Raw genomic sequence first — 57,671 nt, 5'->3', positions numbered from 1 at the left:
ATTGGGATCAAAAGGTCAAGCCCTAGCAATCGAAGGAAGATTACGATCTCGTTTTTACAATTCGAACGGCAAGCGACAATCTTATACAGAAATAGAAATCAATGATTTGGTGATTTTGTAAATCAATTATTAACTCCAAATCTTAAGTGAATAAATATTAATCCTCCGACAATTATCGGATATAAAAAAAGAAATCATGAGAAATCAAGTTCAATTAATCGGAAATATAGGAATCGATCCAGAAATAACAAATTTTGAAAGTGGAGCAAAAAAAGTACGTTTCACCTTGGCCACGAACGAAAGATATGTGGACAAAAATGGAGAAAAACAAGATAAAACCTTTTGGCATAATATTCATGCATGGGGACCAACGGCAAATTATATTGCTAAATCAGGTAAAAAAGGAACTCAGATTGCCATAACAGGAAAACTTGTTACAAGAAATTATTTATCAAAAACAGGAGTATCAAGATCTTTTACTTCAATTGAGGTTAAGAATGCAGTTACATTAAGTTAGGGCTGAATAATAAAACGAATAAAACCTCTTGCTATTTAACCTTAGGTTTGTATAAAAGCGAACCCATAGCTTACCACCTAAATCAAAAACGGTATGCAATCCAAAATAGGTTTGGTTAGGTTTCATAAAAGTACGTGGCTTTGCGCTACGTACTTTTTATTTTGTTCCATTTTAACTTTAAAAATTCATGAACGATTACAATCGAAAACAACATAAAGAAGTTATAGAAAACATCCTCAATCGGAATTGAAAGTACACGAAAACCCATAATTTCTTCAGGATTATACCAAACCACAGGGTTTTCTGTAGCTACCCCAGTTAAAATTCCATTTACTATCAAAAACGGAACTTGAGTTATCATAAAAGCAACTATAAAATTAGGATACCATTTTGGTGTATATCCAAAATATATTATCCAATTTAAAAGTCCTGCTCCAAATAAAGCAACTGCTGTATACCAATTATCGTAATGAATTATTGCTAAAATGACACATACAATTGTAAAAATCAAGGAAAAGAAGTAAGAAAATTTAGCTGGTCTGAATTTGGGGAAATAAGCCTTAACAACCTCGTAAATAAACACACAAGCATAAGGAATTGCAAAGAAAAACAGAACTTCTTCTAATGGTAAATTGAAGAATGTAATTCCACCTAAATAATCTGGATTAAAGCCCCAAACACCGATTTCAGTAAAGAAGATATCCCATGCTACAAAAACACTTCCGATGACTAAAATTGCTGGAATCAATGTTTTCCAATGGGTATAAAAGTGAACTTTTTTATCAAAAGAAAGTAGCAATGGCCCAGCAATACTCAAGACATTAATCCACAGATATAAACTCATTTTTTATTGGTTTTAAGATTATATGCCTTTCGTGATTCATGATAATACTTCATAGGAACAATCAACATTCCAAAACATGAACCATCTTTTTTTCCTCGTTCTTTGTGGTGAACTTTATGGGCTTTTCTGATGGCCATTAAATAGGGCCCATCCAACTTATCCATGAATTTGAACCTTCTATGAATAAATACATCATGAAAAAGGAAATACGCCAAACCGTATGCTGCAATTCCAAATCCAACCCAAACAAAAAAATATCCTTCATACATAAACCCCAACATGATTAACAACCAAGATGGAATTGCATAAATCAAAAAGAAAATATCATTCTTTTCAAATGGACCAGGTTCCGGTTGATGATGATCTTTATGAAATTTCCACAAGAAACCATGCATAATATATTTATGATTAAACCAAGCACTGAACTCAGTTAAAATAAATGTTAGTATCAAAACCAATGGACCCCACAAATGCATTACAAAACAATATTTAATATTAGAAAAAAGACAATCTGTAAGAAATATAAAAAAGTTGCAACCTTATTTTTCTCCCCTAAATTCATCGCAAAATACACCAATTGAATCACCAATGCAATTAAAAACCAACCCACAAAGTTAGAAAAGGGGATATCTCCACTCCACGTCCAATAATCACTTTGGATGGCAACTGGCTCAATCAACAAATCCAAAATTAGCATTAAAAATGTTCCAATAATTGCTTTTAAAGACCAATGAATTTTTATTCTTTCAGCAATTGAACCAGAAATAATGGTAAGCATTACCCAATTAATTCCAATGATTAAAGGAACACCGTACCATAAAGGACCCAGATTTGTTCCGTAAACGTAATTTCCGAATAAAAGACCAGTATGAACACCAAGCCATTCAGCAATCATTCCAATAGAAAAACCTATAAATACGAAGGCATAAAAACGGAGACTTTTATTTTTCGATGCGATCAGTAGAACCACAAAAGAAATCATTAAATTCATGAAAGATAATGGCAGAAAATCATCTCTATAAGAAGAGGTCAATCCTATAATACCGACAGTATAAAAAATCACCAAGACCAAAATTAGTATTAGTGATTTATGTTTCAGTATTTTTTGAAATAGTAAGTTTTCTTTCATCTCCTGTTAAAAAAGTAGAACAAAAAATAACCAAAAAGGTTTATTTCCATTCTTTAATTCCCTTATCTAATTCCAAAACATGAGAAAACCCTAATTCTTTCATTCTTTTCAGGGCTACTTTACTTCTTACACCTTCATTGCTATAAACTAAATATTTATGACCCTTAGGCATAGAAGACAATGTGCCATCCATATTTCCTCCATTGAATTCTACTAATTTAGAGCGTTCTAAATTATTCAATAGATACTCCTCTACTGTTCTGACATCTAACAAAATATATTCTTCTGTTTTTAAAGCTTCTTTGAATTCAATATCCCCAACACTTTCATGACGTTCAACCACCGAATTTTGAGCAAGTAAAACTTGTGAGGAAACAAAAACAAATACGAACAACAAAGACAATAAAGTTTTCATGTGAGGAATTTTTTATTCATTCAAAAATAAAGAAGTTCTATCTTATAACCTATTCATTTGACAATTATAAGGAAGAAACGAAATACTAATTGTAATTTTGTATCAATGTTCCAGAAATGAATTGAAATACTGTATTTGAAAATAATTTTTTAAACAGTAATTTATGATTGAACAGAAGGTTGATAAGATTGTTTTTAATAATATTTGGAAGTAAATCGAAATGGTAAATAAAGTGGTAAAGCGCATTGTATTGATAGCTGGTGGTTCAGGGCTAATTGGTCAAGAGGTACAAAAAGAACTCAATAAATGTGGTCATGAAGTACGTATTTTAACACGTGATGAAAATCCATCTGCTCCATATTTTCATTGGGATCCAAAGAAAAAAGAAATTGATCGTGAAGGAATAAAAGGTGTTCATGTAATTATCAATCTTGCGGGTGCAGGTATAGCTGATAAAAGATGGACAGACAAGAGAAAAGAAGTGATCTTTAATTCCCGTATTAAGCCAACACAATTTTTGCATGAAATAAGTCAGAACATCCCTTCCTTGGTTCAATATATTTCAGCTTCTGGAATTACTTGTTATGGCTACGAAGATCAAATTAGACTCCATAAGGAAAGTGATGACTTTGGAACAGATTTTCTTTCAACTGTTGTTAAAAGATGGGAAGAGGTTGCAGATTTATTTTCGCCTCAACAAAAGGTAGCAAAAATTAGAACCGGAGTTGTTTTAACTGAAGAAGGTGGAGCACTTCCAAAAATATCTATTACTATTATCAAAGGGGTAGGTACTCCATTAGGTTCTGGAGAACAAATTATGCCATGGCTAACCCTAAAAGATATCGCAAGAGTATATACTCATGCTGTCAACGAGCAATTAGATGGTGCTTTCAATGCTTGTAGTTCAAATATTACGAATGAGAAACTTACAAAGGCAGTTGCAAAAAAATTAGACAAAAGACTTTGGCTGCCTAAAGTACCTAGCTTTGCACTAAACCTTGCATTGGGTGAAATGTCAACTCTTGTTTTAGAAGGTGTAAGAGTGGATAACAGTAAAATTATTCAAACAGGATTCGAATTCCAACATAAAACGATTGAAGAAGCTTTGATTTTCATTTATGATAAGAATGAGGAGAAATGATTAGTAATGATTAAGATTTAACGCAATTTGATGTTGAATTTCAACTGTGTAAAATTGAGTTTTTAAAATTAGAAAAAGCATCCAGCGCAACCCAGGTTCAACATTAAACATTTGTAATCAATCATTATCTAGAAGGCTTTCCCCTTAATTTTTCTCCATAAATACAATAGGACAATTCCTGAAACCAATGTGATGGAGAAGAAAATCATTGCATTTCCATATTCTCCATAAATTATTTTCCCTGTTGTGAATAAACAGCCATAAACCATAATTGTTCCGGCTATAACGGCAAGAATCCCCGTTGGAACTGACCATTTTTCTTTGGAAGTGATGATGTTCACGTTTTCATTTTCGGCTTGTTCAATTACTTTTTTCCAACCTGGACCTCCTGGCTGTGTTTTTTGATAAAAAGTAAACAGAACTTTCTTATCTTCTTTTGGCGTTAAAAATGTAGCAATTAACCAACAGATTGTTGTCACTAATACAACAAAAGGATATTGTAACCATCCTTCAAAGACACCTTCCTGGAAATTTCCTTCAATTGAGTTTCCTCCAAATAAATATGGCCCTAAGGCAGTAAAGTTGAGTAAAACTGAAATGATTCCTGAAACAAACATTGCTGTAATTTCACTCCAAGCATTTATTCTCGACCAAAACCAACGCAAGATAAAAACTAGTCCTGTACCTGCTCCAAACATGATAATAATATCGAAGAGTTGCATTGCATTATTTAAAAGTAGTGCAAAAATAGCACTAACAACAAATAGCAGAACTGTGGAACCACGTCCAACCCTTACCAATTCTTTTTCAGAAGCATTTTTATTAACATGTTGTTTATAAAAGTCATTCACAATGTAAGACGAACCCCAATTCAAATGTGTAGAGATCGTTGACATATACGCAGCACCTAACGAGGCTAAAACCAATCCTAACAATCCAGCAGGCAACATTGTTAGCATTGCAGAATAAGCCAAATCTTGACCCAATTTACTTTCTTCAACATTCGGAAAGGCTGCTTGAATACTTGCAATATCCGGGAAGATAACCAAGGAAGCCAAAGCCACGATAATCCAAGGCCAAGGACGCAATGCATAATGCATTACATTAAAAAAGAAAGTTGCTCCGACAGCGTGATTTTCATTTTTAGCGGCTAACATTCTTTGAGCAATATAGCCTCCTCCTCCAGGTTCTGCACCAGGAAACCAAGAACTCCACCACTGTACTGCCAAAGGAATAATAAGTAGACTAATAAATTTTTCTTTGTCGCTCCACTTTGGAACTAAATCAATTTTATCTCTTACATTTTCATGGGTAATCAACTCTGTCAAACCACCAACTTCTGGTAAGTTAACCAAATAATATGCAGCTCCGATTGACCCAGCCATAGCTACAAAAAACAATAAGAAATCTGAATAAATAACACCACGAAATCCTCCAATTGCACTAAATAAAACAGTGATTGTTCCAGCTATTCCAACAACCTCATAAGAAGAAAGTCCAAGCATAACTTGTCCTATTTTGATTGCAGCTAGAGTTACAGCAGCCATTGCTAGAACATTAAACGCCAATCCTAAATATATTGATCTAAACCCACGTAAGAATTTTGCAGGAGCTCCACCGTAGCGTAATTCATAAAACTCCATATCGGTTTCCACATTGGATCTTCTCCACAATTTCGCATAAACAAACACGGTAAGTAACCCTGTAATTAAAAAAGCCCACCAAACCCAGTTTCCAGAAACACCATCATTTCTTACGATATCTGTTACAAGATTAGGAGTATCTGTTGAGAAAGTTGTTGCAACCATTGAAAACCCAAGCAACCACCAAGGCATATTTCTACCCGACAAAAAGAACTCCGTGCTATTCTTACCTGATTTTTTTGAAACCACTACTCCAATCGCAATTACTGCAAGAAAAATGAAAATAATTATTCCGTAGTCTAATGTTGTTAATGTCATAATATAGTTGTCTGCCGAATTCCTCAATCCTAGAGAATCTACAATAAAATTTATTTGGTCTAAAATTAAAATTTATTCCTTCGGATAATGACTTTTCTCAAGAAATAATAATGCATAAGAAAAAGTATCTCTAATTGAATTTAGACTTAAACTTTTCATGAAAGATTTCAACCTCATCCACTCACAATTAACATATTGAAGTTTATAAACCAAAAAACCATTCATCAAAATGCGATTATCTTGTTGAATGGTTCTTAATTTTCAAAAAAGCTTATTTTACCCAGGGTTTCGCACATTCCTAGTGTTAATTTTCTTTTCCCCCCTTGGCTCTGTTTGGTTTCTAATTGTGTTTGGAACTTCTTCTGTCCCTTTATTATTTATTGTATTTTTATTTCTAACATCAGGTTTGACCTGGTTTTGTGGTTTATTCCTAACATTTGGTTTAACTACCGTTTTTTTAATATCTGTTGTAGCACATGGGTTGGTTGGTTTTGAACTGCCTTTTCCATATAGTGGAGGTCTAGCAGATCCTACGCAAACACTCCATTGACCATTCATTCCCGGCTTGTTTTTACCTATATCTACAGTTATAAATCCTACAAAGTTGTAATAATTCCCACTAACTACATTATAATCAACACCTCCTACAGTAGCAATTCCATTTGCTGTTGCTTTAAAATAGATTGAGGTTGCCGCTCCATTATATGTGAAGTTTGGATTAGAAATCAAATCAGTACTTGTAATTGTTCCAGTTGATGTGATTAAACAAAATTCTGTATTGTTATTAATCATTTCAAACTTCACTCCACAAGCAGGTTTTGGGGTTTTATTTATAACAATCTCATTATCTACTGTTCCACAGCTATTCGTCACTTGAATTGAATAAGTGTTTTTACCATCTGCAATTTTTATCAAATGAGTGAAAGACTTGGAACTCGCATTATAATTAAATCCACCTGATAGTCTTCCGTTGAGGTACACTTTAATTTGATTTACATTCGTTATATTTCTTATCGTTGCTTTAACATTAAAGCTCTCGCTTTCAATGGTCGTTACATTACTATTCGGTGAAACCATAGTTATTGTAGGCTTATCGCACTTCACCACATCATTGCCTATATCTCCTTTTGAAATCGTTTTCATCACTCTTTCAACTTTGACAGACGCTTGATGATTACCTCCTTCATTTTTTCCACTTACAACAAAAGTATTTTCACCAAGAATCAACTGACTTGAATAGCTTACCATTTGCGATTGACTATTAAAAGAATAGTCATTTGGATTAATTAGAATTCCGTTAAAATATAGTTTTATATCATCTTTTTGAGTAACTCTTTCGACTTTTGCAAGCATAGTGAATTTTTTATCAGTCACTGCTTTTTGACCAACTTTTGGAGATACGAAACTTACAAAAGGAGGTTTAACGGTTAACTTTCTGACATAGTTAATCGTACTTTCATCATAATCTGTTCCATCTGCATTCGTTGCCTTTACTTTTACAGTATTTTTTCCTGTTTTCAAGGTTGCAGTAAACTGAACACGGCTTGTACCGTTATTGAAAGTAAAGTTATTCGTTTGAATACCATTTATAATTACTTCAATTTCCGATTTACTTTCCACATTCTCCACTTTTGCAATCACTTTTTCACTGCTTTTGTTGGTAGAAAATGATTTTAAATTTGGAGTAAGAATATTTACAACCGGTGGAGTTTTAATTACAACAGGCCTGAAAAAGATGGTTGTTTCATCAGAATCATTTCCTTTTGAGTTACTAGCAATTACTTTAACAACATTTGATCCGGTGTTCAATTTAGCACTGAATTGTACCAATCCTGTTCCGTTATTATAAGTAAAGTTACTCGTTTGCACACCATTAATTAAAATTTCTATTTTTTGTTTAGTATCAACATTTTCAACTTTTGCAGTTATATTTTCACTGATTTTGAAAGTTGATAATGGATTTGCGCTTGGCTTAAGAATGTTTACAACTGGTGGCTTTTCTTTTATTATTCCGTCAGGAAAGTAAATCAAGCTTGTTTCATCAAAATCGCTCCCATGTGCATTACTTGCACTTACTTTAACTGTGTTTGGGCCTTCATTTAAAGTTGCAGTAAATTGCACTCGACTTGTTCCACTGTTGAAAGTGAAATTTGAGGTTTGAATTCCATTTATACGAACTTCTATCTCAGATTGACTGTCAACATTTTCAACTTTTACAGTCACCACTTCATTTAAATTCTCAGTATTTAAAGGATTCACATTTGGAGTTAAAATATCTACAACTGGCGCCAATTTCACAACAGCCGGACGGTAAAATATTGTTGTTTCGTCATAATCATTACCATGAGGATTACTTGCACTCACTTTCACATTATTCGCTCCAGAAATTAATGATGCGTTGAACTGTACATGATTAGTTCCACTATTAAATATGAAATTACTTATTTGAATTCCGTTCACATGAACATCTATATCCGACTTACTGTCGACATTTTCTACTTTCGCAATCACGGTTTCAAATAATTGTTCAGTAGTCAAAGGGTTTACACTTGGTGTAAGAATTTCAACTGCTGGTGGCTGAACATTTCCCGTTGATCCACGACGATAAACGATTACCGTTTCATCAAAATCATTTCCAAAAGAATTAATTGCAGTTACTCTTATGGTATTGTTTCCAGAATTTAAACTAGCATCGAATTCTACTCGACCAGTTCCGTTAGTATAGCTGAAGTTATTTGTTTGAACACCATTTATACGAACTTCAATTTGTTGCTTCGTATCTACATTCTCTACTTTAGCAATTATATTTTCGCTTGCTAGACTAGATGTGTAAGGACTCACATTTGGAGTAAGAATATTTACAACTGGTGGATTTTCGACAACAACTACATCCTTACGGTAAATAATTTGAGTTTCTTCAAAATCACTTCCATAATTATTGGCTGCACTTATTCTTATAGTATTCACGCCCGGAATCAACTTTGTATTTAATTGAATTTTATAAGTTGGATTATTATCCAATAAATTAAAACTAAAGTTATTTGTTAAACTTCCATTCACACGTACTTCAACTTGTTGCTTCAAATTAACCTTCGTAACATTTGCTACCACTGTTTCATAATCATCTGAAGTCTTATATGGATTGGCATATGGAGTTGTGACATTTACCGTTGGTGGATAATTCTTATTATCGGGAGCTGTACGTTGATAAATAATAATTGCTTCATCCGTATCTTGTCCATAATCATTTCTACCTTCAATTCTTAAAGTATTTTTTCCAGATCTCAAGTTCAATGGAATACTGAAATTATTGTTACCTGTGGTATTGAAGTTAAAGTTACTCACCACCTGATCATTAAAGTAAACTTTCACCAAGTTTCTATACTCTACATTTTGAATATCAGCTGTTACAGTGTAAGCTAAACTATTAATATAAAATGGCCTTAGCGTTGGATTTGTAATTTTCACAATTGGAGGATTTCCTTGAACTAATTCTTCATAATAAATTTCAAGGGCATCGTTATCTTTCCCGAATTGATTTTCACCTTCTAGGAAAAACACATTCAAACCTTTATTCAATTTAACAACTGCACGAAACTCTTGTGAATTCGAATTAAATGTAAAGTCGTTAGATTCTACTGAATTATCAGTGAAAGTAATCAAATTCTTACGTGAAACATTTTGAATTTTAGCGCTTAATTTTATCGTTGGAGAATTGGTTCTGTGTGGAGAATTAGGACTTGTGAAATCCACAATAGGTAAATCTTTACGAACAACAGGATTTTCTGAGATTGGTTCCTCATCTATTGGAGGCTCCCAAGTCGTTTTTCTACCTTTTAAATACCATTTAAAATAGATACTTGTGTAATGATAAAGATCATTTTTAAAAAAGTCACTCTCAACACCCTCTTGATTTAATGTTGTTCCGTCGAAATAATCACCTCTGAAAAAAGTTGTCTTATGTTCAATTCCCATCGAGAATCTACTGTTGAAATAATATCCAATTCCTACACCTAAACTAGGCAGAACTTTGAAATCAAAATCATTTCGAGTATAGCTATCTCCCGCTGAATTCATGTCCAAAGGAGTTTCATATTTTTCATCAATAATACTTCCATTTGGTGTTTCGTTGTATGGATAATAAGTGTCAGTGCTATTATTCACTAAATCTCCAGTAATGTTAGAAGCTGTAATTCCTATTCCTGCAAAAATATAAGGATCAATTCCTGTTCTTTCTTTAAACCTATTGGCATGCATAGAAAGTTCCAAAGCAAACCTATGTTGTCCCGCTCGGAAATTTTGAACAGCGAACCCAAGTGTATCATAGACTTCACCTAAAGCGTAATTATTTGAAATATAACTAGTTGTATCACTATCTTTACCATACCACGCTCCACCTAAATAGCGAAAACGAAGATCGAAAGAAACTGCATTTCCATAGTTTTGGTTAATAGAACCACCGAATACGAATCCTGCTCCTAAAGGAAAACGTTCTTTTGCGTTTTCCACATCTGTGGTATGCCAAGCGCTACCAATGTTTAATCCGAAGAATATTTTTGATGTGTTTTCGTAATCGAATCTTTGTGCATATCCTTGAAGGACGACAAAAATTAAAAGTGCTGATGTGAGTATAACTTTTTTCATAGCGTTTATTTTTTTAATCAGAAAACAGAATTTGTGCCAATTTTATATAATTATCGCACAAAATTAGTTTTTTAATTGAAGAACCATTGATCTAATGAGTTTTAGACAATAGAAAAAAACCGAACCACTATGGACTAAAAGTAACATAAGTTCACTTGAGAATAAAATTCAATAACTATCAAAATAGATAGAAATTAGATTTACGAGAATAGACCATTTATCTTATATCCAATAATTGATTTATCGTATTATTTTTAGAAACCAGATCCGATGAATATTCAGATAGCATAGTTTTAACTCAATCTCAGACCAATAAACTAATTACTTCAGAATGGTCTCGGGTTTAGATACTTTGAATTCTAGAAAATAAAACATCTTTATAATCAAACACTTACACAACCTTATCAATCACATTTTTTAAATCTGCTCTTGAATGAATTCCCGAAGCCCTCCAGCTGATTTCCCCCTGTTTGAATAATAAAAATGTGGGTACACCTTTAACTTTATATTTTTGAGAAGCCGCTTGATTTTTATCGACGTTGATTTTTATTACACGTAGCTTTTCTCCATACAGATTTTTGATTTCTTCAATAATCGGATTCATTGTTTGACAAGGTCCACACCAATCAGCATGAAAATCAACCAAAACCGGAATATCACCTTTTATTATATCTTTGAAACTACTCATAATTTTGATTTTTTTGTTGATGTTTTATTTTTGCTTCTGGATTATATCCATTAAATATATTTATCCAAATTAACCTTCCTGCTCTATAACTTAAAGGGGCCAAAACAATTAATACCACCAAAATATTAATAATGTAGACCCAGTAAGGAGTGTCCTGGTAAATCAAATAGGTAAGCACGAAAGTCGCAACCGAAAACGCTACAGTAACTGCATAGGAGGCATACATAGCACCATAGAAAAAACCATTTTCCTTTTCAAATTTATGACCACATTCACTACAATGCTCGTGCATTTTGTCGAACTTCTTCAAATTAAATATTGAATTGTATTTAAATACCTTTCCTTCAAGGCATGTAGGACAAGAATTTGTCAATACACTTCTAACTCTACTGTTTTTCCAAGCCATATTACAAAGATACTAAGAATAGCAATAAATATAAAGTGACTTTTATCACATTTCAAGGGGTTTCCACCCTTTAGTGAAAGTAAAATTATCATTATTCAATTTATTATGATCTAAACTTTTCGATAGCTTTTAAAACGCTTGGTTACCTATTATTTTATAAAAAAATTAACCCAAAAAACTCAAATGCTTTGTCTCTCATTTAAAAGATAAATTGTTATAGCTTGTCTAATCTAAAAATATCATCGAACTTTGCACCTCAATTTATGGAAGACAAAAAGAACATACGCGCTTTATCAAAAGCAGAATTAAAGAAAGAGTTCACCGAAATAGGTGAAAAGTCATTTCGTGCTACTCAGGTATATGAGTGGTTATGGCAAAAAAACGCTTCTTCTTTTGATGAAATGACAAATTTGAGTGTAAAACTCAGAGGCCATTTAAATAACAATTTTTTTATTGATCACATTTCATTAGATGAGCAACAAATTTCTCAAGATAGAACTATAAAGTGTGCATTTAATGTTGGTGTAGGTAAAGTTGTAGAAGGTGTTTTAATTCCTAGTAAAACAAGAATGACTGCTTGTATTTCTTCTCAAGTGGGTTGTAGTTTGGCGTGTAAATTTTGTGCAACTGGAAAATTAAAATTACTCAAGAACTTATCTGCTGGAGAAATTGTAGACCAAGTTGTTTACCTTAAAAACCTTGCGGAAAACAAATACACTCAGAACTTGAGTAATATAGTTTATATGGGAATGGGCGAGCCGCTTTTGAACTATAAAAACATGATGGACAGTATCCAGAAAATCACATCAGAAGATGGCTTGGGAATGTCGCCAAAAAGAATTACAGTTTCAACTGCTGGAATTGCAAAAATGATCAAGAAACTAGGGGATGATGAAGTAAAATTCAATCTAGCTATCTCTTTACATGCCGCTAATGACTTAAAGCGTGATAAGATCATGGCCATCAACGAGACCAATAATCTCGAAGCTTTGGCTGAAGCTATTGGTTATTTTTACGGAAAAACAGGTACACGCGTAACCTATGAATACATTATTTTTAAAGATTTCAACGATGAATTAGAGGACGCCCAAGAATTAGCTGAATTCTGTAAAATCGTACCTTGTAAGGTGAATATTATTGAATACAACACCATTGATGAAGGCGAATTCCAGCAAGCAGATGCCCAAAAGGTTGATCGTTTTGCTGCTTATCTTGAAAGTAAAAACATCATTGTGAATGTTCGCCGAAGTAGAGGAAAAGATATTGATGCCGCATGTGGACAATTGGCCAATAAAAATGAAGTGGTTACTGAGAGAATGCTAAAGTAAATAATTATGAATTGACAATTTTTAATTACGAATTCGTAATTGATAATTCGTAATTGATTCTTAATTTAATCGCATGTTTGAAGTCAACATAAACGCTGATTTAGGAGAAATGGCTGGCCAAGATGAGGCAATAATGCCGTATTTGAGTTCATGCAATATTGCCTCTGGTGGTCATGTTGGCAATAGTGAATCAATTCGAAAGACTATTTTACTCGCTCAACAACACGATGTAAAAATTGGAGCACATCCCTCCTATCCAGATTCAGAAAATTTCGGTAGAGTTCGACCTAATATTAGTGATCATCAATTACGCAGAAGTTTGAAATCTCAACTTCGTACTTTTTATGAAATTGCAAAAAAATCAAAAGCTGAGGTAAATCACATCAAACCGCACGGTGCGTTGTATCATGATGTGGTAAATAATGAAAGAATCGCCGATTTGTTTTTAGGTATTTTAGAAGACTTACAGCTAAAAACGACGATTTACACACTAAAAAATGGATTTTTACATCAAAAAGGAAGAGAAAACCATAAAATTCTTTTCGAAGCCTTTATTGATCGAAACTACAATTCTGACTTGAGTTTAGTTAGTCGAACAGATAAAAATGCACTCATTGAAAAACCATCAAATGTTTGGAATCAACTTTATAAAATGGCATTTTTAAAAAAAATTAATGTAATTTCGGGTGAATTGATAGATATAAATGCAGATACATTTTGCATTCATGGAGATCATCCTAATGCGTTAAATATTTTAAAATACATTCAAGCAGAATTAGAAAAGATGTAACAATGAAAAAGAAACCCACTATTTCACGATTTGGAGACCATGGGATTCTCATACGCTATCCTGAGAGAATTGACAATAAAATCCATAAAGTTCTCACCCAATACACGCATTATTTATCTAAATCATTGTCAGACTTAATTGATGGATTTACAATTGCTTATCATGAAAGCGCCTTCTATTTAAAGCGCGAAGTCTCAGTTGATGAAGCAATAGAAATATTTGTTAAAAAATTTAATCAAGCCAATTTAGCAGAAGAATTTGAAGAAACATCTATAATTTATCGTATTCCTGTATGTTATGAAGCACCTTTCGCATTAGATATCGAAGAAATTGCTACAGAAAAAAAAATTAGTGTGGATAAAGTAATTAAAATTCATACTCAACGTTTATACCCCGTTTATTTTATTGGATTCTTACCGGGCTTTCCATATCTAGGTGGAATGAGTAAAAAAATAGCTCATCCGAGAAAAGGAAGTCCACGTAAAAAAGTAGAACCAGGTTCGGTTGGAATAGCCGGAACACAAACCGGAATTTATCCGTGTGAATCCCCTGGAGGATGGAATATAATTGGTAGAAGTCCATTAAACTTTTTCGATATTCATAAAGAAAAACCTTCACTATTGAAAGCTGGTGACCACCTGCGTTTCGAAGCTATTGATTACGCAACATATAAACAGATTGAAGAGCAAGTCAAATCTGGCAGTTATATAATTCAGAAAAAAATCTACAAATGATTAAAGTTATTCAGCCTGGAACACATAGTACCATTCAAGATGGAGGAAGAATTAACTTTCGAAATCAGGGAGTTCCAATAGGTGGAGCTATGGATCATCACGCATATTTTTTGGTCAACCATTTGTTACAAAATGAGGAATTCGCTCCAGTTATTGAATTTGCCATCAATGGTCCATCATTGTATTTCTACGGTCAAACCTTTATTGCACTATCAGGGGCAGAGTTTCATGTTAAGTTAAACGGGAAAAAAATTTCGCAGAACACACCAATTCATGTTCCAGCAGAAAGCACCTTAGAAATTGGACATGTTTTTAAAGGCAATTTCGGTTATATTGCCGTTTTAGGAGGATTCAAAATTGAGAAAGTATTGAATAGTTCAAGTTTCAATCCCTTTTTACTCCCTTCTGCTAAATTAACTAAAGGAATGCAATTGGCTTATGTGAAAACTAAATTTAAGAATACCGAATTCAATTCACGTGTAACCCCAGTTCATGATAAATTTTGCAGGACAAAAATGGATGTTTATCCAGGTCCTGATTTCAACTTACTAAGTTTGGAGCAAAAAGAAAAATTAATAAACCAAAAATATTATGTAGCTCCAAACAGTAACAGAATGGCAGTTAAATTAGGAAATGTTCCCGAGATCAGCGCACCAGAAATTATAACAGCTCCAGTTCAACCAGGTACTGTCCAACTCACACCTTCTGGGGAATTGATAATATTGATGAGAGACGCCCAAACAACTGGAGGCTACGCAAGGGTTCTTCAACTCACTGATCACGCTATGAATAGTTTATCACAATGTGAAATTGGGGAAAAATATGAGGCCACTTTTCATTTAATTTAAATTTTTCATTATCCTATTGTTACATAAGCTTGGTTATTAAATACAACTATAGAATTTTCGCACATCATTTCTCCACAGCTTGTAATGATTCGTTTTCATCAACTTACTGACAATCTGTGATTAAAAAATCAAAACACTTGTTTCAGACGATCTCGAGTTACCATATAAATTCTTCAAACGTTAAGAACTACAGGCTAAGCTACCTTAACATTTAACCATTGATAATTAAGCATTAATTCTTATCTTTGCAACTCGAAAAATTAAGATAATCGAGCGATTGCTCATAAAACAAAATAAGGTATGGCACCGATTAAATCAAACATCATTTACACGCTAACGGATGAAGCTCCAATGTTGGCAACACATTCTTTATTGCCGGTAATTCGTGCATTTGGAAGTCAAGCTGGAATCGAATTTGAAACTAGAGATATTTCCTTAGCTGGAAGAATCATTTCAAAATTCCCGGAATTATTAACTAAAGACCAGCAAGTTGCTGATGATTTAGCGGAACTTGGTGAATTGGTGAAAAAGCCTGAGGCAAACATTATCAAATTACCAAACATTTCAGCTTCTGTAACTCAAATCAAAAAAGCAATTAGCGAATTGCAGTCTCACGGTTATCCATTACCTGATTACCCAGATGAGCCTAAAAATGATGATGAGAAAGCCATCAAAGCTAAATATGACACGGCAAAAGGTAGTGCGGTAAATCCTGTTTTACGTGAAGGAAATTCAGACAGACGTGCACCAAGAGCAGTTAAGGAATACGCTAAGCAAAACCCGCATAGAATGGGAGCTTGGAGTTCAGAATCTAAAACGCACGTTTCTACAATGAAAGAAGGTGATTTTAGATCAAACGAGAAATCAGTTACTTTAGAAGAAGCAACCAAAGTTCGTATAGAATTAGAGGCTAACGGAACAAAAAAGAACTTAAAAGAAGATTTAAATTTACTTAAAGGTGAGGTAATTGACGCTACTGTAATGAGTAAAAAAGCGTTGATTAAATTCTTGGAAGAACAAGTGAAGGATGCAAAAGCCAAAGGAGTTTTATTTTCACTCCACATGAAAGCAACGATGATGAAGGTTTCTGACCCTATCATTTTTGGTCATGCTGTTCGTACTTTCTTTAAACCAGTTTTTGATAAACATGCTACCACTTTTGATAAAATTGGTGTAGATGTTACCAACGGTTTAGGTGATTTATTGAGTCGAATCGATGATTTACCAGATTATGAAAAAGCAGACATCCAAAAAGATTTGGATGATGCAATGGAGAATGGACCTGCTATTGCAATGGTTAATTCGGATAAAGGAATTACAAATTTACATGTACCAAGTGACGTAATTATTGACGCTTCAATGCCTGCAATGATTCGTACTTCTGGTCAAATGTGGAATAAAGAAGGTGAACAACAAGATACTAAAGCTGTGATTCCAGATAGTTCTTATGCGGATGTCTTCCAAGCAACAATTGATTTCTGTATTGAACATGGAGCTTTTGACCCAACCAAAATGGGTAGTGTTTCAAACATTGGTTTGATGGCTCAAAAAGCAGAAGAATATGGTTCTCATGACAAAACTTTTGAAATTCCAGCTAATGGAACTGTTCGTGTGATTGATGCAAATAACAATGTTCTTACTGAGCACACAGTTGAAGAAGGAGATCTTTGGAGAATGTGTCAAGCTAAAGACGAACCAATTAAGGACTGGGTAAAGTTGGCAATTAATCGTGCAAAATCAAGTGGTCTTCCAGCAGTATTTTGGTTAGACGAAAACCGTGCACATGACCGTGAGTTAATCAAAAAAGTAAACTTGTATTTAAAAGATTACGATACCTCATCACTTGCAATTCAAATTATGTCTCCTGCTAAAGCAACAATGTTCTCATTGAAACGTGTAAAAGAAGGAAAAGACACAATTTCTGTAACAGGAAATGTTTTACGTGATTACTTAACAGACCTTTTCCCAATTTTAGAATTAGGAACTAGTGCGAAAATGCTTTCTATTGTTCCATTAATGAATGGTGGTGGTTTATTCGAAACTGGAGCGGGTGGATCTGCGCCAAAACACGTTGATCAATTAGTTGAGGAAAATCACCTTCGTTGGGATTCACTAGGTGAATTCTTAGCATTGGCGGTTTCTTTAGAGCATTATTCAGAAGTTACTGATAATTCAAAAGCTAAAGTTTTAGCAGAAGCATTGGATAACGCGACTGTTAAATTGTTAATGTCTGGAAAATCTCCTTCTCGTAAGGTAAATGAACTTGACAACAGAGGAAGTCACTTCTACTTAGCTTTGTATTGGGCACAAGAATTAGCAAACCAATCAGTTGATGCTGAATTAAAAGCGAAATTTGAACCTATTGCCGCTAAATTGACAGAAAACGAAGATAAAATAGTTAAAGAATTGAACGAAGTTCAAGGAAGTCCTGCACCAATCGGAGGTTACTATAATGCGCCAGAAGCCAATATTACAAAGGTAATGCGTCCAAGTGCTACATTAAATGAAGTATTGAAATTTTAATAGGATTGCCGCTTATTTAGTAGGTAGACCCTAATAAAGAAAGCCTACTAAATTTTAAAATATAATTCAAAACACCTCGTAGATTAATTTCTACGGGGTGTTTTGATTTTAAAAGAAAACTGCAAACATTAGTATTACCATAAACGTTTTTAACCGTTAAAAACGACTACACCCCTTCTATTGCTAGAGTTTAAAAACTAAGAGTTGGATTGCTAATTGATTTTAGAACTCACTTTGGTTTTAAAATTCATAGTAACATCCAACAGTAGAAAATGTCATTACTATTTGGAGATTGTCTCTTCAAAGTATTTACTCCCTAAGAAAACGGAAAAACTGCCGAAACCTTGGATTCTAATAAGCGTTTTTAACCGTTATAAACGACTACACCCTTTATATTGCTAGAGTTTAAAAACTAAGAGTTGGATTGCTAATTGGGTTTAGAACTCACTTCGGATCAAAATTCAAAGTAACATCCAACAGTAGAAAATGTCATTACTATTTGGAGATTGTCTCTTCAAGGTATTTACTCCCTAAGAAAACGGAAAAATTGCCGAAACTTTGGATTCTAATAAGCGTTTTTAACCGTTATAAACGACTATGCCATTACTACTACTACACTTCAAAAACTCTAACTTGGATTGCTAAACTAATTTTACCCGCCAAGTTCATTCACGAATTCAAAATCGAAACAGATTTTTCTATGAACCTATTTACGAATTTCTTGGATATTATTAAATATTGTTTCTGCTAAATCGTCAGTAGCAAGATCGTTAGTATCTGTACCAAAAGGTTCTTCGATTTCTTCAGAAATATATTCCAATCCAACAAAAATATAAAACACCAATACTGTTACTGGAATTGACCAATAATGCAAATTCGAAACAAAAGCAAATGGCGCCATAGCGACTACTATGAAAATTAGTTTTTTCAAAAATAAATTATAACTGTAAGGAATGGGTGTATTTTTAATGCGTTCACATGCGCCAAGAGAATATGAAATAACTCGCAATTCCTCATCCAAAATAATCGCATCTTCATGAGAAAGCTCACCTTTCTTTTTTAACTTCTGAACTTCCATATACAACTCACTTGAAATGGCATTCGGGATGTGCTTTTTCCCAATAATTTTTCGCTTCAAATCTTCATTTAATGGTAACTTTTCGATTTCCATTTGATCTCTTAAATGAAAACGCATTGAAGAAGGATATGCAGCAATATAATCAAACAAATTATTCTTTTCATCCTTATTTTTGTCATCAATCATCGACTTTACTTTCATAGCGAATACACGACAATTATTAACCAAAGCTCCCCATTGTTTTCTTCCTTCCCACCATTTATCATAAGCAGAATTAATACGGAAAACTAACAATAATGAAAATGCAAAACCAATAAATGAAAACACATCATTCACAGATTCAAAGAAGGTAACTGCATCTTCCCAATATTCTCCTTCGAGGTAACCAACTCCGGTTGCATACAAAGCAACCATAACGATTTCCTTTCTAAATGTCCAAAAAGTATCTGATTTCTGAAATTTTAAAACGTGTCTGAACCAAGTTTTGGGATTGTATTTTATCATTTAACCAAATATATAAATAATGTGATTTAAATAAACATTTTTGGATGGGTCTATGCCATGTTACTCAACAATGCTTTTCGCATTTAATATTTATTCATTCTTCTAACAAAGAAGCAATTACTAAAACAATGAAATACTAATTCCCAGCTCCAATGGTGTCAAATCAGCGCTCCCACTTCCTGTAAATAATGGCGAGAAATAATATGCTCCATAGATTGCCCAATTACGAATTCCAATTCTAACTGTTGCACCATACCTCAATGGATTTGAATCTGCAAAATTATATTGTTTTGTAGCATAGTTTTTACCCTCTATTCTTTCCGTAACTTTCGAAAAGGAATTTAATCGATACCCTATCTTTCCTCCCACCATGAATTTAAAATGCTTATATCCTTTGGTTCTGAATCTTAGTTCTAACGGAATTTCAATATAGTTTGCTCCAAATTTTGAACTTTTTGGTTCATTTCCCTCAGGAAAATCTGATATAAGCGTGTTTTCATTCTCAAGATCTCTGGTAAATTGAATTTTGCTTTTGTTATTGTAATGACTGAAACCTATCCCCCAACCGAAGCTCAAGGTGTTTCTATTGGTCATTACAACGTCAAACATTAATGAAGTATTGAACCCAATTGATGCGGCTGGACTTGATAAATAATCTCTATCTCCATACCAATCATTATAAACCACATCAACGATTAAACGATCATATTTACGAAGTTTTTCAGCATCATAAGGTTCTAAACCACTGAAAAACCACATTACTCCAGGTCTAAATCGAGAATATAAGCCCTCCTCCTTAGTTTGGTATTGACCAAAAAGTGTTGTAGAGTAAAAAAAAAGAATTATCAATAAACTTAAATTTTTCATGCCTCTTTTCTTAATTCACGAATATATTGTTCAAAAGTCCAAGAGCTCGAGATAGCTTCCTCAATAGTTTTACGAGATGTCCATTTCAATTCTTTATTCACTTTATCAGTATTGGCAAAGATTTCCTTTATATCTCCATCTCTTCTTGGTCCAAATTTATATGGCAATTCTTTTCCTGTAATTTTTTCAAAGGCTTTAATCATTTCTAAAACACTGGTTCCTTTACCTGTGCCTACATTGAAAACCTTTGGATTAACTTCATTTGAATCTGACATTTCTAATGCCGCAACGTGTGCTTCTGCCAAATCAACAACATGAATATAATCTCGAATACAAGTTCCATCAGGTGTATCATAATCCTTACCAAAAACGGTCAATTCATCTCTAACTCCAGCTGCGGTTTGTGTAATAAACGGCAATAAATTATTTGGTTTTCCGTCTGGTTCTTCACCAATTGTTCCACTTTCATGAGCTCCTACAGGATTAAAATAACGCAATAAAGTTGCTTTAACGATTGGACAGCTCTTAACAAATTGTTCAATCATTTCTTCACTCACTTTTTTAGTAAATCCATAAGGTGAATTATAGGATACCGGACTTTGTTCATTGACTGGAATTTGCTTTGGATCTCCATAAACCGTGCAGCTAGATGAGAAAACAAAGCTTTTTACCTCAAATTCCTTGGCTAGTTCTAGCATACTGATTAAACTGCCAAAGTTATTATCAAAATACATTAGTGGTTTTTCCATTGATTCCCCAACCGCTTTATCGGCAGCAAAATGAATTATTCCTTCAATTGGAAATTGACTAAAAACACCTTTTAGCCTGAAAGTGTCTTGACAGGCAACATTAAAATAAATTATTTCACTATTCGTGATTTTCTCCAACCTCAGAATAACATCTTTATTAGAATTTCTAAAATCATCAATTATGATTGGCGTATAGCCTTTTTCTATTAAAGCTACAACAGTGTGAGAACCTATGTAACCTGCTCCACCTGTTACTAAAATATGTTTTTTCTCAGTATTCATAATCCAAAAATAAGAATTTAGAAATAGATAATGAGTTAAAAGTTTACAAAGGGATAATTCGTGTCTGTTTCCGACCAGACACAAGTGAACACAATTCATCATTGTTTGGAGTTATTCTGAGTATCGTTTAAACATGATCCTCATGCCATGACCAATTCATAAACAATTGTATTAATTTCGCGTGATAGAAAAAAATCAGTTTTCAATTAAAATGAACAAGCCAGAATTCGATTTCAAAAAGCATCAAAACTTTTCAAAAAGTTGGAAAATGTTGATCCGTTTTTTAATTTATTCGATCATTATTACTGTTCTATTATTCCTCATCTTTTTCAACGACCAATCAAGTAAATCTGAAAAAGAAATTGATCAGATTGATTTAAATATGGAAAATATTGAATTGGAATAAATCAATTTCTCTAGGGATTCTTCTATCAACTATAAAATCCAGTTACTTTTGTATATCCATAAATGGCAAAATAAATTCTAGATATGATTTCTCCTTACGACGATACTTACTTTATGCGCAAAGCCATTGATGAAGCACTAAAAGCTTATGAATTGGATGAAGTACCTGTTGGAGCTATAATCGTAGCTAACAACCAAATTATTGCGAAAGGACATAATCTTACCGAGCAATTGAATGATGTTACTGCTCATGCCGAAATGCAAAGCATTACTTCTGCAGCTGAATCTCTAGGCGGAAAATACCTTAAAAAATGTACACTGTATGTTACTTTAGAACCTTGTGTAATGTGTGCAGGAGCACTAAATTGGTCTCAAATTAGTAAAATAGTCTATGGTGCAAAAGATGAAAGACGCGGAGCATTGCGCTATGAAAACATTTTACACCCAACAACAGAAATTGTGGGTGGAATTCTCGCTGAAGAATGCTCTGATTTAATGAGGAATTTCTTTAAAAGTAAACGCTAAATAGATTGATTTAGATGAGTTAGGTTGACTAACAACGAATTTCATAACATCGTTTTCCAGCTTCACAAAAAACACAAAACAATTCCTATATAAACTCATTTTCAAAGAATCCATTTAACTTAGCGCTCATATTTTAAAATTCCATGGGTAACCCTTTAAAGAAATTAGCAGGACAAACAGCGGTTTACGGCTTATCGAGTATCGTAGGACGATTGTTGAATTATTTGTTGGTTCCCTTATATGTTTCCGTTTTTATAGAACCCTCCGATTACGGAGTGATTTCTGAACTTTACGCATGGATTGCCTTCATAATGGTTTTGCTAACATTTGGAATGGAAACCGCTTTTTTCAAGTTTCTTTCTGATCACCCCCAGAATAAAGAAAAGATATTTAGAAACTCTATGCTGAGCATAGTTCTCATTAACGCTATCTTTCTCCTATTAGTCTTGGTTTTCAATGGTCCGATTGCAGACGCAATGCTCTTTTCCGAAAATCCAGAATACATTATTCTGCTTGCGACAATTGTGGTCATCGATGCCACCTCAGCCCTTCCGTTAGCCAAGCTTCGTGCAGAAGAAAAAGCCAAGAAATTTGTTACTATTCAGCTGACTGGAATTGGGTTGAATATTGGGTTGAATTTAATCCTCATGTTACTTGTTTTTGAACCTAAGGTAGATGACGCAGAAGTGGGGATTCGTTTTATTTTAATCGTTAATTTGATCGCATCACTGGTGAAACCTATCTTTTTATACAAAGATTTTATTTCATTAAAATGGATCTGGGACACAGAATTATTGCGTTCTATGTTCAAATATAGCTTCCCAATTGCCATTGCTGGATTCGCTTTTATTATCAATGAAACTCTGGACCGAATTTTACTAAAACACATTACTTTCCAAAATTCCATTGGTGAATTAACCACGGAAGCCGCATTAACTTATGCTGAATCTCAGGTTGGAATTTACAGTGCAAGTTATAAACTAGCGATGTTGGTCACGATTTTTTTACAAGCTTATCGTTATGCTGCAGAGCCATTTTTCTTTGCTCAATCAAAAAGTAAAGACAGGAACAAAACCTATGTTAAAGTAATGAATTACTTCGTAGGAGCAGTTTTCCTCAGCTTTTTAGGGGTTTCTTTAAATATTGATATTTTCAAATATTTTATTCCTAATCCAGATTATTGGGAAGGATTAAGAATTGTTCCTATACTGCTGTTGGCCAACGTGTTTTCAGGAATTTACATCAATCAAAGTATTTGGTATAAATTGAGCGGACAAACAAAATTCGGAGCTTATATCGCCATGGGTGGAGCAGTTTTGACCATCACATTAAACTTTATTTTTATTCCAATTTATGGATATATGGCGTGTGCTTGGGCAACATTCTTTGTTTATGGTGGTCAAATGGTAGCTTCCTATTTACTTGGTCAAAAACACTACCCTATTCCATACAATCTCAGAAAGTTTGGATTGTACAGTATTGCTGCTATTCTTATCTATTTCATTCTTATGTGGATTGACATTGAAGCGGGGGTTTTACAATTTATTATTCACAATATTTTCATATTATTCTACGTTGGATTGGTCTATTGGATGGAAAAACCAAAAGCAGTTGCTAAATCCCATTAATTCAGATTATCTTTGCACTTTATTAAAGTAAATACACAGAGAAACTTCTTCTAAATGTTACTAGCAAAAGGAAACGTTCATAATCGTTTAGTATTTATTGATATCGCAAGATCCATTGCGATATTAATGATGTTGGAAGGACATTTTATTGTGATGGCTTTAACCGAAAATCACAGAGGAAATGATTTACTATTATATGATATTTGGCGATTCACCCGTGGTTTAACAGCACCATTATTTTTTACCGTTTCAGGATTAGTTTTTACTTATCTTTTAGTGCGTAAAAAAGAACCATTTTTCAAAAACAAACGTGTCAAAAAAGGGTTGAACAGAGGTCTAAAATTAATTCTTTGGGGTTATGCGCTGCAACTCAATCTGTATTTTATTTTTAAAGGAGTGATAGAAAATGGTTCTTACACTTTTAGTGGTTACATGTATATTTTCCACGTTTTACAATGTATTGGAGCCTCTTTAATCACAGTAATCCTACTTTATGGACTAAATCGCTTAATCAAAGTCGTTCCTTTAACTTGGTGGTTTGGTATTTGCGGTACGCTTGTTTTTATTTTAAGACCCACCATTTACGCCTTAGATTTCTCAGCATTTCACCCATTGATTGAAAACATCTTTGTCTCAACCTCTCGAGAGGTAGCTTTCAAATCAATATTTCCATTATTTCCATGGGTGGGGTTTGTAATTTTTGGAGCGATGATAGGCGCATATGTAAGCAAGAACCCTGACAAAGTTTACACAAACAAGTTTCCTTTGATGCTCTTTATTACTGGATTAGTTTTAAATTTATTTTCAGACAACATTTTAAAAATAATCCAACCTGCTTTATTAAATATTTCAGGGATAAAACCATTCTATGGATTAGGTTATTTATTTGCTAGATTTGGACAAGTAATTTGGGTTCTTGCCGTCATTATTTTCTTAGGAAAGCACAAACGCTATTTAAGGATTGTCTACCACAGAAAATTAGCATTCTTAAAAAGCTGGATTATACCAATTACTTTTGGTATTTCAGGATTAACAATCATTTTTTACACTTTACTTTCAGGAAATGAATTCACAATTCTCCCTACTTTTTCTCTCTATGCTTTGGGTCACTTATTCTTATTTATCTCTGTAATAATAATCACTGCGAAACTTGTCAATTGGAATTATAACTTATTCATTAAAGTTGGTCAAAATACGCTTTCAATTTACATTGTTCACGTAATCATTCTTTACAATGGCTTGTTCGGATTTGGATTAAGTACTTATCTCGACAAAAATTTAACTCCATGGTTTTCAATAATTGGAGCAATTGGATTTATCATGACATTCGTATATTTCGTAAAGTATATTGAAGTATTTCAAAAGTATTATGATAAATTATTCTTTTGGAAAAAAAGAAATTAATCGCTAAAGCCTGATTAGAAACCATAGGTCCTTAAAATAACAGTTGAAATGGTGGTAAAACAATTGTTTGAGAAACTTATTCCAAATGATAAATTTCCATCACGTTTTTCATTATTTCAGAGTAATTAATGTTTAAATCAATCAATTTTCCAGAGTGAATATCAAAAACCCAACCATGTACTTGGATTCCTCTACTTCGAAATGCTTTTTGAACTTCCGCAGTTTTAATTACATTGATACATTGTTCTGCAACATTTAACTCAACCAATCTTTTATAGCGAGATTCATCATCAGAAATCCCCATCAATTCTTCCTTGTGAGTTCGATAAACATCTCTAATGTTTCTTAACCATGGATTAAGTAAACCCAAATCTTGTGATTCCATTGCAGCTTTTACTCCACCACAATAATAATGACCGCAAACCACAACATGACTCACTTTTAAATGGGCAACAGCGTAATTTATTACAGACATCGAATTTAAATCTGTATTCGGAACCATGTTTGCTATATTTCTGTGTACGAAAGCTTCTCCAGGAGAAACTCCCATTAACTCTTCAGCAGTTACTCTACTATCTGAGCACCCAATATAAAGAATATCAGGACTCTGCCCTTTTGAAAGATTGTCAAAATAATTGGAATCAACATCTAATTTTGACTGAACCCATTCTTCGTTGTTTTTGAAAATATTATTTATGTCCATTGTTGTTTATTTTAATGAAACGAATGTAATCAAATAATAATTGTCACCTAAGTCTCATGTATGAAAACAATTGTTTTCATACAGTAGTTAATTCATATTGCATCATCAACATTTAAACTTTGTATTAAAGAATAATAAAATTGTTCCTTACACTTTAGCCACTCATAATTCACAATTAAGAGCGGTATCATAAAAATCATTAAAGAATCTTTCATAAATCAAGAAAACCGTATATCTAAAAAGGAATTTCAGTAAAAAAAGTTAATTTTGAAGCCTGTAAAAAAATGGAATTCATTTCATTAATTCACAGGAAGCGTTCAATAACTAACAGATAGGGAAAAATGAAAGTAAAAATCATTAATCGTTCGAAACATGAATTGCCAAAATATGAAACAAAAGCTTCTGCTGGCGTGGATTTAAGAGCAAACATAGAGGAAACGTTTACACTTCAACCTTTGGAGCGTACATTAATAAAAACTGGGTTATTTTTAGAAATCCCTGAAAAATATGAAGCCCAAGTTCGACCAAGAAGTGGCTTAGCAATAAAGCACGGAATTACTTTATTGAATAGCCCTGGAACAATCGACGCAGATTATCGCGGAGAAGTTGGGGTGATTATGGTGAACCTTTCAAAAGACCCATTTGTAATAGAAGACGGAGACCGAATTGCTCAACTTGTTTTTTCAAAAGTAAAGCAAGCTGAATTTATATTAACTGAAGAATTATCAGATACCGACCGCGGGGAAGGCGGTTTTGGAAGCACTGGAAAAAAATAAATTATGAAAATTATAGTACCAATGGCGGGAAGAGGTTCTCGTTTAAGACCACACACTTTAACAGTACCTAAACCACTAGTTCCGGTAGGAGGAAAACCAATTGTTCATCGTCTTGTTGAAGATATCGCAGGAGTTTGTAGCGAGCCAATTGAAGAAATTGCTTTTGTAATTGGTGATTTTGGAGCTGAGGCCGAAAAAGAATTATTGCAAGTTGCTGATAGTTTAGGAGCGAAAGGAAGTATTCATTATCAAACCGAGCCATTGGGAACTGCACATGCTGTTTTGTGTGCTAAAGAGAAGTTAGACGGACCTGTTGTTGTAGCATTTGCAGATACTTTGTTCAAAGCAGACTTCAAAATTGACCCAAACGACGATGGAATTTTATGGGTAAAACAAATTGATGACCCTTCTGCTTTCGGAGTAATTAAAATGAATGAAAAGAATGAAATTATTGATTTTGTGGAAAAACCGCAGACTTTCGTTTCAGACTTAGCAATGATTGGAATTTACTATTTCAAAGAAGGAGCAGATTTAAGAACAGAATTAGATTATTTAATCGAGAATGACGTAATTAAAGGAGGTGAATACCAATTGCCTGACGCTTTGAGAAGATTAACTGAAAAAGGAAAAATCTTTAAGCCTGGTCAAGTTAACGAATGGTTAGACTGTGGAAATAAAGTAGTTACCGTAAATGCGAATCAACGTGTTTTAGAATTCGATAGTGAAAAAAACATCGATATGATTGATGCTTCGGCAAAAATCAACAACAGTGTTGTTATTCCACCTTGTTTTATTGGCAAGAATGTTGTTTTAAACAATAGCGTTGTAGGACCACATGTTTCAATTGGTGCAAATTCAACTGTGAATGGTAGTGTAATTAAAAATACGATTATTCAATCTAAAACCACTGTAGAAAATGTTAACTTAATGGATTCTATGATTGGTAATCATGCGAAAATTTCGAAAACTCCAGACAATCTAAGCGTTGGAGATTACAGTACGATGGATATTTAATGAGAAAACTACTTTTTATATCATCTTTAGTTCTTTTTCCCCTTGCACCCCTTTTTGGTCAAGGGGAAAAGGAAAAATCTATGCAAGAACAAGCAATGGATGATATAAACGCGCTCTCATCTCGCGACTATCCTTACATTGAACAATTTCACCAAGCAATACGTGAAAAGATCTCGGGAAATTACTCAGAAGCTAAAAAACGTTTTAATGCTTGTTTGGAAATAAAACAAGATGATGACGCAGTCTATTTTGGCTTGGCTGAAATTGCTAAAGTTGAAAATAATTTTTCGGCGGCTCTGGAAAACTTTCAAAAAGCCTACGACTTAGATCCATCAAACCTTACTTATCTGCAAGAATTGGCCTATATCCATTTTGAAAGGGCCAATTTTGAACAAGCTGAAATTCTTTTTAAGGAAATGTGCGAACGTGAGCCTAGAAATTTGGATTTCAGATATGGGTACAGCAAGGTTTTAATTTACAACAAGGCTTACCAATTGGCAATTGATGAACTTAATACGCTACAAAGTCAAACAGGCGTAGTTCCTGAGTTGATGATCATGAAAGCCGATTTATATGTTGAAATTAAGAACTATGATAAAGCAGAAGAAACACTCTTAATATTAAAAGAAGAATATCCTAAGAACAAAGAGGTTCTAGGAAATATAATTGCTTTTTATGAGCAACGAGGAGAGAAAAAGAAAGCAATAAACCTCATCGAGCAATTAGCTCAAAACGATCCAGATAATGGAATGGCTCAATTTGTTTTGGCCAATAATCTTATCGAACAAGAAAACTATAAAGAGTTTTTAGAATTGGCTCCTGAACTTTTAAAAAATAATCAAATTGAAATAAAGCAAAAGCTATTTATTTTTAAAAAAATTCAAGATTTAAAACAAGCTGGTGACCCAATGATTTTTGATGCATCTGAGGAGTTGTATAAATCATATCCCGAAGATTTTGAAATTGCATCTAGATATGTTAAAGCATTAATCACTTCCAACCAAAGTAAAAAAGCAGTTTCAGTTGCTCGAAAAGCAACTGTTGACAACCCTAATAATTTTGAAGCTTGGAAATTAGCATTTGCAGTGGAGTCAAATTATATGGATTATCCTGCTCTTTACGAAGATGGAAACAAAGCTTTAGCACTTTTCCCCACTTTACCGGTCATTTATTTTGCAACGGCGGAAGGCGCTCTATATTCAAATAATCCCGAGGAAGCCATTCAACTTTTAGCAGCTGGAGAAATTTATCTTTTAGACGATAAAAAGAAAGAATCCCTATTCTCGATGAGAAAAGGTGAAATCTACTTTCACAACAAAGAATATAAAAAAGGAATAGTTGCATTTGAAAAAGCAATGATTAATAATGCAGATGATCAAAGTATTCAAATTGCTTATGCCTTGGCATTAAGTAAGGCAAAAATTGCTGATGAGGTTGCCAACGAAATTTTAAATAAAATAACTGAAAGCAACCAAACGCGTGATTATTTCTTAGCGAAAGCAATAATGGCTTCTAATTCTCAGAAATATAGTGCAGGAATTGAAATCTTGGAGATTGGAATAAAAAAAGAACTATACAAAGCAGAATTATTGGACTTATTGGGAGATCTTCACTTTCAAAATCAATCCTTAAACAAAGCTTTAGAAGCTTGGAAAGCTGCTCAGAAATCTGAATCAAGAAATCAAAATTTAATTAAGAAGATTAACGAAGAAAAATTATATGCTCCAAAATATTACTAAATATATTTTCTCCATTCTTTTACTTTCCTCTCTTGTTTCTTGTGGAAGTAGAAGAAATGCTGACTTAGAAAATGAAGAAAAATTATCTAAAGTTAGGGAGGAGGTTTTTGTTGATCGTCTTGATAGTTTATCTAAACAACGTCCAGATCATTATTATGCCAAGCTGAACTCAAAATACTCTGATAGCAAGTTCAATGTTTCATTTAAAACATCTATTCGAATGGTTGCCGATAGTGCTTTACATGCATTAATAACATTTGCACGAATTCCGATTTACAATGTCATGGTAACTCCAGATACCTTAACAATGGTAGACAAACGAAACAATTGTTACATGATTGAAGACATGGCTTATCTTAAAAAAACGTTTGGAATAGATTTTAAGCATAAAAACATTGAGGAATTAATTTTAGGAATGCCAGTTGCTTGGGACAAAAAGAACTTTGACTATCATTTAGTCAAAGATCCATACAACTATGTAATTGCTTCAACTACAAAACGAAGAGTTTGGCAACATGAAGACGAGAATGAGGTTAAGATTCGATATTTCATGAGCGAAGACACAAAATCTTTATCAAAGATGATTATTGATAGTCCAAAAGACACCACAACAATTACTATAAATTATTATGATCGTGAAATGCAAGAAGGTTATAGCATTCCTCAATCAGGAGACATTAATGTAGAAACCCCAAGAGATAAGTTGTATGTTGATTTTAAATACAACAAATCGAGTGTGAATGATCCAAGAGTACTATATTTGGCAATACCGAATAAATATGAAAGGTGTGAATAGATTTATTTTATTAGTTGCGCTATTGTTTTTTGCTGTTCCCTCTAACTTATGGGCACAGCCTGGTTCTCAACGTTTAAAAAATGAACAAAAAGCACTTGAACAACAAATTTCTACGACTAAGACCTTACTTGAAAAATCTAAAAAAAACACCCGACTTTCACTTGAAGAAGTAAATCTAATTGAACGTCAAGTTGAATACCGTGAGCAATTGTTGCGCAACATCGACAATCAAATTCGCTCATCCGAATTAAAAATTGAACAAAAAGAAGGTCGAATACAAGAACTAAATGCTGAAATCGAAAGGTTGAAAACGCAATATGCACAGCTTCTTCTTTATGCCTATAAAAAAAGAAATAAATACGGTGATTTGATGTTCATTTTTAGTGCAAACACTGTTGAAGAAGCATTAAAAAGAAAACTATACCTAGAAAAATTAGCTGAAATTCAACAAAAGCAAATGCGCTTAATTCAACAGAATGCTATTCTACTAAAAGAAGAGATTAAAGAATTAGATGGTGAAAGAAAGAAGCAAATTGAATTGGCCGGTCAAAAGAAAATTGAGCGAGCTGAAATAATCAAGACGAAAAAAGCAAAAGAAGAAATTTACCAGCGCTTTAAAGAGCAAGAGGATGAATTGCTTAGAGAGTTGAGAAAGCAAGAACAAGATAAAGAACGTTTAAGACAAGAAATTGCCGCTGCAATTCAAAAAGAAATTGCTACTGAACGTGCCAGAATAGAAAAAGAACGACGTGAAGCAGCAGCTGCCGAAGCTAAACGTAAAGCAGAAGAAGCTAAAAAATCTCCAAACACACCTACAGTAGAAAAAGAAGCACCGAAAAAACCTGTAAAAGAATTTTCGTTAACAGCTGAAAGCGCTTTAATTGGTGAAAGTTTCGCTTCTAATAAAGGTAAATTGCCTTGGCCAGTTGAAAAAGGTTCAATTACACAAAACTATGGAAAAAATAGCCATCCCACATTACCAGGAGTATATACTCAAAACAATGGTTTAGATATAGGAACAGCTAAAAATGCAAATGTGTTGGCTGTATTTAAAGGTGAAGTAACGAGTGTGATTAATATTCCAGGCGCCGGGAAAGTGGTGATTATTAAACACGGTGATTATAGAACAGTATATTCTAATCTTCAAGATGTTTATGTAACAAGAGGAAGTGTTGTGAATACGAAAACAGCAATCGGATCCTTGCTACCAAATCCATCTGGAGATATTTCAGTTGCGCATTTCGAAGTACATCATGTAAAAGGAAATTCTGTGAGTCAGTTGAATCCGAATTTGTGGATTGCTAAGTAGAAACGCATTTCAAACATAAAAGGTGAAATTTAGATACGCTAGACATACAAACGATTTGAATTCCATAATTAATTTTTACACCAAAATCATTGGATTAGAAAAACTAGGAGCTTTTAAAAACCACTCCTATTACAACGGAGTATTTCTTGGCTTTCCGAATAAAGATTGGCATATAGAATTTACAGAATCGAATGAAGAAGCTCTTCATATTCCAGATGATGACGATTTAATTGTATTGTATTTAGAATCGATTGAAAAAATTGATGAAATAAAAGAAAGAGCTCAGAAACTTAAAATATTTCCTGTAAAATCAAAAAATCCATATTGGTGTTTAAATGGTATCGAATTTAAAGACCCTGATGGATATGGTGTGGTTTTGACCTTGGAAAGATAAGTACAGAGTTTCTTAAGCGTTTACGAGAATTCTTAACTCATGGTTTCGGATCTAAATCTCGTAGTAGCAATAAAAAATCTTAAACGCAAAAAAGGGAACTCTTTCGAATTCCCAGTAATATTACATTAATACAGGTTCTTACGCTTTATCGTCTTCGTCGTCAAAAACTTTCTTTGGACGCATTTGTTCGATTGCTCCTAATGTAATCCAATAAGGAACAACGAATGCCATTAAGAAAAGTAATAGCCAAAAAGCCATCCCTGCAATTAAAAGAAACATAACAATACCGAAAATACTCATGATATATTATTTTTGTAAACTATTATTGTAAGTAATTACGCGGTAAAAATAAAAAATAATTTAATACAAAACGATATAACATGGAATATAGAGTAGAAAAAGACACAATGGGTGAAGTAAAAGTACCAGCAGATAAATACTGGGGTGCTCAAACTGAGCGTTCTAGAAACAATTTCAAGATTGGTGCAGAAGCTTCAATGCCATTAGAAATTATTCATGGTTTTGCTTATTTAAAGAAAGCAGCAGCTTACACCAATTGTGAATTGGGAGTTTTAGCAGAAGAAAAAAGAGATTTGATTGCTCAAGTTTGTGATGAAATTATCGCTGGTCAACACGATGATCAATTTCCATTAGTAATTTGGCAAACAGGTTCGGGTACGCAATCGAACATGAACACGAATGAAGTTATTGCCAACCGTGCACATGTAATCGCAGGAAAGAAATTGGGTGAAGGTGAAAAAACACTTGCTCCAAACGATGATGTAAACAAATCTCAATCTTCAAACGATACTTTCCCTACGGGAATGCACATAGCTATCTACAAGCGCATTGTTGAAACTACTGTTCCAGGTGTAAAACATTTACGTGACATTTTAGATCAGAAAGCAAAAAACTTTAAAGACATCGTGAAAATTGGTCGTACACACCTTATGGATGCTACACCTCTAACATTAGGTCAAGAGTTTTCTGGATATGTAGCGCAATTAGATCACGGATTGAAAGCGTTAGACAACACAATGGCTCACCTTTCTGAAATTGCATTAGGAGGAACAGCGGTTGGAACAGGAATCAACACACCAAAAGGATATTCTGAATTAGTAGCAAAGAAAATTGCTGAGTTTACAGGATTACCTTTTATTACAGCTGGAAATAAATTCGAAGCTTTAGCAGCACACGATGCATTAGTTGAAACACACGGAGCATTGAAACAAATCGCTGTTTCTATCAATAAAATTGCCAATGATATTCGAATGATGGCTTCTGGCCCACGTTCAAGCATCGGAGAAATCATGATTCCTGCAAACGAGCCAGGATCTTCAATCATGCCAGGAAAAGTTAATCCAACTCAAGCTGAAGCAATCACAATGGTTGCTGCACAAGTTATGGGGAACGATGTTGCGATTTCTGTAGGTGGAATGCAAGGTCATTATGAATTGAACGTTTTCAAACCAATGATGGCAGCTAACGTTTTGCAATCTGCTCGTTTAATCGGAGATGCTTGTGTTTCTTTCGCAGACAACTGTGCTGTTGGAATTGAGCCAAACCATGAACGTATTGAAGAATTGGTAAACAATTCATTGATGCTTGTTACTGCATTGAATACAAAAATTGGTTACTACAAAGCAGCTGAAATTGCCGGAAATGCACATGAAAAAGGAATTACATTAAAAGAATCAGCATTAGCACTTGGACATGTAACTTCTGAAGAATATGACGAATGGGTTAACCCAAGAAACATGATTGGAGAATAATTTTTGTCTAATTCAACATATACAATGCGAGAGGCTGCAACCACGATTTTAAAATCTGTTGGTTGCAGTTTTTTTTTGTAATAGAAAAGTCTATATTAGTTGTTATGTACATATTAATTTTCATAGCATCTTTATTACTGACCTTTTTGGTGTCCTTTTCGGCCTCTGGCTACTTTTCTTTTTTTATATTTAGTTTTAAGTTTGTATTCTCTGGAGTGCTATTCTTTTTCTTCACCTTATTTGTGCTCAAATTAGCCTCGAAACGAAATAAATCAATCCCCTTAAGCATTCTTCTTATCTCTATCCCACCAGTACTTATTTTAGGGATACATGTATTTGACTTTCAGCGAACTCTAATATCTTTTCCAAGTAATTTAGTTTTTATTTTAGGTATCAGCTTTGGCTTGCTTTTTCACCAAATTCAATCAAAAATTAAAAAACTAACGTTATCTACAATCTATCTCATTGCTATTTTCATCATGGGGTTAGTCTATTACCCCAAGTGGCTTCATTATCTCTCCTTTGGGAATTTTTCGGGGAATATTACTAAGGAATACAAGATGATAGAGTTCACTGGAATTAATGAGAAACAGGAAAAGGTAGATAATTCAATTTTAAACGGAAAAGTTGTAGTATTTGACTTTTGGGATACCGCATGTGGCTACTGCAAAGCAGAGTTTCCCGAATTTAAAAAGCTATCTAAAAAACATTCCTCTAATGACACCCTATTTATTGCTTACAATTACCCTTTAGAAAGAGACGATTTAGATAGAGCCCTCAATTTCTTCGATGTTGACAATACCGAAATATCTTTAATCATCCCCAACGACCGAAACTTATTTGATACACTTGGCATTAACGGAACTCCCACTTATGTAGTTGTTAATTCGTTATCAGAAATAGAATACTACGGTAATATTAAGAATTTAGAAAAGTTTCTGATATCCGACTAAGGTTCAAACAAGTTGGAATCGAAAACCTAAGCAATCTTCCTCCTTTTCACAATTAAGATAATCGTAGAAATTATAAAAATCAATAAAATAGGTATGGCAACCTTTAAGAAATCGCTTTGCTTATTATAAAAGAATGAAAATGGAAACAGCACCTCCCCATCACGTTCAATTTGAACTGGCATGTATTTGTTTTCAGGAACATTTTTATAGTATATTTTTAAATAATCACCCTTTTTGACTTTGGTATACAATTCTTTTTGATAATGCTCAAATTGTGGTCTGATTTTAAAATCTGCATTACCAATTGATATCGTTAAAACAGGAATACTGACATGTCCTAAGGCATAAAGGGCCTGAGACTTCTCTTTTATAGTATCCATTTTTACAAACAAAACCTTACCATATAAAGATCGATTAGACTCAAGCGTCCTAAAACTCAACATTATATATACTAAAAACATCCCAAATCCGATGATTGAAAGGAAAATCCCTAAGGTTTTCATAAACCTAATTTTATTTTCAACTAAATAATCAAAATAGTATTTCATGGAACGGAAATTATTAAAAAAGTTGACGACACTTGAGTTTACATGGATACTGTTTAGTTAAAAGGTCTACCGGGACGACATAGGTCTGCGCGAAAATTTTATTCGTTGTTTTCCAACGGGTTTCTTTTTTCATCGTCTACAAAAATTTAATTTATCGAAAACACCCTAAGCACAAAATTAATACTTTAACCACACAAATAATTTAAATCTTTTTAGCATTCAAACAATTCCTATGTTTTTGTGTTTAATCTATATGTGCACTCGAATAAATAATCTATTTGAATTCATTATTTTTGAAGAAATACTCATAAATAAACAAGGCACTATTTTGTTTTAATCAACAAATAAGACCGTTTAAAGAATGGATTGCTGATTATCCTCAAAAAGTCTGTATATTTCAAGTGCTAAAATATATTAAATAATTATGAAAAGAATATTACTAAGTTTTGCTATCGCTTTCGGAGCAGTTTCTTCCACATATGCACAAGAACCTTATCCTTGTCATACGGATGAAAAAACAGTAGAATATATTGAGTCTTTATCTCCACAAGAGCGAGCTCAACATATCGCTGATCAAGCTCAATACGATTTAGAAATCCAAAATTTTGTTGCTAATAACCCTCAGTTGTTAACTCCGTCAAACGGAAATCAAAGGGCAATAACTTATACAATTCCAGTTGTTTTTCACATTATCCATCAAGATGGACCTGAAAACATTTCTAATGAGCAGGTATTGAATGCGCTTCAGCACATGAACGATGATTATCAAAAATCAAATGCGCTGTGGCCAAACGTGAATCCAGCGTTTTTACCAATTGTTGCTGATGTTGAAATTGAATTTAAGTTAGCTAAATTAGACGGTAGTGGTAATTGTACTAACGGAATTACAAGAACTTTTTCTAACACAACATCAGGTGCTTCTGGTCAACAAAGAATTGCAGCTGTACAGGCAGAACATGGAAATTGGCCTGGAAATAAATACATTAACATTTATGTAGCTGAAGACATTAATGGAGCAGCTGGATATACTTACCGCCCAAATAATGGAATAGGTGCATCAATGTCAAACGGAATCCACGTTTTACATACTTATGTTGGTGATATTGGAACAGCAGGTTCAAATGGAAGACATACATTAACGCATGAAGTAGGACACTGGTTAGATTTACCACACAACTGGGGAGGTACAAACAACCCAGGATTAGCTTCAAACTGTAATGATGACGATGGAATTGCTGACACTCCAAATACTATTGGTTGGACAACTTGTAATGTCAACGGAGAATCTTGTGGTTCTTTAGATAACGTTGAAAATTTCATGGAATATTCATACTGTTCAAAAATGTTCACTAATGGTCAAAAAGCACGTATGCATGCAGCATTAAACAGCAGTGTAGGAGGAAGAAATAACATGCACATAGCTACAAATCTTTCAGCAACTGGAGTTAATTTACCGGATGTAATGTGTAAAGCGGAATTTGGAGCCAATATTCAAGAAATTTGTACAGGAGGTACAGTTTCTTTTGAAGACTTATCTTATAGTGGAGCCTCAGGGTGGAATTGGACTTTCCCAGGTGGAAGCCCGTCTGCTTCAACAAATGAAAACCCAACAGTGACTTATAATACGCCTGGTGTTTATTCAGTAACGCTATCTGCAACAGATGGAACGAATACTGAATCAGAAACTAAATCAGCTTTCATTAGAGTTTTACCAAATTCTGTTGATTTACCAGTAATGGAAAGTTTTGATTACATTCCTTCTTTAACGGGTTCTTTCTGGACAGTTGAAAACAATGGAGGTAATGCGGCATTCGAAATCACTTCTTCTGCAGCTTATACAGGAGCAAAATCTGCGAAGCTTGCCAACTTTGGTCAAAACGCTGGAAATTTTGATGCTTTATTATCAAGTCCTATTGATTTATCGCCAATAACAACTGAGACAACATTAACATTCAGATATGCCTATAGAAAAAGATCTTCTTCAAACGACGAATGGTTGCGTGTATTTATCACTAATGATTGCGGAGAATCATGGGTTCAACGTAAAACACTTAGAGGAAATGGATTATCATCTGAAGTAGCGGGTAACAATTGGACACCTTCATCAGAATCTGATTGGGTTACTGTTCATATGACTAATATCACTTCTCAATATTGGGTTGATAATTTTAGATTCAAATTTGAATTTGAGTCTGATGGTGGGAACAACTTCTATTTAGATGATATAAATATCTATTCTGGTTCTGAAAATGAAGAACCTGTATTAGCTCTTGAAAAGAATACTTTAAACTTTAAGTTTAATCTTTTCCCTAATCCTGCAGAAAATAGCGCAAACGTAACTTTCAATTTGGAAAATAGCCAAAATGTAAATGTTAGCTTGATGAACATGATGGGGCAAACAATTCAATCAAATGACATCAAAGCACAAACAGGAGACAACTTAGTTATGCTAGATACGGAAAGTATTCAAGCTGGGATTTACCTTGTAACTGTAAATATTGCAGGAACTCAGCAAGTGAAAAGACTAATTGTAAAATAAAAATTGTTTCAATGATCATTCAAGCAAGTGCTTTCTGATTATTTGAATAAATTGAATATCTAAAATGGAGCGGACATTAATTTGTCCGCTTCTTTTGTTTAAAAAACGCTGTTCACTTAAATAAATCAGCTATTTCAATTAAAAGTAGATGCTTTACAACTTAAATTAGTATAATCCTTATCTTTGCATATTGAATAAAATTTAAAACGGTTAATTAAACAACTATGAGCAATTTAGAATTGTCAGATCAAGAAATTCAACGTAGAGAAACGTTGACGAAATTAAGAGAGCATGGAATCGATCCATACCCTGCAGCCCTTTTCCCAGTAACGGATAAAGCCAAACAGATTAAGGAGAATTTCAAGGAGGACAAGGAAGTTGTGATTGCTGGTCGTTTAATGCGTCGTAAAATTCAAGGAAAAGCTTCTTTTGGAGATTTACAAGATGACACTGGAAGAATTCAAGTTTATTTTAACCGCGACGAAATCTGTCCAGGTGAAGATAAAACATTGTACAATGATGTCTTCAAAAAACTTTTGGATTTAGGAGATTTCATTGGTATTAAAGGAAAAGTTTTTAAAACTCAAGTTGGAGAAATCTCAATAAAGGTTACGGAATTTACAATGCTTTCGAAATCATTGAGACCATTACCACTTCCAAAAACAGATGCTGATGGAAATGTACATGATGCATTTACTGATCCGGAAATGCGTTACCGCCAGCGTTATGTTGATTTGGTTGTAAATCCAAACGTAAAAGAAGTATTCGTTAAAAGAAGTAAACTTTACTCAGCGATGCGTAATTACTTTAACGAAGCAGGTTATATGGAAGTAGAAACACCAGTTTTACAACCAATTCCTGGTGGAGCAGCTGCACGTCCTTTCGTAACTCACCACAATGCTTTGGATATTCCATTATATATGAGAATTGCCAATGAATTGTACCTAAAAAGATTAATCGTTGGTGGATTTGATGGGGTTTATGAATTTTCTAAAAACTTCAGAAATGAAGGAATGGACAGAACACATAATCCTGAATTTACTGCAATGGAAATCTATGTTGCATATAAAGATTACAATTGGATGATGGAGTTTACTGAAAACTTATTAGAGCATTGTGCAATGCAAGTTAACGGTTCAACAACATCAACATTTGCAGGAAATGAAATCAACTTCAAGGCTCCTTATGCACGTGTTACAATGCGTGATTCTATCATCGAATTTACAGGTTTCGACATCAAAGGAAAATCGGAAGATGAACTGAGAACGGCTGCCAAAGGAATGGGAATCGAAGTTGATGAAACGATGGGGAAAGGAAAATTAATCGATGAAATTTTTGGTGAAAAATGTGAAGGAAATTACATTCAACCAACATTCATCATTGACTATCCAAAAGAAATGTCTCCTTTGTGTAAATCACACCGTGAAGATCCAGAATTGACAGAACGTTTTGAATTGATGGTTTGTGGAAAAGAAATTGCAAATGCTTATTCTGAGTTGAATGACCCAATTGAACAAAGAGAACGTTTCGAAGATCAAGTACGTTTGGCTCAAAAAGGAGATGACGAAGCAACGGAAATGATTGACCAAGATTTCTTACGTGCATTGGAATACGGAATGCCGCCAACCTCTGGATTAGGAATTGGAATGGACCGATTAATTATGTACTTAACAAACAATGAAGCAATTCAAGAAGTACTGTTCTTCCCTCAAATGAAACCAGAGAATTTTGGAGCAAAGAAAGGACCTGAACTGAATGAAAATGAACAGTTGATTTTCGATTTATTGGCCAAAGAACAATCGATGGAGTTAAATTCGTTGAAAGATAAAACAGGTTTAAGCAACAAACAATGGGATAAAGGTGTGAAAGGTTTAACGAAGCATGGCGTAGCCAAAGTAACGAAAAACGAAGATATTTTAACTATTGAAATTATCGGTTAAACCCATATTTTCAATCTTCATAATTTAGAAAGCCACAACTTAAGTTGTGGCTTTTTTCTGGTTTAATTATGGTAAAAAACTCTATTTTTGTGTTTAAATAAAATTACACTTATGAAAAGTTTTCTAACAATACTCCTACTTTCCATTTCCCTGATTTCTTTTAGCCAATCAATTACATTAAAAAATGCATATATTCTTCAAGTAAATGAAACTACGGATGATATCATTTACCAAGGAAAATCAAAATCGAATATCACATTTTTGATAAGTGACTCCACAGTTCATCATACAGAGATTAAGAGGAAAACAGATGAAGTAATCAAAGATGTAACTTACACTATTCTTAAAAATGAAATGATAAAAAGAGTACATTCAATCACAATGCAAGCAGATGAAATGCAATATGTATTACTTATTCCTAAGAACAGAAGAAAAAAAGTTGCACTAAGCTTCAATAAAATTACCACTGTAATTTCGGGTAGAACAAAAAAGCTGGATTAACTATTGAATATCTTATAAACCAACAATATATTCTAAGCTTTCAGAGTAAGGAAAGATGATATTTAAAACAACAATTCACTTCAAGCTTAGCTAAAAAAAGCAGAATGTTAGCTGTTTTTTCATCCTTGAAATCTTCCTTTCGTTCATAACTTTTCGATATAAATCTTACCAAAAACTGGGATACATATCCCAACTTTTTACTTTTGTAGAAAATCAAAAGTAGCGTATGTTTTTAGAGCAATTTCCTGAAGATGGCAAGTTTCACGGCTGGGTAGAAGTTATTTGTGGATCAATGTTTTCTGGTAAAACAGAAGAATTAATTCGCAGATTGAGGCGTATAAATTTTGCTGGACAAGAATTGCTTCTATTCAAGCCACGAATTGACAAACGCTACAGCGAAGAAAATATAGTGAGTCATAACGGAGCAAGTTTTGAAGCAATACAGGTAAATTCATCGAAAGAAATTCTCGAACATTGGAAAAAAGAACGCATTGTAGCAATTGATGAAGCTCAGTTTTTTGATGAAGAAATTGTTGAAGTCGTAAACCATTTGGCTTCACGTGGCGTACGTGTTATTTGTGCCGGTCTAGATATGGATTTCCAAGCAAAACCCTTCGGACCAATGCCTTTTCTAATGGCTTCTGCTGAATATGTTACAAAAGTTCATGCCATTTGTATGTCTTGTGGTAACTTAGCACAGTTTTCTCACAGAAAAACAAAAGAAAAAGAACAAGTTCTGGTTGGAGCTGTTCAAGAATACGAACCACTTTGCAGGTCGTGTTATAATAAAATAGAACATTGAAACTAAATCTTACACACACAAAATTAGTCGACATTGTTTCAGGTAAAGCGGAAGCGTTATCTGAGCAACAAATCGATATTATATACTACGATACCCGACTCATTAACACGAGTAGAAACGGTGTTTTTTTCGCTTTGAGTGGCCGAAGAAATGGTCATGATTTTGTTCAGAAAGCATACGATAAAGGTATTCGTAGTTTTGTGTTAAGTAAGAAAGTCGAATTACCAGAAGATGCAGTAATTATCACGGTAGAAGATACATTGCGCGCCTTACAAGCAGTGGCCAAATACCATAGAAATCAATTTTTCTACCCTGTTTTAGCGATTACTGGTAGCTTGGGAAAAACTACAATCAAAGAATGGTTGTATTTTTTATTGTCTGAAGAATTCAACATCATTCGCAGTCCGAAAAGCTTTAATTCTCAAATTGGAGTGGCCATTTCGTTATTAAATATGACCGAAGACCACGATTTTGCAATTATTGAAGCAGACATTTCCCATCCAAATGAAATGGAGTTTATCGAAGATATGGTTTCTCCTACCCTTGGTATTTTTACCGGAGTTGGACATTTCTATCTAGATAATTTTGAATCTCAAAAAATTCATGCATCGGAACACTTAAAACTCTTTAAACATTCAAACATCACATTTTCGCTAAATGATCAAAAGAGTGCATTGCGAAGAAATAAAATCAATGCTGATTTAATTGATGTTAGCAACTGGAAAAATGTTGATTTCTCACAATTATCTTATTCGAACAATAGAATTATAGCATTGCATGTTGCTGAGTTTTTAGGAATCGATAAAGAAACTTTAAATAAAAAAGCTGCACTGTTACCTGTTCTTTCGAATAGAATGGAAGTTTTTGAAGGCCAAGACAATAACCTCATCATTAATGATTCTTACAACATTGATGTTGACGCCTTGGAACAAGCATTATCTTATCAGTTTTCATCTGAAGAACGCAAGGATAAAATTGTGGTTCTCGACCTTTCATTCGTAGATGAAAATAGGAAAAAAGCAATTTTAGATGTAGTAGATAGCTATCAGCCTACTCAATTATTTATTATTGAAAACAATCAAGTTCCGCAAGAATTACTTGAGGTAAAAAACTCCAGTATCTTATTCAAAGGTTCTTACCGTTCCAGATTGAAAGAGATGGTTCAATTGTTTAAAAATCGAAAGCACGAAACTTGGGTGGAATTCGATTTGAAAGCAATAGAACACAACATCTCCGTTTTTCAAAATAAATTACCTGAAGGAACTAAAACGATGGTAATGGTAAAAGCCTCTTCCTATGGCACTGGTGATGTAAACATTCCTCATTTTCTACAGCAACTCGGAATAAACTATTTGGGAGTTGCCTACACAGATGAAGGGACAACATTACGTGAAAACGGTATTAATTTACCCATACTTATAATGAATACGGAAATTGAAGCTTTCGAAGATCTAATCCGATTTAATTTAGAGCCTTCCGTGTTTTCGATGAGTCAATTAGATTCATTATGCAATCGTTTGAAACAAGATAATATCACTGGTTTTCCGATTCACATTACTGTAGAAACCGGAATGAACCGTTTAGGGTTTTATCCAGAAAACATCTCCGAACTAATTGAAAAATTAAAATCAACACCCGAAGTTAGGGTTAAATCGGTTTACTCTCATTTAGCAGATGCTGACAATCCGGATAATGGCTACAGTTTGCAACAAATCGAAAGTTTTAAAGCCATGAAGCTTCAGTTTGAAAAAGAATTGAATGATGATGCTATTCTTTATCATATTTTGAATAGCGAAGGAACAAGTAAATTTGGGAAAATTGCTGCTTTTGACATGGTGAGATTAGGAATTGGTGTCTTTGGATACACTTCAACTGCAAAAGAAGACGAACTTTTACCTTCGATCAGATGGAAAACCACTATTTCTCAAATAAAAACAATTGAAGCGGGAGAAACCGTAGGTTACAGCAGGACTTTTAAAGCAGATCAACCTATGGATATTGCAACTCTAAGAATTGGTTATGCCGATGGTTTTAGACGCAGTTTAAGCAATGGAGTTGGTGCTGTTTCTATCAATGGTGTGAGCTGCCCTGTTGTTGGAAATGTGTGTATGGACATGACGATGGTAGATGTGAGTGAAGTAAATTGTCAGGCTGGTGATGAAGTTGAAATCATTGGTGAAAGCATCGATATTCAACTGTTTTCTACGCGACTAAACACGATTCCTTATGAGGTAATGACGAGCATTAGTAAACGCGTTTCACGAATATACCTTAAGTAATGATTAAGGTATAACCGCGGAGTTGCACAAAGGTTTTCGCTGAGGTCGCTGAGAAGAGTTCACCTCCGGCGAGGAGAAATCAAAAATTCAACATTCGTAATTCGTAATTATTTTTCACTCCACATGTTGAACATAATAATTAGCCACAATTGATTAAATAAAAACACTTTTCCATTTAAATATTGAGTTTTGATTTTTAAAATTTCTACTACGTTGTAGAACTGGTATTTTTCTAAAACAGCCTGGTTTACGTATTTATCCAACAAGGGTTTTAGCTCATTACTTAGCCAAAGATTCAACGGAATTCCGAAGCCCCATTTTGGTCTATCGAAAAATTCTTTTGGAACATAATCGTAAAGCACTTGTTTCAACAAATATTTAGCGTCACCATCCTTTCTTTTTAGTTGTTCGTCTAGATTGAGTGAGAACTCTACCAAACGATGATCTAAAAGTGGAACCCTAGCTTCCAAACTATTTTGCATCGTTGCTCTATCTACTTTGGTTAGTAAATCTCCGGGCAAATAGTATTTTAAATCAAAAAATGATTGGTTTTCACTTACTTTTAATAAACGGTTGACCTTTCCCACAAGCAAAGGAGAGTAATCATCTTCGAAATGGAAGGTTCTCTTTAATTGTTTCGCAGAATACAGTCCTTGATCAACGGAAAAAATATGAGAGGTTAAATCATCACTTTCACCGAAATCGAAATATTGACTTGCTCTTTGATTATTTACTTTCTTAGAAACTGACAGTCCAGTTTTTAAAAACCAACGCAATGATTTTAAGGTATAAAGCCGATCAGCCCAACTGTACATTCCATAACCCATGAACTGCTCATCTCCTCCATCACCTGTCAAAACCATCGTAACTTTTTCGCTGGCCATTTTAGAAACCAAATAAGTTGGTAAAGCCGAGGCATCAGCGAAAGGTTCATCATACCATTTTGGAATTTCAGTGACTAAATCTTGAATATCCTTATGAGATAAAACAAATTCATGGTGTTTAGTTCCCAAGTGATCAGCAACCTTCTTAGCATATTCACTTTCATTAAAGCTTGCTTCTTCAAATCCGATTGAAAAAGTAGAAATTGGTTCTTTTGAAACTGATTGAGCAACTGCTGCAACAGTCGAAGAATCAATTCCTCCGCTCAGAAAAACACCGAATGGCACATCACTTTGAAGGCGAGATTTAACACTGGACTTTAACAATTCATGATATTGTGATTTCGCTTCATTTTCATCAGAAAGTTCCCTTTTTTGAACCTTTTCTTCCAAATTCCAGTAGTTTTTAATCAAAAAGTCTTCCTTATTCAATTGAATGTATGATCCTTCCTCTAATTTTCTAACTGATTTATATATCGTAAAAGGTGCTGGAATATAACCTAAACGGAAATAATGTTGCATTGCAGTTTCATCCCAATCTTTTTGGTTGATGAATGGTGCAATCGCCTTTAATTCCGAAGCAAAGTACAAGGTTTCTTCGTCCCAAGAATAATAAAGAGGTTTGATTCCTAATCGATCTCGGAAAACAAATAACTCCTCTTTTTCCTCATTCCACACTGCAAAAGCAAACATTCCATTAAATCGTTCAACGCATTTTGCACCCCATGTGATAAAAGCCTGTAAAACCACTTCTGTGTCTGAAGATGTTGTAAAAATTGCGCCTTCTTGGATCAGTTCTTCTTTTAATTCCTTGAAATTATAGAGCTCACCATTATAAACCAATGAATAATTACCACATTTTGAATGCATTGGCTGATTAGCAGCATCAGATAAATCTAAAATACTCAATCTTCTGTGACCTAGTCCGCAAGTTTTGTTTGGATTTACAAATTTCGCTTCTGCATTTGGTCCACGGTGAGCAATTTTATCTGTCATTTTAGCCAGCTGATTAAAATCAACTTTCGCTCTTCTATTTATAATTCCGGTGATTCCACACATGTTTATTTCAGTATTGAGTTGTGAGTAGGAAGTTTTGAGATGCAAGTTTGGAGTAATCGATAATTTTCATACATTCAGGTAATACTCTACTTTTCACTTATTAATGATTACTCCTTATTCCACTTTTTAATCCCTATGCCCCGCCTTGATTGTTAATTGAACCGTTTTATTGAGGGCATGTTCCATAATTGAAAAGTCAAAAGAATCTCTTCGGTGGTAAACTTTTATCCAACCCACGCTTCCAGAAAATAATTTCACTCCGATATATTTATTTCCGTTTTCCATTGAAATTTCTTCAGATGATAATCCATCATCTTGAAAAATGATTGCGTTTGATGATAAATGGTTACTGTTATCTATTTCTTCACCTTCTTCAAAAACTTTTGCCTTTTTGTTTACTTTATTCTCTACGAAAATATTATTTCCAATTCCCAAGGCCTTTACCTCCACTTTTGAATTATGATTTTTACACGAATCTGAAGTACTTATAAAATTATATGCTGTGGTATAAGTAAAACTATAATCATTTTCGCCATTTTTATCAATATCGATTTCAATACTTTGAACTGAATCAAAAGGAAAAGGGATAAACTCCCCACAACTTGGAGTATAGAGTTGAACAGCGCTATCAACAGGATTCAGAGTTAATGATGGAATAAACTTTTCGGTGGTGATATCATTTTCCAATTTCTTCAATTTTTTACACGAAAATGCAATTAGACTAATCAATACCAGAAGAAATAAAACTTGTTTCATATTCAATCTTTTATTCTCTTTATTATAGGTGAAAAATAAGCAAATTAAGCCCTATTTGGAGCCGTTTAATAAGTTCAAAAATAATCATTTCTTGCTGTTAATTCAAAAACTATTTTGCTGTTGTCAAAGTTAGACGTAATTTTGCAACGCTATGGTAAAAATCCGTGATATAGAATTGGGAGACTTCCCTTTATTACTCGCTCCAATGGAAGACGTGAGTGACCCGCCTTTTCGCGCTTTGTGTAAAGAAAATGGAGCAGATTTAATGTATACGGAATTTATTTCTTCCGAAGGCTTAATTCGTGATGCGGTAAAAAGCATTGAAAAGTTAGATATTTTTGAATATGAACGTCCCGTTGGGATTCAAATTTTCGGAAATGACATCGAAAGCATGAAATTAGCTACTGAAATCACTGCAAAAACCAATCCTGACATTATCGATATCAACTATGGTTGCCCAGTAAAGAAGGTGGCGTGTAAAGGTTCAGGAGCTGGAATTCTTCAAGACATTCCAAAGATGGTGAAAATGACCGCTGAAATTGTAAAAAGCACTTCTTTACCTGTGACTGTTAAAACCAGATTAGGTTGGGATGACGATACAAAATTCATCGTTGAAGTTGCTGAGCGTCTTCAAGACGTTGGAATTGAAGGAATTTCTATTCATGGTCGTACACGAAAACAAATGTACAAGGGAGAAGCCAATTGGGATTTGATTGCTGATGTAAAAAATAATCCAAGAATGCATATTCCGGTTTTTGGTAACGGTGATATTGACAGTCCTGAAAAAGCTTTATTGTACAAAGAAAAATATGGTGTTGATGGAATTATGATTGGTCGTGCTTCGATTGGTTATCCATGGATTTTCAATGAAATAAAACACTTCAGAGATACAGGTGAACATTTACCTGGACCAACATTAGAACAAAGAGTTGATGTTGCTCGACGTCACTTAGAAATGAGTGTAAAATGGAAAGGTGAAAAACTAGCCATCGTTGAAATGAAACGTCATTATTCGAACTATTTCAGGGGAGTTCCTCACTTTAAAGCATTCCGTACAAAATTGGTTACAACTTTTGATTTGAACGAAATTAATGATACTTTGGATGAAGTTGCAGAGAAATTCAAAGGAGTTGAATTACTGGTTTAAAATTTTCTGTCTTTAATTTAAAAAAGTAAAAAATGTCTGGAAACAATCGCAATAATGTTCATGTAGGTGCTGAAGTCAAAATTGTATTAAAAAAAGATCAACGCACAGGAATTTTGACTGAAGGAGTTGTTGAGAAAATTTTAACTAGTTCACCAACCCATCCTCACGGAATTAAGGTGAGATTGGATACAGGGGAAGTTGGAAGGGTTAAAGAGATAATGTAATCCTTTCCTCTTTTGACTCGTTCTTTGATCAGGAAGTCAAGCCATGTCAGCATAAAATTTGAACATTGTTAACCCATCTTCTAAAGCCTTTTTTATTCTACTTCCTGCGTTGTCAATAAATCCTTTACAGCTTGACAATCACTTAACTCGACACGCAAAAATTCTTCTTCATTTCTACCGTTTCTTTGAATATTATTTTCCTCGAAATAAGCAGGTTCAATTTTTGTCAAACATTCCTTCTTTTGATCAATTAAGCCCTTAAACTCTTCACTTTCTTCCAGAATTGAATCATTTTCGGCTTCTTTCATCAAGTTTTTGATTTTTAATCTCAATTCAAAACAATCGCAAATTTCCATCTTGTGATTACAGCCAACAATTGAAATTGCTAAGACACAAAACAGAAAATACATGTATAAATTTTTCATAAACTATCTTAATGTTTGGTCAAGATAAGCTTTTAGAAATGAACCGCGAGTTATAAGTTCTATTTATTTAGCAGGTAAAGTAAACAATGGAATACTTAATTTATGGACAATATGTTTTGACAAACTCTTCTTAAAAATATTCGTAAAGAAATTTCTCTTTCTAGGTTGAATTGCCAAAATATCAATGTTTTGCTTCATATAAAGTTCACAAACGGCCTCTTCAAAATTGTTTCCTGTTACCACATAAGAATTTAATTCTTCATAATTCACACCTAATTTTTTCTTCCAAGCTTCCATTTTATCTTTAGTGATCTCTGAAACATCTTTCTCATAATGCAGACTGCAAACGTAGGCGTCGAAATATTTCGCGAAGCGATTTACTTCATTAAAAGAAACAACTTCTTCATCCTTGTAATTGGTTAGATAAGCAATTTTATCGATTGAGTTTGATGGACTAACATCTACTGGAATGCTCAACACATTACATGGAGAATTGTCTATTACTCCTGCTGCAACAGAACCTAAAAAAACTTCTTTTAATCCAGATGCACCAGTCGTTCCCATAACGATATAATCTGCATTTTCTATTTTGGCTAAATCAATTATTCTTGGAACAATTTGACCTTCTGACATTAAATGTTTGAAATCGACATCTCCATACCCATTGTTCTCTGCTTTTCTTCGCAAAGTTTCAACAGATTTTTTAAATTTTTCAAGAGTTTCCATCTCCATAATCTCAAAAACTTCTTTTGAAGTATTGTGCAATGCTCTGCCTAATTCAGGTAATTCATAAACATGAACAAGAACGAGTTCTGCGTTTAATTTTCGCGTTAATTGTAATGCATAAAAAAATGCATTTTCTGCCGCATTTGAAAAGTCGGTTGGATAAAGAATAGTTATCATTGTAGTTTGTATTACGTTAAAATTAACATCGGTTTATTTCACTAAAGATAAGGTCAAAATATCCTTTTTGAATGATGAAAGCTTGAAAAATTAATGATTCATGTAAAAAAATATTTTTTCTTGAATTTTTTATGACGAAAATCATTTTTGGTTTAAAAGCTTATATTTTCTATTTCTAACGGCTATAATATCGTCATTCATAAAACAAATCTCTGGTAATCTTGTTATTTTTGAAAGCAAAGTAATTGATATGAAAATAGAAGTTTGGAGTGATGTAATGTGTCCGTTTTGTTATATCGGAAAACGTAGATTAGAGAAAGCCATAGATGAGCTAAAACTGGAGGATATAGAGATAGAATACAAGAGTTTTTTACTCAACGCAGAATTGAAAACTGATCCAAATTTAAGTGCGAAACAAGAACTCGCCAACTCAAAAGGAATGTCTATAGAGGAAGTTGGTCAAATGTTTAGCCAAGTTACTGACATGGCCAAAGGCGAAGGATTAAATTTCGATTTTGATAAATCGATTGTAGCTAATTCAATCAACGCACACCGAATTTTACATTTAGCCAAGCAAGAAGGAAAACAGGCAGAGGTGAAAGAATTACTGTTAAAAGCGCACTTTGAAGATGGGAAAAATATTGATGATTCACCAACTCTGCAGGCTTTAGCTGAAATGGCTGGAATTTCAAAAGATAAATGTCAGGATGTTTTGAATAGCGAGGCTTTTTCGCAAGATGTGAAAGCAGACATTCAAAAGGCCAGAGATATTGGAGTTAAAGGAGTTCCTTTCTTCGTTTTAGGCGGAAAGTATGCAATTTCTGGAGCACAAAGTACTGAGGTTTTTAAAGGAGCATTGGAACAAAGTTTGGCTGAAGGGTTGTAGGAATATAAAATGGAGAGATTGGAGATGTGAGGGAGTGTTAAAACCCCTCCATCGTCCCGTAAACGACCGGATTTCCTTCTCTTAAATTCACTTTAAAATCATCAATCAAAAACTCCCCTTTCCCCCTGTTCCAAATCAAGGATTTCAGCTGAATATGGTCATAATTTAAGTAGATACTGCTGAGGTTTAGCGAAACATGGGTTGTTGACCATTCGGAACTTAAACTGTCTGAATTGATTGCTTCTTCTAGAGGATATCCTGTCCAAAAAACCGATTCGCCATTTGATTCTAGCGTCACCACCAAAACTGCATCGTTGAATGACGTGTTCTCTTTTGCTTTGAGGGAAAAATCGATGAAATCTGATTTGTTTTGACTTATCTTTTCAAGTTGAATTGTATAACTTGGACCATATTCAATTTCTGAATTTATGAGGTAAGAATTCGAGCCGGAAACAGATTTTAAATCGGTGATAAATTGAGCATCATAATTCCAATATTCAGTTGATTCATCTTCGAAATCCAACATTGATATAAGTGAAATTTTGTTGCTCTTTTTTGAATTTGAATCCGCGTTTTTCTTGGAAAAAAGATAAGTCGCTCCACCAAAATAATTGTTCTCCATTTCAATATTTGGATAGTAATCTAAAATGATCGGAATAGCACGTGGGTCAATGTTATGTAAACTCCCTAAATAAAGTTTATCGTAATTTTTTACATTCTTCGCAATGAATAACTTTAATTCTGACATCGATTCAAAATCATTATACCAAGTGTAATTGAAATCGATTTCTAATTCTTTTATGTAATAATTATTGATGTGCTCAACCGACTGAATTATTGACAGAACATTCTCTTCACTTTCCTTTACTTCCTCATAATCTTCTAGTACTTTCACGTAACAAGATTGATAGAAATAAGTATAATATTGCCGTTCGAAAATCAATGAGTAAATCCCTGCCAACATTACAATGGAAACCAACAGTAAATTTGTTTTGGGCTTACAGTTTGGAAGGTGACCAAAGAATAAAAAGAGAATAAAAGTGAAACTAAAAATCAAGACAGAATTATGCAGAACAGCACTAAAATAAACCGAATAAAAATAACCGATTAAAAAAGGTAGGGTAAACCAACTAGCAAATAAAAGGTAGACTTTCCAATTGATTTTAACCGACCTTTTTATAAAAAAAAAGCCTAATGAAATTCCTAAAACTGTTGAAATTAAAATCCATGAATAATTAAAAATAAAACTGATAAAATGGATTAAAAAATCTGGTTTTGGCTTACCTAACCACTGCTCTACCCCACCTAAACTCAGTTGATAAAAGAAGATGTTTAAATGCGGAATGTAGAGAACAAAGATTCCAATTCCGAGTAAAAAGTATTTAAACAGAAATTGCTTTTTTATGAAGAAAGCGCCACTTAATCCAACAATTGCGGCAAATAATAGACTAAAATGATGATTATAGGCACATAATGCTCCAGAAATGACAAATAGAATTCCATTCAAAAGAAAGTTTTTCTCTGGTTTTTGAATGAGCTTGGTGAGGTAATAAACCAACATCAGAGAAAACAATAATCCGCTGATATACGGTCGGGCAATTTGACTAAACATCACTGTATATTGCAAGGAAGAAACGACTGCTGCTGTTAATAGCCCCACGGTTTCATTGAACCAACGCTTACCAATAAGATAAGTAAAATAAACGGCCAGCACTCCAAAAACGATGAATGGGAATTTGATTGCTTGTTCTGAAAGTCCAAAGATTTTAGACCAATAAAAGAGAAAAACTTGAACTCCTGCTGGATGTCCATCGATTTTAACTCCTTCGTTTATTAAAGCAGAAAAACTGTCAAAATCGAGGCGATCTAAGGCGCTAAATTCATCATGCGTAAACGGAATTTCGGAAAAATTAAACATTCTTAAAACAACAGAAATCACCAAAATGATGATGAGAATCCATTGATTTGAGCGTTGTTTCATACGTGACGGAATTACAATTTAATGATAGATGCGAAATTACTGAAAATTAACCGCATTTGCGCTGTGATGGAACACGGATGACGCGGATTTTCAAACGCGGGTTTTCAAGGATTTTTTCACCGTTGGTGAATTTTTATACATTTATACCATGAAAATGAGTTTACGAATTTTAGTAGGATTGATTGTATTGGTTCTCTTTACGCAATTTCAAATAGAATTGAATCTTTTGGAGGTGAATATTCCCGTAACTGGACAGACTTTAGCTGTTTTGCTGGTGGCTTATGTTTTAGGTTTGAAAGAGGGAACGATCACAATTTTACTCTACCTCATCATTGGATTAGTTGGACTTCCAGTTTTCGCAGATGGTGGAAACGGAATTTCTGCTTTCACCGGAAATAGTGGCGGTTATTTAATTGGCTTTCTTTTTGGTGGGATTTTGACTGGGTTTCTTTCCGAGAGATTCAGAAATACTTTTGTCAATTCTTTATTGGCTGCTTTCTCTGGAACCTGTGTAATTTTACTGTTTGGTGTGACCAGATTGGCCTTTAATTTAGGAATTTCAGATGCTGTAACTTATGGTTTTAATCCATTTGTTTTGGGTGGCATTGTAAAAATACTGATTGGTGGATTATTGGGGTGGCTGATTAAGAAAGTAGTCAACAGAATTTCGGTAAACGCAGTCTCCGTAAACAATGCCGATTAATAGGATTTTTTCACACCTTGCAGAGATGCGCGGCCGTGCGTCTCTGCAAGGTGTGAAAAAAAAATCTAAACCACAATATTTACAATTCTTCCAGGAACAACAATGATCTTTTTCGGTGTTTTACCATCCAAATAATGTTGTGATTTCTCCATTGCAAGCACTTCTTTTTCAATTTCGTCTTTCGATAAATTGTTTGGTAATTCTACCTTGAAACGCATTTTACCATTGAAACTTACTGGATATTCAAATGCATCTTCCACTAAGTATTCTTCGTTGCAAATCGGGTATGTCGCATCACTCACTGTTCCTGCTTCATTTCCTAAAATCACCCATAATTCTTCAGCAATATGAGGTGCGTATGGAGTCAATAAAACAACTAAATCTTGTAAAATAGTTTTGTTGTTGCATTTTTGTTCTGTCAATTCATTCACACAAATCATCAATGCTGAAACCGTTGTATTGAACACATAACGGTCCATATCGTCTTGCGCTTTCTTGATGGTTTTGTGCATCGTTTTTAATGCTTTTGCATCTGCTTTGTCATCAGAAAGAACTACATTCCCTTCTTGGTCATGGAACAATCTCCACACTTTACGTAAGAAGTTATTTACTCCGTTGATTCCTTTCGTGTCCCATGGTTTTGCTTGCTCAATTGGACCCAAGAACATTTCATACATTCTTAAAGTATCCGCTCCGTATTTCTCTACTAAATCATCTGGATTTTGAACGTTGAATTTCGATTTTGACATCTTTTCAACTTCACTTCCGCAAATATATGTTCCGTCATCTTCTACGATAAATTCTGCGTTTGCATATTCTTCTCGAGATGCCTTGAAAGCTTCAGTATCTAATTTATCGTTGTCAACAATGTTAATGTCAACGTGAAGTCTTGCAACTTTATATTTCTTGCGTTTTCCGAAACTGATGAATTTACCACTTTCTTTATCACGGTAAACAAAACTACTTCTTCCCAAGATCATTCCTTGGTTAATCATTTTTTGGAAAGGCTCTTCGAAAGGAATAAAGTCGAAATCATGCAAGAACATTGACCAAAAACGAGAGTACAATAAGTGTCCAGTTGCGTGTTCTGCACCACCAATGTATAAATCTACGTTATTCCAATATTCTGCTTTTTCTTTGGCAACGAATGCACCATCATTTGATGGATCCATATAACGCAAGAAATACCATGAACTACCTGCCCAACCTGGCATCGTGTTCAATTCCATTGGATGAACATTCTCTTCGTCTGCTCTATCTTTACTCGTTAATTCATTCTTTTCAGTATCCCAAAACCACTCTGTAGCATTTCCTAAAGGTGGTTTCCCATCTGGAGTTGGTAAATATTTGTCTACTTCTGGTAATTCGATTGGTAAATATTGGTCTTCGATTGTCTTCGCAATTCCATTGTCATAATATACTGGAAATGGCTCTCCCCAATAACGTTGACGAGAGAAAACAGCATCACGCAAACGGTAATTCGTTTTTGCTTTCCCAATTTTCTTCTCTTCTAAAACTTTAATTGCTTTTTGAATCGCTTCTGCAACTTCTAATCCATCAAGGAAGTCAGAATTAGCGATTTTTCCTTTTTTCTCAGTGTAGGCTTCTTCTTCAATTGAAACGTCAGCGAAAATGTTTTTAATCGGAATTTCGAAGTGTTTCGCGAAATCATAATCACGTTGATCTCCACATGGAACCGCCATTACAGCACCTGTTCCGTAGGAAGCCAAAACGTAATCTCCAATCCAAATTTGAATTTTTTCTCCACTTAAAGGATGAACAGCATAAGCTCCTGTGAATTGTCCCGAGATTGTTTTTGTGTCCGCCATACGGTCTCGCTCCGACTTCAATCCAGCTTTTTGCTGATAAGCACTCACCTCATCTTTGTATTCGTCTGTTGTAATTTTAGCTACCAATTCGTGTTCTGGTGCTAAAACCATAAATGAAACACCATAAATTGTATCAGGACGAGTGGTGAAAACTTGGATTTCCTCATCATGATTATCAACTTTGAAGTTGACAGAAGCACCAACAGATTTTCCAATCCAATTGCGTTGAATATCTTTTACAGCATCCGACCAATCTAATTTGTCTAAACCTTTCAATAAACGTTCAGCATAAGCTGTAATTCGCATTGACCATTGACGCATTAATTTTTGCTCAACAGGATGTCCACCACGTTCTGAAACGCCATTTACGATTTCATCATTGGCCAAAACAGTTCCCAAAGCAGGACACCAGTTTACCCATGAATCTGCTAAATACGTCAAACGGTAATCCATCAAAACAGCATCTTTTTGCTTCGCATCAAATGCATTCCATTCCTCTGCAGAAAATTCAATTTCGCAAGCAGTAACAGCATTTACGTTTGTATTTCCTTCTTTTTCAAAAACAGAAATAAGGTTTTCAATTGACATAGCTTTATCTGCATCTTTACAATAGTAAGCTGCAAATAATTGTTTAAAAATCCATTGCGTCCACTTGTAATATTGCGGATCAGAAGTTCTCACTTCTCTTGACCAATCGAAAGAAAAACCAATTTTATCCAATTGCGAACGGTAACGTTTCAAATTTTCATCTGTCGTTACAGCAGGATGTTGACCTGTTTGAATCGCATATTGTTCAGCTGGCAAACCGAAAGAATCATATCCCATTGGATGCAAAACGTTGAATCCTTTCAATCTTTTGTAACGCGCATAAATGTCCGAAGCGATGTATCCCAGTGGGTGTCCAACGTGTAGTCCTGCCCCAGAAGGATAAGGAAACATCGATAAACCATAATATTTTGGTTTTTCTGAGTCCATTTTGGCTACGTAAGTATTGTTTTCTTGCCAATACTTTCTCCACTTATTCTCTATCGCGTTAAATTCGTATTCCATGCTTTTTACTGTTTCGTTTTTGAAAAGGCAAAGATAATTTTTTTTAAGTTGGTAATTGTAAAGAAAGCTTTAGAATAGGTTTAGTTTTTATTAATACGCTACCACGAGTTTTAAACTCGTGGTTGTACTTAATAAAAACTCACGGTAGCCTATTTTTAAATAATCTATATAAAGTTTTTTAGAATTTGATTGAACGATATTCTATTTTTGGTGTAGATAGCTTCGAACTTAAAAATTGAATTATGAAAAAGGTATTGTTTTTATTCTCTGCAATTGTTTTACTCTCATTTACTTTAGAGCCACTAACCAACGTCGAAGGATGGGTTTTAGCAGGAAGCGAACCTGAATCCTATGAAATAGGTGTCGAAAACGACGCAGATAGAAATGGGAAGGTGGGTTTTATCAAATCTACTAATCCGAAAACGAAAGGATTTGGCACAATAATGCAAGGATTCATTCCAGAAAAATATTTAGACAAACGCGTAAAATTAACCGCTTACATTAAAACAAAAGATGTTAAGGATTGGACTGGCTTATGGATGCGAGTTGATGGCGCACCAGAAAAAGACGGAAAAAACAGAAAAACGCTTGCTTTCGACAATATGAATGATCGCAAAATCACAGGAAATACCTCATGGGAAAAGTACGAAATTGTTTTAGACGTTGATAAAGAAGCGGTAAATCTTGCTTATGGTGTTCTTCTGGCTGGAACAGGCTCTGTGTGGTTAGATGACATAACTTTTGAAATTGTAGAAAAATCTCAAACTACAACTACTGTAAAGAAAATTACGGCTCCTCAGAACACAAGTTTCGAAGATTAATTAGCACAAGTAAATCTTGTTTAAAAAGCGACATAAAATGATCAATAAGCACGATTCCGATGAGGAACTCGTGCTTTTGGTGCGAAAAGGAAACGACAATGCCTTTAACGAACTGTATCAACGTTATGCAAAACGTATGTTGTTCTTCTTTTACACACGGCTTAACCAAGACGAACAAATCGCACAAGATTGTTTGCAAGATCTATTTATAAAAGTGTTAGACAAACTCAATACTTTTGATACAAATCAACGTTTTCTATCTTGGATTTATGCTATAGCTTCAAATATGTGTAAAAATAAATACCGCAAAAATGAAAGAAGTTGGACAAAGGATCAAAATTTTGACTGGACACAATTGATAGATATTAACGCAATCGAAAACTTATCTTCTTCAATAGACAAAGAACTTTTCACGACTTCTTTACAAAAGGAACTTTCTAAAATGTCTGATGACAATAGAATGATTTTTTTATTGAAACATCAGGATGGGCTAACTGTTCCTGAAATAAGTGAAATTATAGGTTGTCCAGAAGGAACTGTAAAGTCGAAATTATTTTATACGATCAAAAAGCTTTGCATAGAATTAAAAGTATTTAACGAATAAAGTAGCTTCAAGTCAAGGTTAAGAAATGAAAATGAATAATAGAAAATAAGGTCATGGGAAAAACGGACAACTATACAATTGAAGAGTTAATTGAATTGGGAGATTTTTCATGTTTGAACGAATCTCAAAAACGAATTGTACTAAGTCAAATGTCACCTGAAGAATTCGATAAAATCAGAGCGATTACGTTAATAAATTCACCAATAATTGGTATTGATAAATTCGGAATCCAGCCTCAACAGAAAATCAATAACGCACTTCTTGTTAAATTAAATTCTTCAAAAAAACCTGTTCTAATTAATTGGTCGATTTACATTTCTTCTGCTGCAGCAATATTGGCACTCTTATTTTTGGTTTATAGTCAATTTTTCAATTCAACTCCAAAAACAGAGCATCAATTAATCGTTGAAAATGAAGCACAAGAGACAAAAGAAGAGCTTGTAGAAAAATTAAAAGAAGATTCGATTGAGAACGATCAAATTGAACGAAATTCAAAAATTGAAAAAGAAGAAATTCTGGTTGAAGTCGATAAACCAATTAAGAATATTGAACCTCCCGCTATAAATCAATACACTAAAACAGAAAATAATTTAGCAATTAACCCTGATGAACTTAAGCAGATTATCAGTGATGCTGAAATTGCAATTAGTGCTACAGATTACGATGCTACTTTAGGTTCTAATTGTAATGTCGAAGATCAAGTATTTCATTATTATACACAGATAGAGTAAACTTAGAATAGATTTAGTTTTTATAAATACGACAGCCTATTTTTAACAAGTCAATAACCCTTTCAACTCCCTAAAATCCTTATCTTCACCGAAAAAAAAACATGAATTTTTCAACTAGTTTAGGAATACTCCGCATTTTGGCTTTGGTAGAAGGAATTTCTTACCTTGCTTTAGGTTTAACGATGCCATTGAAATA

The 57,671-nt window shown here is 33.9% G+C and carries 53 protein-coding genes (2 of these 53 cut by a window edge); 33 read left to right on the top strand and 20 right to left on the bottom strand.

From position 1 onward, the window contains the following. On the top strand, window positions 1-121 hold the final stretch of the coding sequence (locus C6368_RS12375; protein WP_107039528.1) for a single-stranded DNA-binding protein. It extends 206 nt beyond the left edge of the window; the window shows 121 of its 327 coding nt (coding positions 207-327); the start codon falls outside the window, past its left edge; it ends in the stop codon at window positions 119-121. Between the two features lie 75 nt (window positions 122-196). After that, window positions 197-517 carry a single-stranded DNA-binding protein gene (locus tag C6368_RS12370; RefSeq protein ID WP_107039527.1) on the top strand — a complete coding sequence of 107 codons (321 nt, stop codon included), beginning with the start codon at window positions 197-199 and terminating at the stop codon, window positions 515-517. 145 nt (window positions 518-662) lie between these two features. On the opposite strand, the gene C6368_RS12365 is transcribed toward C6368_RS12370, so the two are convergent. Genes C6368_RS12365 through C6368_RS12350 form a run of 4 tightly spaced genes read right to left on the bottom strand, consistent with a single transcriptional unit; the run spans window position 663 to window position 2,905 of the window. Then, window positions 663-1,361 (bottom strand): lycopene cyclase domain-containing protein, encoded by a 699-nt coding sequence (locus C6368_RS12365; protein WP_107039526.1) that lies wholly within the window; start codon window positions 1,359-1,361, stop codon window positions 663-665. Next, window positions 1,358-1,837, bottom strand: coding sequence for a sterol desaturase family protein (locus C6368_RS12360; protein WP_107039525.1), 480 nt, complete (start codon window positions 1,835-1,837; stop codon window positions 1,358-1,360). The genes C6368_RS12365 and C6368_RS12360 overlap by 4 nt, the downstream gene beginning before the upstream one ends. After that, complete coding sequence (locus C6368_RS12355; protein WP_107039524.1) at window positions 1,837-2,490, bottom strand: carotenoid biosynthesis protein; 654 nt, start codon at window positions 2,488-2,490, stop codon at window positions 1,837-1,839. Before C6368_RS12355 ends, C6368_RS12360 begins: the two co-directional genes overlap by 1 nt. Window positions 2,491-2,530: 40 nt before the next feature. Then, window positions 2,531-2,905 carry a rhodanese-like domain-containing protein gene (locus tag C6368_RS12350; RefSeq protein WP_107039523.1) on the bottom strand — a complete coding sequence of 125 codons (375 nt, stop codon included), beginning with the start codon at window positions 2,903-2,905 and terminating at the stop codon, window positions 2,531-2,533. 220 nt (window positions 2,906-3,125) lie between these two features. Here C6368_RS12350 and C6368_RS12345 point away from each other — a divergent pair, with 220 nt between their 5' ends. After that, on the top strand, window positions 3,126-4,046 hold the full coding sequence (locus tag C6368_RS12345) for a TIGR01777 family oxidoreductase (RefSeq protein ID WP_107039522.1): 921 nt from the start codon (window positions 3,126-3,128) through the stop codon (window positions 4,044-4,046). Window positions 4,047-4,174: 128 nt separating this feature from the next. Here the strand turns inward: C6368_RS12345 and C6368_RS12340 are convergent, their stop codons facing one another. The 4 genes from C6368_RS12340 to C6368_RS12325 form a co-directional block, all read right to left on the bottom strand. Then, on the bottom strand, window positions 4,175-6,007 hold the full coding sequence (locus tag C6368_RS12340; RefSeq protein ID WP_107039521.1) for a sodium:solute symporter family protein: 1,833 nt from the start codon (window positions 6,005-6,007) through the stop codon (window positions 4,175-4,177). Window positions 6,008-6,283: 276 nt separating this feature from the next. Further along, the gene (locus C6368_RS12335) at window positions 6,284-10,651 is read right to left on the bottom strand and encodes a hypothetical protein (RefSeq protein ID WP_107039520.1); all 4,368 of its coding nucleotides are present in this window, start codon (window positions 10,649-10,651) and stop codon (window positions 6,284-6,286) included. Between the two features lie 391 nt (window positions 10,652-11,042). Continuing rightward, complete coding sequence (gene trxA / locus C6368_RS12330; RefSeq protein WP_107039519.1) at window positions 11,043-11,339, bottom strand: thioredoxin; 297 nt, start codon at window positions 11,337-11,339, stop codon at window positions 11,043-11,045. Beyond that, window positions 11,332-11,745: a DUF983 domain-containing protein gene (locus C6368_RS12325; RefSeq protein ID WP_107039518.1), complete on the bottom strand. Its 414-nt coding sequence runs from the start codon at window positions 11,743-11,745 to the stop codon at window positions 11,332-11,334. The genes trxA and C6368_RS12325 overlap by 8 nt, the downstream gene beginning before the upstream one ends. A gap of 263 nt (window positions 11,746-12,008) precedes the next feature. Between C6368_RS12325 and rlmN the strand changes: the two genes are divergently transcribed. From rlmN to C6368_RS12300, 5 genes are all read left to right on the top strand, one after another. Next, complete coding sequence (gene rlmN / locus C6368_RS12320; protein ID WP_107039517.1) at window positions 12,009-13,073, top strand: 23S rRNA (adenine(2503)-C(2))-methyltransferase RlmN; 1,065 nt, start codon at window positions 12,009-12,011, stop codon at window positions 13,071-13,073. A 73-nt stretch (window positions 13,074-13,146) separates the two neighbouring features. Beyond that, on the top strand, window positions 13,147-13,863 hold the full coding sequence (locus tag C6368_RS12315; RefSeq protein WP_107039516.1) for a LamB/YcsF family protein: 717 nt from the start codon (window positions 13,147-13,149) through the stop codon (window positions 13,861-13,863). A 2-nt stretch (window positions 13,864-13,865) separates the two neighbouring features. Continuing rightward, entirely contained in the window at window positions 13,866-14,597 is a 732-nt protein-coding gene (gene pxpB, locus C6368_RS12310; protein WP_107039515.1) for a 5-oxoprolinase subunit PxpB, read from the top strand. Further along, the gene (locus C6368_RS12305; RefSeq protein WP_107039514.1) at window positions 14,594-15,445 is read left to right on the top strand and encodes a 5-oxoprolinase subunit C family protein; all 852 of its coding nucleotides are present in this window, start codon (window positions 14,594-14,596) and stop codon (window positions 15,443-15,445) included. The genes pxpB and C6368_RS12305 overlap by 4 nt, the downstream gene beginning before the upstream one ends. Window positions 15,446-15,745: 300 nt before the next feature. Continuing rightward, window positions 15,746-17,968: an NADP-dependent isocitrate dehydrogenase gene (locus C6368_RS12300; protein ID WP_107039513.1), complete on the top strand. Its 2,223-nt coding sequence runs from the start codon at window positions 15,746-15,748 to the stop codon at window positions 17,966-17,968. A 706-nt stretch (window positions 17,969-18,674) separates the two neighbouring features. On the opposite strand, the gene C6368_RS12295 is transcribed toward C6368_RS12300, so the two are convergent. From C6368_RS12295 to galE, 3 genes are all read right to left on the bottom strand, one after another. Then, window positions 18,675-19,550: a bestrophin family protein gene (locus C6368_RS12295; RefSeq protein ID WP_107039512.1), complete on the bottom strand. Its 876-nt coding sequence runs from the start codon at window positions 19,548-19,550 to the stop codon at window positions 18,675-18,677. Between the two features lie 120 nt (window positions 19,551-19,670). After that, on the bottom strand, window positions 19,671-20,417 hold the full coding sequence (locus C6368_RS12290) for an outer membrane beta-barrel protein (RefSeq protein WP_107039511.1): 747 nt from the start codon (window positions 20,415-20,417) through the stop codon (window positions 19,671-19,673). Next, window positions 20,414-21,448 (bottom strand): UDP-glucose 4-epimerase GalE, encoded by a 1,035-nt coding sequence (galE, locus tag C6368_RS12285; RefSeq protein ID WP_107039510.1) that lies wholly within the window; start codon window positions 21,446-21,448, stop codon window positions 20,414-20,416. The genes C6368_RS12290 and galE overlap by 4 nt, the downstream gene beginning before the upstream one ends. Window positions 21,449-21,659: 211 nt before the next feature. Here galE and C6368_RS12280 point away from each other — a divergent pair, with 211 nt between their 5' ends. From C6368_RS12280 to C6368_RS12265, 4 genes are all read left to right on the top strand, one after another. Next, window positions 21,660-21,854 carry a hypothetical protein gene (locus C6368_RS12280; protein ID WP_107039509.1) on the top strand — a complete coding sequence of 65 codons (195 nt, stop codon included), beginning with the start codon at window positions 21,660-21,662 and terminating at the stop codon, window positions 21,852-21,854. Window positions 21,855-21,937: 83 nt separating this feature from the next. Then, window positions 21,938-22,378 carry a nucleoside deaminase gene (locus C6368_RS12275; protein ID WP_107039508.1) on the top strand — a complete coding sequence of 147 codons (441 nt, stop codon included), beginning with the start codon at window positions 21,938-21,940 and terminating at the stop codon, window positions 22,376-22,378. A gap of 143 nt (window positions 22,379-22,521) precedes the next feature. Then, complete coding sequence (locus tag C6368_RS12270) at window positions 22,522-24,006, top strand: oligosaccharide flippase family protein (protein WP_107039507.1); 1,485 nt, start codon at window positions 22,522-22,524, stop codon at window positions 24,004-24,006. Window positions 24,007-24,060: 54 nt separating this feature from the next. Beyond that, window positions 24,061-25,410: a heparan-alpha-glucosaminide N-acetyltransferase domain-containing protein gene (locus C6368_RS12265; RefSeq protein ID WP_107039506.1), complete on the top strand. Its 1,350-nt coding sequence runs from the start codon at window positions 24,061-24,063 to the stop codon at window positions 25,408-25,410. Window positions 25,411-25,486: 76 nt separating this feature from the next. On the opposite strand, the gene C6368_RS12260 is transcribed toward C6368_RS12265, so the two are convergent. Further along, window positions 25,487-26,113, bottom strand: a complete 627-nt coding sequence (locus C6368_RS12260) for a carbonic anhydrase (RefSeq protein ID WP_107039505.1) — start codon at window positions 26,111-26,113, stop codon at window positions 25,487-25,489. 341 nt (window positions 26,114-26,454) lie between these two features. On the opposite strand from C6368_RS12260, the gene dut reads away from it, so the two are divergent. The 6 genes from dut to C6368_RS12230 are packed head-to-tail and all read left to right on the top strand — an operon-like array spanning window position 26,455 to window position 32,141. After that, complete coding sequence (gene dut / locus C6368_RS12255) at window positions 26,455-26,889, top strand: dUTP diphosphatase (RefSeq protein ID WP_107039504.1); 435 nt, start codon at window positions 26,455-26,457, stop codon at window positions 26,887-26,889. A 3-nt stretch (window positions 26,890-26,892) separates the two neighbouring features. After that, window positions 26,893-27,903, top strand: a complete 1,011-nt coding sequence (locus C6368_RS12250; RefSeq protein WP_107039503.1) for a sugar phosphate nucleotidyltransferase — start codon at window positions 26,893-26,895, stop codon at window positions 27,901-27,903. Further along, window positions 27,903-29,642, top strand: coding sequence for a tetratricopeptide repeat protein (locus C6368_RS12245; RefSeq protein WP_107039502.1), 1,740 nt, complete (start codon window positions 27,903-27,905; stop codon window positions 29,640-29,642). Before C6368_RS12250 ends, C6368_RS12245 begins: the two co-directional genes overlap by 1 nt. After that, on the top strand, window positions 29,623-30,438 hold the full coding sequence (locus C6368_RS12240; RefSeq protein ID WP_107039501.1) for a DUF4292 domain-containing protein: 816 nt from the start codon (window positions 29,623-29,625) through the stop codon (window positions 30,436-30,438). Before C6368_RS12245 ends, C6368_RS12240 begins: the two co-directional genes overlap by 20 nt. Continuing rightward, window positions 30,383-31,747 carry a murein hydrolase activator EnvC family protein gene (locus tag C6368_RS12235; protein WP_107039500.1) on the top strand — a complete coding sequence of 455 codons (1,365 nt, stop codon included), beginning with the start codon at window positions 30,383-30,385 and terminating at the stop codon, window positions 31,745-31,747. The genes C6368_RS12240 and C6368_RS12235 overlap by 56 nt, the downstream gene beginning before the upstream one ends. Window positions 31,748-31,769: 22 nt before the next feature. After that, on the top strand, window positions 31,770-32,141 hold the full coding sequence (locus C6368_RS12230) for a VOC family protein (protein ID WP_107039499.1): 372 nt from the start codon (window positions 31,770-31,772) through the stop codon (window positions 32,139-32,141). A gap of 138 nt (window positions 32,142-32,279) precedes the next feature. Here the strand turns inward: C6368_RS12230 and C6368_RS17405 are convergent, their stop codons facing one another. Beyond that, the gene (locus C6368_RS17405; protein ID WP_199851637.1) at window positions 32,280-32,441 is read right to left on the bottom strand and encodes a hypothetical protein; all 162 of its coding nucleotides are present in this window, start codon (window positions 32,439-32,441) and stop codon (window positions 32,280-32,282) included. A gap of 80 nt (window positions 32,442-32,521) precedes the next feature. On the opposite strand from C6368_RS17405, the gene fumC reads away from it, so the two are divergent. Together fumC and C6368_RS12220 are read left to right on the top strand one after the other, a co-directional pair. Continuing rightward, window positions 32,522-33,913 carry a class II fumarate hydratase gene (gene fumC / locus C6368_RS12225; RefSeq protein WP_107039498.1) on the top strand — a complete coding sequence of 464 codons (1,392 nt, stop codon included), beginning with the start codon at window positions 32,522-32,524 and terminating at the stop codon, window positions 33,911-33,913. Window positions 33,914-34,017: 104 nt separating this feature from the next. Further along, entirely contained in the window at window positions 34,018-34,866 is an 849-nt protein-coding gene (locus C6368_RS12220) for a TlpA family protein disulfide reductase (protein ID WP_107039497.1), read from the top strand. Window positions 34,867-34,892: 26 nt separating this feature from the next. On the opposite strand, the gene C6368_RS12215 is transcribed toward C6368_RS12220, so the two are convergent. Then, on the bottom strand, window positions 34,893-35,414 hold the full coding sequence (locus tag C6368_RS12215; RefSeq protein ID WP_107039496.1) for a hypothetical protein: 522 nt from the start codon (window positions 35,412-35,414) through the stop codon (window positions 34,893-34,895). Window positions 35,415-35,838: 424 nt separating this feature from the next. Here C6368_RS12215 and C6368_RS12210 point away from each other — a divergent pair, with 424 nt between their 5' ends. From C6368_RS12210 to alr, 5 genes are all read left to right on the top strand, one after another. After that, window positions 35,839-37,953, top strand: coding sequence for a zinc-dependent metalloprotease (locus C6368_RS12210; protein WP_107039495.1), 2,115 nt, complete (start codon window positions 35,839-35,841; stop codon window positions 37,951-37,953). A 224-nt stretch (window positions 37,954-38,177) separates the two neighbouring features. Then, the gene (gene lysS / locus C6368_RS12205) at window positions 38,178-39,893 is read left to right on the top strand and encodes a lysine--tRNA ligase (protein ID WP_107039494.1); all 1,716 of its coding nucleotides are present in this window, start codon (window positions 38,178-38,180) and stop codon (window positions 39,891-39,893) included. A gap of 111 nt (window positions 39,894-40,004) precedes the next feature. Next, entirely contained in the window at window positions 40,005-40,394 is a 390-nt protein-coding gene (locus C6368_RS12200) for a hypothetical protein (protein WP_107039493.1), read from the top strand. Between the two features lie 226 nt (window positions 40,395-40,620). After that, window positions 40,621-41,196: a thymidine kinase gene (locus C6368_RS12195; protein ID WP_107039492.1), complete on the top strand. Its 576-nt coding sequence runs from the start codon at window positions 40,621-40,623 to the stop codon at window positions 41,194-41,196. Beyond that, window positions 41,193-43,475 (top strand): alanine racemase, encoded by a 2,283-nt coding sequence (gene alr / locus C6368_RS12190; RefSeq protein ID WP_107039491.1) that lies wholly within the window; start codon window positions 41,193-41,195, stop codon window positions 43,473-43,475. Before C6368_RS12195 ends, alr begins: the two co-directional genes overlap by 4 nt. Window positions 43,476-43,582: 107 nt before the next feature. Here alr and asnB read toward each other — a convergent pair whose 3' ends face one another. Together asnB and C6368_RS12180 are read right to left on the bottom strand one after the other, a co-directional pair. Further along, on the bottom strand, window positions 43,583-45,415 hold the full coding sequence (asnB, locus tag C6368_RS12185; RefSeq protein WP_107039490.1) for an asparagine synthase (glutamine-hydrolyzing): 1,833 nt from the start codon (window positions 45,413-45,415) through the stop codon (window positions 43,583-43,585). 126 nt (window positions 45,416-45,541) lie between these two features. Continuing rightward, window positions 45,542-46,171: a hypothetical protein gene (locus C6368_RS12180; RefSeq protein ID WP_107039489.1), complete on the bottom strand. Its 630-nt coding sequence runs from the start codon at window positions 46,169-46,171 to the stop codon at window positions 45,542-45,544. Window positions 46,172-46,322: 151 nt separating this feature from the next. Here C6368_RS12180 and dusB point away from each other — a divergent pair, with 151 nt between their 5' ends. Both dusB and C6368_RS12170 read left to right on the top strand, forming a co-directional pair. Then, window positions 46,323-47,318 carry a tRNA dihydrouridine synthase DusB gene (gene dusB / locus C6368_RS12175; RefSeq protein WP_107039488.1) on the top strand — a complete coding sequence of 332 codons (996 nt, stop codon included), beginning with the start codon at window positions 46,323-46,325 and terminating at the stop codon, window positions 47,316-47,318. A 32-nt stretch (window positions 47,319-47,350) separates the two neighbouring features. After that, window positions 47,351-47,542, top strand: a complete 192-nt coding sequence (locus C6368_RS12170) for a YwbE family protein (protein ID WP_107039487.1) — start codon at window positions 47,351-47,353, stop codon at window positions 47,540-47,542. Window positions 47,543-47,634: 92 nt separating this feature from the next. Here C6368_RS12170 and C6368_RS12165 read toward each other — a convergent pair whose 3' ends face one another. Both C6368_RS12165 and C6368_RS12160 read right to left on the bottom strand, forming a co-directional pair. Beyond that, window positions 47,635-47,850 carry a hypothetical protein gene (locus tag C6368_RS12165; protein WP_159038584.1) on the bottom strand — a complete coding sequence of 72 codons (216 nt, stop codon included), beginning with the start codon at window positions 47,848-47,850 and terminating at the stop codon, window positions 47,635-47,637. A 180-nt stretch (window positions 47,851-48,030) separates the two neighbouring features. Further along, window positions 48,031-48,870, bottom strand: a complete 840-nt coding sequence (locus tag C6368_RS12160; protein ID WP_107039485.1) for a universal stress protein — start codon at window positions 48,868-48,870, stop codon at window positions 48,031-48,033. A gap of 250 nt (window positions 48,871-49,120) precedes the next feature. Here C6368_RS12160 and C6368_RS12155 point away from each other — a divergent pair, with 250 nt between their 5' ends. Next, window positions 49,121-49,756 carry a DsbA family oxidoreductase gene (locus C6368_RS12155; protein ID WP_107039484.1) on the top strand — a complete coding sequence of 212 codons (636 nt, stop codon included), beginning with the start codon at window positions 49,121-49,123 and terminating at the stop codon, window positions 49,754-49,756. Between the two features lie 37 nt (window positions 49,757-49,793). Here C6368_RS12155 and C6368_RS12150 read toward each other — a convergent pair whose 3' ends face one another. Then, window positions 49,794-51,737: a glycosyltransferase family 39 protein gene (locus C6368_RS12150; RefSeq protein ID WP_107039483.1), complete on the bottom strand. Its 1,944-nt coding sequence runs from the start codon at window positions 51,735-51,737 to the stop codon at window positions 49,794-49,796. 154 nt (window positions 51,738-51,891) lie between these two features. Between C6368_RS12150 and C6368_RS12145 the strand changes: the two genes are divergently transcribed. After that, a complete protein-coding gene (locus tag C6368_RS12145) occupies window positions 51,892-52,440 on the top strand; it encodes a biotin transporter BioY (RefSeq protein ID WP_159038583.1) in 549 nt (182 codons plus the stop codon). 65 nt (window positions 52,441-52,505) lie between these two features. Here C6368_RS12145 and leuS read toward each other — a convergent pair whose 3' ends face one another. Continuing rightward, window positions 52,506-55,319, bottom strand: coding sequence for a leucine--tRNA ligase (leuS, locus tag C6368_RS12140; protein WP_107039481.1), 2,814 nt, complete (start codon window positions 55,317-55,319; stop codon window positions 52,506-52,508). Window positions 55,320-55,561: 242 nt separating this feature from the next. Between leuS and C6368_RS12135 the strand changes: the two genes are divergently transcribed. The 4 genes from C6368_RS12135 to C6368_RS12120 form a co-directional block, all read left to right on the top strand. Next, entirely contained in the window at window positions 55,562-56,140 is a 579-nt protein-coding gene (locus C6368_RS12135) for a hypothetical protein (RefSeq protein ID WP_107039480.1), read from the top strand. A 37-nt stretch (window positions 56,141-56,177) separates the two neighbouring features. Further along, on the top strand, window positions 56,178-56,744 hold the full coding sequence (locus C6368_RS12130; RefSeq protein WP_107039479.1) for an RNA polymerase sigma factor: 567 nt from the start codon (window positions 56,178-56,180) through the stop codon (window positions 56,742-56,744). Window positions 56,745-56,797: 53 nt separating this feature from the next. Beyond that, window positions 56,798-57,475, top strand: a complete 678-nt coding sequence (locus C6368_RS12125; RefSeq protein WP_107039478.1) for a hypothetical protein — start codon at window positions 56,798-56,800, stop codon at window positions 57,473-57,475. A gap of 101 nt (window positions 57,476-57,576) precedes the next feature. Then, window positions 57,577-57,671, top strand: the beginning of a protein-coding gene (locus C6368_RS12120) for a DUF3817 domain-containing protein (protein WP_107039477.1). 220 nt of this gene lie beyond the right edge of the window; 95 of the gene's 315 nt are visible here — the first part of the coding sequence; the start codon lies at window positions 57,577-57,579; its stop codon lies beyond the right edge, outside the window.

Source organism: Brumimicrobium mesophilum (assembly GCF_003025005.1).
Lineage (GTDB): Bacteria > Bacteroidota > Bacteroidia > Flavobacteriales_D > Crocinitomicaceae > Brumimicrobium > Brumimicrobium mesophilum.
This window is presented reverse-complemented; position numbering and strand designations above follow the sequence as displayed.

Coding starts and splice junctions, on each gene's coding strand:
- C6368_RS12370 (WP_107039527.1), top strand. CDS start 197: ATGAGAAATCAAGTTCAATTAATCGGAAATATAGGAATCGATCCAGAA.
- C6368_RS12365 (WP_107039526.1), bottom strand. CDS start 1,361: ATGAGTTTATATCTGTGGATTAATGTCTTGAGTATTGCTGGGCCATTG.
- C6368_RS12360 (WP_107039525.1), bottom strand. CDS start 1,837: ATGCATTTGTGGGGTCCATTGGTTTTGATACTAACATTTATTTTAACT.
- C6368_RS12355 (WP_107039524.1), bottom strand. CDS start 2,490: ATGAAAGAAAACTTACTATTTCAAAAAATACTGAAACATAAATCACTA.
- C6368_RS12350 (WP_107039523.1), bottom strand. CDS start 2,905: ATGAAAACTTTATTGTCTTTGTTGTTCGTATTTGTTTTTGTTTCCTCA.
- C6368_RS12345 (WP_107039522.1), top strand. CDS start 3,126: ATGGTAAATAAAGTGGTAAAGCGCATTGTATTGATAGCTGGTGGTTCA.
- C6368_RS12340 (WP_107039521.1), bottom strand. CDS start 6,007: ATGACATTAACAACATTAGACTACGGAATAATTATTTTCATTTTTCTT.
- C6368_RS12335 (WP_107039520.1), bottom strand. CDS start 10,651: ATGAAAAAAGTTATACTCACATCAGCACTTTTAATTTTTGTCGTCCTT.
- trxA (WP_107039519.1), bottom strand. CDS start 11,339: ATGAGTAGTTTCAAAGATATAATAAAAGGTGATATTCCGGTTTTGGTT.
- C6368_RS12325 (WP_107039518.1), bottom strand. CDS start 11,745: ATGGCTTGGAAAAACAGTAGAGTTAGAAGTGTATTGACAAATTCTTGT.
- rlmN (WP_107039517.1), top strand. CDS start 12,009: ATGGAAGACAAAAAGAACATACGCGCTTTATCAAAAGCAGAATTAAAG.
- C6368_RS12315 (WP_107039516.1), top strand. CDS start 13,147: ATGTTTGAAGTCAACATAAACGCTGATTTAGGAGAAATGGCTGGCCAA.
- pxpB (WP_107039515.1), top strand. CDS start 13,866: ATGAAAAAGAAACCCACTATTTCACGATTTGGAGACCATGGGATTCTC.
- C6368_RS12305 (WP_107039514.1), top strand. CDS start 14,594: ATGATTAAAGTTATTCAGCCTGGAACACATAGTACCATTCAAGATGGA.
- C6368_RS12300 (WP_107039513.1), top strand. CDS start 15,746: ATGGCACCGATTAAATCAAACATCATTTACACGCTAACGGATGAAGCT.
- C6368_RS12295 (WP_107039512.1), bottom strand. CDS start 19,550: ATGATAAAATACAATCCCAAAACTTGGTTCAGACACGTTTTAAAATTT.
- C6368_RS12290 (WP_107039511.1), bottom strand. CDS start 20,417: ATGAAAAATTTAAGTTTATTGATAATTCTTTTTTTTTACTCTACAACA.
- galE (WP_107039510.1), bottom strand. CDS start 21,448: ATGAATACTGAGAAAAAACATATTTTAGTAACAGGTGGAGCAGGTTAC.
- C6368_RS12280 (WP_107039509.1), top strand. CDS start 21,660: ATGAACAAGCCAGAATTCGATTTCAAAAAGCATCAAAACTTTTCAAAA.
- C6368_RS12275 (WP_107039508.1), top strand. CDS start 21,938: ATGATTTCTCCTTACGACGATACTTACTTTATGCGCAAAGCCATTGAT.
- C6368_RS12270 (WP_107039507.1), top strand. CDS start 22,522: ATGGGTAACCCTTTAAAGAAATTAGCAGGACAAACAGCGGTTTACGGC.
- C6368_RS12265 (WP_107039506.1), top strand. CDS start 24,061: ATGTTACTAGCAAAAGGAAACGTTCATAATCGTTTAGTATTTATTGAT.
- C6368_RS12260 (WP_107039505.1), bottom strand. CDS start 26,113: ATGGACATAAATAATATTTTCAAAAACAACGAAGAATGGGTTCAGTCA.
- dut (WP_107039504.1), top strand. CDS start 26,455: ATGAAAGTAAAAATCATTAATCGTTCGAAACATGAATTGCCAAAATAT.
- C6368_RS12250 (WP_107039503.1), top strand. CDS start 26,893: ATGAAAATTATAGTACCAATGGCGGGAAGAGGTTCTCGTTTAAGACCA.
- C6368_RS12245 (WP_107039502.1), top strand. CDS start 27,903: ATGAGAAAACTACTTTTTATATCATCTTTAGTTCTTTTTCCCCTTGCA.
- C6368_RS12240 (WP_107039501.1), top strand. CDS start 29,623: ATGCTCCAAAATATTACTAAATATATTTTCTCCATTCTTTTACTTTCC.
- C6368_RS12235 (WP_107039500.1), top strand. CDS start 30,383: ATGATCCAAGAGTACTATATTTGGCAATACCGAATAAATATGAAAGGT.
- C6368_RS17405 (WP_199851637.1), bottom strand. CDS start 32,441: ATGAGTATTTTCGGTATTGTTATGTTTCTTTTAATTGCAGGGATGGCT.
- fumC (WP_107039498.1), top strand. CDS start 32,522: ATGGAATATAGAGTAGAAAAAGACACAATGGGTGAAGTAAAAGTACCA.
- C6368_RS12220 (WP_107039497.1), top strand. CDS start 34,018: ATGTACATATTAATTTTCATAGCATCTTTATTACTGACCTTTTTGGTG.
- C6368_RS12215 (WP_107039496.1), bottom strand. CDS start 35,414: ATGAAATACTATTTTGATTATTTAGTTGAAAATAAAATTAGGTTTATG.
- C6368_RS12210 (WP_107039495.1), top strand. CDS start 35,839: ATGAAAAGAATATTACTAAGTTTTGCTATCGCTTTCGGAGCAGTTTCT.
- lysS (WP_107039494.1), top strand. CDS start 38,178: ATGAGCAATTTAGAATTGTCAGATCAAGAAATTCAACGTAGAGAAACG.
- C6368_RS12200 (WP_107039493.1), top strand. CDS start 40,005: ATGAAAAGTTTTCTAACAATACTCCTACTTTCCATTTCCCTGATTTCT.
- C6368_RS12195 (WP_107039492.1), top strand. CDS start 40,621: ATGTTTTTAGAGCAATTTCCTGAAGATGGCAAGTTTCACGGCTGGGTA.
- asnB (WP_107039490.1), bottom strand. CDS start 45,415: ATGTGTGGAATCACCGGAATTATAAATAGAAGAGCGAAAGTTGATTTT.
- C6368_RS12180 (WP_107039489.1), bottom strand. CDS start 46,171: ATGAAACAAGTTTTATTTCTTCTGGTATTGATTAGTCTAATTGCATTT.
- dusB (WP_107039488.1), top strand. CDS start 46,323: ATGGTAAAAATCCGTGATATAGAATTGGGAGACTTCCCTTTATTACTC.
- C6368_RS12170 (WP_107039487.1), top strand. CDS start 47,351: ATGTCTGGAAACAATCGCAATAATGTTCATGTAGGTGCTGAAGTCAAA.
- C6368_RS12165 (WP_159038584.1), bottom strand. CDS start 47,850: ATGAAAGAAGCCGAAAATGATTCAATTCTGGAAGAAAGTGAAGAGTTT.
- C6368_RS12160 (WP_107039485.1), bottom strand. CDS start 48,870: ATGATAACTATTCTTTATCCAACCGACTTTTCAAATGCGGCAGAAAAT.
- C6368_RS12155 (WP_107039484.1), top strand. CDS start 49,121: ATGAAAATAGAAGTTTGGAGTGATGTAATGTGTCCGTTTTGTTATATC.
- C6368_RS12150 (WP_107039483.1), bottom strand. CDS start 51,737: ATGAAACAACGCTCAAATCAATGGATTCTCATCATCATTTTGGTGATT.
- C6368_RS12145 (WP_159038583.1), top strand. CDS start 51,892: ATGAGTTTACGAATTTTAGTAGGATTGATTGTATTGGTTCTCTTTACG.
- leuS (WP_107039481.1), bottom strand. CDS start 55,319: ATGGAATACGAATTTAACGCGATAGAGAATAAGTGGAGAAAGTATTGG.
- C6368_RS12135 (WP_107039480.1), top strand. CDS start 55,562: ATGAAAAAGGTATTGTTTTTATTCTCTGCAATTGTTTTACTCTCATTT.
- C6368_RS12130 (WP_107039479.1), top strand. CDS start 56,178: ATGATCAATAAGCACGATTCCGATGAGGAACTCGTGCTTTTGGTGCGA.
- C6368_RS12125 (WP_107039478.1), top strand. CDS start 56,798: ATGGGAAAAACGGACAACTATACAATTGAAGAGTTAATTGAATTGGGA.